This is a genomic window from Terrilactibacillus tamarindi (assembly GCF_009718825.1).
Classification (GTDB): Bacteria; Bacillota; Bacilli; order Bacillales; family Sporolactobacillaceae; genus Terrilactibacillus; species Terrilactibacillus tamarindi.
In genome coordinates this window covers 1-53,838 of sequence record NZ_WNHB01000024.1, presented here as the reverse complement: position 1 = coordinate 53,838, position 53,838 = coordinate 1, and the positions used below count along the sequence as shown (strand labels likewise).

Below are 53,838 nucleotides of genomic sequence, written 5' to 3'. Positions count from 1 at the left end.
GAAGTTCCTTAGCCTGTTAGTTCATTTATAATGAACAAAAAATAATTAAATCGTTTCATTTGATCCATCGCTCTTTTTTTCAAAGAAATCAATCGGTGTTACCCGTTTGATATTACGCTTGGCTTTTGTTTAGTTTTCAAGGAACAATCTATTAATTGGTTGTCGCTTATCAGTGCGACTTGATTAGTATATCTCATTTAAAAGACTTTGTCAAGCACTTTTTTTATTAATAAAGATAAAAGCTTGTTTGCTTGACGACTTAACTTATTATATAGGGTTATGATTAAAAAATCAATACCCTAATAATATAAAAGATTATTTAGAATACTTAAAGCCCAAAGTGATGAAAATATTAGTTTCAAAAGCTAAAACAATCCTATGTTAGTCACTTTTTTAAAACACGCTTATATCGTATGCTAGAATCATAGCAAGATTTAAGCCACTTTTATATTTGGTAGCATATGACGACTATATAATAGTAAGAAGTGTCAACATCTTAGACTTTCCACGCCGTCAATTTCCGATTTATATAAAAAGAGGAGCAAATAGCTGCTCCTCATAAATAAACTTAGTTTTCGTCACGATGCCGCATTTGAGGGAATAATAATACATCGCGAATGGAAGGTGAATTGGTCAATAACATCACCAATCGGTCCATACCGATACCTAAACCACCTGTTGGCGGCATTCCGTATTCTAATGACTCAAGGAAATCCTCATCCATCATATGTGCTTCATCATTTCCTTCCGCTCTCTCTCTCACTTGAGCTTCAAAGCGTTCACGTTGATCGATTGGATCGTTGAGTTCACTAAAGGCATTCGCATGTTCTCTACCCACAATAAATAATTCAAAACGGTCAGTAAATCTCGGATCATCAGCATTTTTCTTAGCAAGAGGTGAGATGGCAACAGGATGACCATAGACAAAGGTTGGTTGAATGAGTGTATGTTCAAGCTTTTGTTCAAAGAATTCATTAACAACATGTCCAAATGTCATAGAGTCTTTTACATCAACACCATGTTCATGCGCGAGATCGCGCGCTTCTTGGTCCGTCATTTCTTTCCAGAAATCAACACCCGTAGCTTCTTTAATAAGATCCACCATGTGGACACGTCTCCACTCTGGTTCTAGGTTAATGGTATGTTCACCATATGTGATCGTCGTTGTTCCAAGAACTTTTCTAGCTACATGAGCAATCATATTTTCTGTTAGCGACATAATATCTTGAAAGTCTCTGTATGCTTCATATAATTCAAGCATCGTAAACTCTGGGTTATGACGAGTAGACACACCTTCGTTACGATAAACACGCCCAATCTCATATACTTTCTCGAGACCGCCTACGATTAATCGTTTTAAATGTAGTTCTATGGCAATACGCATGTAAAGAGGCATATCAAGGGCATTATGATGGGTAATAAAGGGTTTTGCTGCTGCTCCTCCGGGAATGCTATGCATGGTTGGTGTTTCGACTTCAAGGAAGCCAATACTGTCTAGATACTCTCTTGTATATTTTAAAATTTGACTTCTTTGCACAAACGTTGTTTTAACATCTGGATTCATAATGAGATCAAGATAACGTTGACGATATCGTTGTTCTACGTCTTTTAGACCATGGAATTTATCCGGTAAGGGACGCATCGCTTTTGATAAAATGTGAAATTCTGTGGCTTTAACGGATAATTCGCCGACATTTGTTTTAAAAGCAATACCTTTAACACTGACAATATCACCTATATCAATTGTTTTAAATACATCGTATTGTTCTTCTCCAACAGCATCTTTACGCACATAAATTTGAATTTGCCCTGTCAAATCTTGAATATGTGCGAAGCCAGCTTTACCTTTACCCCTTTTTGTCATAATCCGTCCAGCTATTGATACGGGTGCATTTTTTTCAGTTAGTTCCTCTTTAGTAAACGAATCAAACTCTTTCACTATCTCTGTTGCAGAATGCGTACGCTCGAATCTCCCTCCGAACGGATTTATCCCTTTTTCATATAACGCATTTAATTTTTCTCTTCTTGCTAATAGCTGGTCATTCATTTCAATTTCCTGACTCATCCCGCGGTTCATCTCCTTAAAATTTAAATCCGTATTCTCAAGTTCTATCTATTTAAGCGCAAACTACCTATGTAATTTACCTCTTATGCATGAACACATTCAAGCTGAAGTATAAAGTCTTGAAGAATTTCTCTTAGTTGATCGCCAGTTTCACATAGATTAATTTTCTTGCGTACATCATTTCCACCCCGGAGGCCTTTCATATACCACGCGGCATGTTTGCGCATCTCTCTTACTGCAATATACTCACCTTTCAACTTCGCTAATCGTTCAAAATGAAGCAAGCAAACATCCACTTTTTCTTTAGGTGTGGGATCATCATATATAACACCTGTTTCGAGATATTGGACAGTACGATATAACATCCATGGATTTCCAAGCGCTCCTCGGCCAATCATAACCCCATCAACACCCGTAGTATCTAACATTCGCTTTGCATCATAGGGTGTTTTTACATCGCCATTCCCAATAACAGGTATGTTTACCGACTCTTTTACCTTTCTAATGATATCCCAATTTGCCTCGCCTTCATACATTTGCACACGAGTCCGTCCATGTACAGCAACGGCCGCGCCTCCAGCTTGTTCGACAGCTTGTGCATTTTCGACTGCAAAGATATGGTCGGAATCCCATCCTATACGCATTTTGACTGTTACTGGCTTTTCTACAACCCCAGCAACTGCAGAAACCATTTCATATATTTTTTCAGGTTCCAATAACCATCTTGCTCCTGCATCACACTTTGTGATTTTTGGAACAGGGCAGCCCATATTAATATCAATAATATCAGCATTGGTGTATTTATCAACATATTGAGCTGCCGCAACCAATGTCTCTTTAGACCCTCCAAAAATTTGTAGGCTTAAAGGTTTTTCACGTTCATCGACATAGAGCATTTGCAGTGATTTTTCATTATGTTGAATAATCCCTTGGTCGGCCACCATCTCAGCACAAACGAGGCCAGCACCAAATTCTTTTGCAATCAATCGAAAAGCAGGATTACAAACACCGGCCATTGGAGCCAAAACAACTTGGTTCTTCATTTCAATGGGCCCAATTTTTAACATGATCATCACCTTTCACACTACTAACCTTACTCAATTGATTTCCATTAACTCCTCTATCGATACATCAAGTTTTTTCGATACCTTCATAATTAAATCTTGACTTGGTACTCGGCTCTCTCTTTCAATTTCTCCTAATATGGATAAGGATATGCCTAACTCCTTGGCAAAATCAACTTGGGTGTAGCCTTTCAATTTTCGAAAAGCCCGAATTCTCCTTCCCCATTGTTCCGTTTCCATAATCGCACTCCCTCATCTTCTTTTCTTTCGTTATATAACTCTGAAACATTTCTATCTATTTTAGGTATAGTTAAGTTTGGATTAAGATCTAATAAAGGAACAAGAACGAATAAACGTTTACTCATCTCAGGATGGGGAACGATTAAGTCCTCCATTTCAATATTCTCTTGATTATAGAGTAAAATGTCAAGGTCGATCGTTCTAGGGCCCCAATGAACCTCTCTTTTTCGGTCTAAAGATAATTCAATCTGTTGAAGCTGATGGAGAAGACCAACCGCAGAGAGTGACGTTTCAATCTTCGCTACCATATTTAAAAAATCGGCTTGTTTCACCGGACCATAAGGCGCTGTTTCATAAATAGATGAACAAGTTATGATGTTGACATTTGGGAGTTGATTCATCTGTTCACAGGCTTTTTGTAAATAATCGATCCGGTTACCCATATTAGATCCAAGTCCAATATAGGATATTGAATGTGTCATCTTAGGCTCGGCTCCTTATAATCTCTACAGCAACAGATTGGTAATGCCCAGGAATTGGGGGATCGGGTTTGATTAGCTTCACTCTACATTCTTTAAGTTTCGGAAAGTGGTCTAGAAGATGTGAAGCAAGGCGTTCCGCCACACTTTCAATCAGTTGATATTTCGGTCCCTCTACGATTTCCTTTGTTAATTCGTACGCTTCAGCGTAATTAATGGTGTCTTCAAGACGATCGTGATCTCCCGCTGCCTTTAGATCTAAGAGTAACTCTAAATCTACAATAAAACGTTGACCTAGTTTGTTCTCTTCTGGCAAAACCCCATGATAACCGTAAAAGGTCATCTGATTAATGTATATCTTGTCGATCTTTCTCACTCGCTTTCAACATAGCATCCATCATCTTTGCCATTCGTGACATGGATAACACATCATGAACTCTCATCAATTGATAGCCTTTCATAATCCCTAAACACACTGTAGCACCTGTTCCCTCTACGCGTTTATCAACAGTCAAATCCAGTGTCTTTCCAATAAAACCTTTACGTGACGTCCCGAGCAATAGTGGATAGCCTAAATCATGAAAAGCATCTAGATTATTCATAACAAGAAGGTTTTGTTCATAGTCCTTAGCAAATCCAATACCTGGATCCAAAATAATTTTATCTGGTGATAAGCCTGCGTCTAATACAAGCTCAATGCTTTCTTTTAAATCGCTTTTCATATCTTCAATTAAATTTTTATAATTAAGGTTATCACGATTATGCATCAAAATAATCGGTACTTGATATTGACTTGCGATGTGTGCCATTTGAGGATCTTTTTTAGCTCCCCAAATATCATTAATTATGTCAGCGCCTGCTTCGATCGCTTGTTTAGCTGTCTCTGCTTTATATGTGTCAATAGATATTGGAACATCAGTATACTCTCTTATGGCTTTAATGATGGGAACTACTCGACTAATTTCTTCATCGAGAGAGATAGGCGTATAACCAGGACGTGTAGATTCACCGCCTATGTCAATGATATCAGCCCCATCACGAACAAGTTCAAGCGCATGCTTAACTGCACGATCGACTCTGTCAAAGTGACCACCATCAGAAAAAGAATCTGGCGTGACATTCAAAATACCCATAATCAACGTCTTATTTCGATAATCTAATTCTTTATTCTTTAATTTAAGAACATGATAGGGAGAAATATTTCCATACGTCATCTATACAAACACCACCTTGAAAAAAATTAATCTATCAGTGAGGTTCAAATTTAATTTCGAAAGTAAATAAAATATAAAAAGGAACATAACATATCAGAAATCATCTATTTGAACATCAATTGTTAACGACAATAAGGTTAGTATAACATGAAGCACACCATGACGTTAACTTTTGTATGGATCATTAGAAGTACAAGAAACTAGACCCACTCGGAACAATTAAAGTCATTGGGGGCTTCATCCCCCATTGATTGTAAGCCTGGACCAGGTAGGCTCACGCGGACAGTTATCCACCTAGGAATGTTCGTTTACACTCATGATTAAGGTGCGGGTCAATAATCACCTTTAATGCGGGATAAAAAGTTTGCACTTAAGCAAAACATGACAGAAGTTAAGAAAACTTAACCTCTAACCAAGTCTTTAACCGTTTATTCGAAATGATACGGCTTATTTCTTTTTATACTGTCAAATTTGTGCAACAAAAAGACCACACGAAGGATCGTTTCGATTTTTTCGTATGGTCACTCATTAAATTAATACATCAAATGTAAATTATGATATTATTCTTCTGTTTGATAAAGTGGTGTACTCAAGTAACGTTCCCCATTGTCAGGGATAACGACAACCACTTTTTTACCTTTACCAAGTTTTTTGGCAACTTCTACACCAGCAGCAATGGCTGCTCCGCCTGATATACCGGATAGAAAGCCTTCTTTAATTCCGACTAAACGGGCATATTTAAATGCATCTTCGTTGGATACTTTAATAACATCATCATAAGCATCTTTATCTAATGTATCAGGAACAAAGCCAGGTCCAATTCCTTGGATTTTGTGAGGGCCGCTTTTCTCTCCTGAGAGGACAGCAGAAGTGTCGGGTTCAACAGCATAGACTTTTATATCTGAAAAATGTTCTTTCAATCTGCGTCCTGCGCCAGATACCGTTCCACCTGTTCCAACACCAGCGATAAACGCATCAAGTTGGTCGAATTGTTCAACAAGCTCTTTACCTGTCGTATTATAGTGAACTTCTGGGTTCGCTTTGTTTTTAAATTGTTGAGGTAAGAAATAACCGTTCTCCTTACTAAGTTCCTCTGCCTTAGCAATAGCTCCATTCATACCAGCTGAACCCGGTGTTAAAACAAGATCTGCTCCATATGCTTTAAAAAGTTTTCTTCTTTCAACACTCATTGTATCTGGCATAACAAGTATCGCTTTGTATCCTTTGGCTGCTGATACTAATGCCAACCCGATACCGGTATTTCCACTTGTTGGTTCGATAATCGTATCACCAGGTTTGAGTATTCCTTCTTTTTCAGCTGCTTCAATCATCGCATTAGCAATACGATCTTTTACGCTACTACCAGGGTTGAAGAATTCCAATTTTGCATATAATTCTGCGTCATTTTCACCTGTTAGACGACCAAGTTTAACTACAGGCGTTTGTCCGATTAGTTCCGTGATTGAGTTTGCGATTGCCATTTTTACCCCTCCGATTTATAAAACATAGTATTCATGTAGGAATGTAAGTCTATATTATCACAATCGTTTATAATGTCAATGCTTTGGGGTGAATATATTCTAATAAATTCAAAAAATAAACAACTTTTGATCTTAGGGGATCATTCATATGATTCACATAAAGCAAGACCAAACATCTTTTTTACAAAGACGCGTCATTTTAATAAGTCTCTTAAGTCATCTTCTGAGAAATAATATTTTTCACGGCAAAAATGGCAGTCTGCTTCTGCACCATGGTCTTCATCAATCATAGCCTGTATTTCTTCGTTACCAAGACCACTAATAGCATTTGCTAATTTTTCACGTGAACACTGACATTTAAAATGAATGGGCATTTTTTCTAGAATTTTATAATGGCCTTCACCAAAAATCGTCAGAAGGAGGTCTTCGGGTGTCTGACCTGCTTCAATAAGCTTGGATATTGGCGGTATGTCACTTAATCTTTTTTCAACTTTAGAAATGATGTCATCCGGTGCATCTGGCATAACTTGAATAATGAATCCTCCAGACGCCTTGATTGAATTGTCTGGATTGACAAGCACACCGACACCCACTGCTGAAGGTATCTGTTCCGATCTTGCAAAATAATACGTAAAGTCATCACCAATCTCACCAGATACTAGAGCTACCCGTCCTGTAAAGTTATCTCTAAGGCCTAGATCTTTTACGACACTGAGAAATCCATTGGTCCCCACTGCTCTTGCCACATCGAGTTTCCCAAATTTATTTAGATCAAAATGAACTTGCGGATTGGTCACATACCCTCTGACTTCCCCTTTAGCGTTCGCATCAACAATAATAACGCCAATAGGACCGCCGCCTTGAATGGTGATGGTCAGCCTCTCATTCCCTTTAAACTGAGCTCCCATCATGGCCCCAGCTGTCATGGTACGACCGAGAGCAGCAGACGCTGTTGGCCATGTGTTGTGCCTCCTTTGGGCTTCTGATACGGTTTCTGTTGTGTCAGTGGTTAAAACTCGTATTGTATTGTCATAAGCTGTCGCTTTAATTAAATAATCACTCACTCAAAATCCTCCTAACAATGACTTTCCCTTTGTCTTTAGTATCATCCAAAAGATGAATTTTTTATCCCGTATTAACGGCGAGTCTTGACCCCCCACTGATGGAAGTTTCACTTTATTTTTGATTTCGTTTATAGATTAAGTACAACCCTTTCAACGTTAGAAAGGGATCAATATAATCAATAACATCTGTTTCACTTGCGATTAATGAACATAATCCACCTGTTCCTACAACTGTAGCTTCTTCCACTGATTGTTTCTTCATTCTTGAAACAATTCCCTCTACTTGTCCGACATAACCATATAAGATCCCTGATTGCATGGCATGAATCGAATTTTTCCCAACAATATGAGGAGGTTTCACGATCTCAATTCGCGGAAGTTTTGATGCTTTTTCATATAAAGCTTCCGTTGAGATATTAATACCCGGTGCAATGGCCCCACCCATATAATGCCCTTTTTCATTGATGTAACAAAAGGTCGTCGCTGTACCAAAATCAATGACAATAAGAGGTGAAGAATAATGGTGTATGGCTGCCACAGCATTTACAATGCGATCCGCGCCAAGTTCTCTAGGATTATCATACTTTAAGTTTAAACCCGTTTTAATTCCAGGCCCGACAATGAGTGGCGTCACGTGAAAATACTTATCACACATTCTCTCCAATGAGAACATGATTGAAGGGACAACTGAGGAAATAATCATAGCCGTAAAATCTGAAAATGTTAAACCAACATGATTAAATAAGTCTTTTATGACCATCGCGAATTCATCTTCCGTTTTATCACGACTTGTTGAGATCCGCCAATGTTCAATTAATTTATCATCATTGTATACACCAATTACCATATTGGTGTTTCCAACATCACAAACAAAAATCATCAAATCACCAATCTATTTTTAATTTATCCCGTAATTACGGCGAGTGAGTAGTGCCCCCTCACCTCAAGGTAATGAGTATAAACGAGCATTCCTAGGTGGGGATAACTAACCACATGAGCCCCTGATTCGTGTGGGGATGAAGGAATCAGTAAGATATCTCGCGTAACATAATCATCATACCGATTTCACTTTATAAAAAAAAGAAAGATGCCTCCTTAAGGAGACACCTTCACGAGATACGACACTTAAAATCAAAATTCTCTTTTAGATTTAATTTTATAAATCTTTATCATCAGGTTTTTTTAATTCATCGATTTGTGGCTTCGATTGTATGTTAACAGTCACATCGTCTGCCTCGTCATCAGAAGCATAGCGATTATGATTAGCTTCAATCAATTTACCTGTTTCATACAATGCTTTAATTTGATCTGCTTCAAGTGTTTCAACGTCTAACAATGTTTTTGCGATCAATTCCAGTTTCTCTTGATCTTTTGTGAGGATCTCTCTACAACGTTCATAACACCCTTTGATAATACGCTGTACTTCAGTATCGATTTCGTAAGCAATGGTATCACTATAGTTAGGTTCATTTTGGAAATCACGACCTAAGAAGACCTGCCCACTTTGAGTGTGACCAAATTGCATTGGACCCAGTTTGTCACTCATCCCAAATTCTGTAACCATGCGTCTTGCAATACCTGTTGCTCTTTGGAAATCATTGCTTGCCCCAGTACTCACTTCGCCAAATGTAATTTCTTCAGCAACACGTCCACCAAGTAGACCAACAATTTGTTCTAAAAGTTCTGGTTTCGTCATGAAATAACGATCTTCTTTTGGTAAAGAGACAGCATAACCACCTGCTTGACCTCTAGGAACAACGGTTACTTTATGGACCGTTGCAGCACTGTCCAAGTTTAAACCAATAATTGTATGCCCTGATTCATGATAAGCAACAATGTTTCGTTCTTTTTCCGAAATGACACGTGATTTCTTAGCGGGACCTGCAATAACTCTCTCAACCGCTTCATCAATGTCTTCCATTTCAATTTGTTTTTTATCGGATCTTGCAGCGACAAGAGCCGCTTCGTTTAATAGGTTCTCGAGATCCGCACCTGAGAATCCAGGTGTTAATTTTGCAACCGTTTTTAGATCAATTTTCTTATCGAGTGGTTTGTTACGTGCATGAACACGTAGAACTGCTTCTCTCCCTTTCAAGTCAGGGCGTCCTACAGGAATTTGTCTATCAAAACGACCTGGTCGTAGAAGAGCTGGGTCTAAGATATCAGGTCTGTTTGTTGCCGCGATAATAATGATTCCTTCATTAGCGCCAAAACCATCCATTTCAACGAGAAGTTGGTTCAATGTTTGTTCACGTTCATCATGACCCCCACCGAGACCCGCTCCACGTTGGCGACCTACTGCATCAATTTCATCAATAAAAATGATACAAGGTGAATTTTTCTTAGCGTTATCAAATAGATCACGTACACGGGAGGCACCGACACCGACAAACATTTCGACAAAGTCAGAACCACTAATCGAGAAGAAAGGAACTCCTGCTTCTCCTGCAACGGCTCTGGCAAGTAATGTTTTACCTGTACCCGGAGGACCAACTAGCAAGACCCCTTTAGGTATTCTCGCACCGAGAGCTGCAAACTTTCTTGGATCTTTTAAGAAATCGACAATTTCGATGAGCTCTTGTTTTTCTTCATCTGCACCCGCAACATCCTTAAATGTCACCTTTTTCTTTTCTTCAGAATAAAGTTTTGCTTTACTTTTACCAAAGTTCATGACACGGCCGCCGCCGCCTTGAGCTTGATTTAGTAAGAAGAATATTAAGAAGAAAATAATGACAAAAGGAATGATTGTTGTAAGAAATTGAATCCAACCACTTGTTCTTTCTTGAGGTTTAACTAATACATCTGGTTGATTTTTTGTTGCAAATGTAATTTGGTTAAGTGCTTTTTCAGTGGATGGAACATACGTTTTAAATGTTGTATTCTTGTCATCTGATAACTTACCCGTCGCTAGATAGACCACACCCTCTGGTTGTAGACTTAGATCTTTCACATCACCCTGCGTTAAGTGTTGTTGAAAATCTGTATAGCTTAATGATTTAACATCTTGATTGGTTCTTGTCAAAAAGCTCACAATTCCAATAATCACTAAAAAGATAAAAACATATATAATGGTGTTTCGAAATATTCGATTCATCCCTTACCTCCTCCCGCAATAAAAAGCCATATTTAATAGTAACATAATGGTATTGCCCTCACAAGCCACACACTCTACATGTATATTTCAGGTTTTAAGATCCCGATATACGGCAGATTGCGGTATTTTTCAGCATAGTCTAACCCATATCCAACTAAGAAAGCATCTGGAACAGTGAAACCTGTTAAATCAGGGACAATATCAACCTTTCTTCCTGAAGGTTTATCTAGCAAGGTCACGATCTTAATGGACTTTGCTTTTCTTGTTTTAAAAAGGTCAACAAGGTAACTTAGCGTTAAACCACTATCAATAATATCTTCTAATATGAGAATATCACGTCCTTCAACAGAAGCATCCAAATCTTTGATTATTTTTACTTCACCTGAAGATACAGTAGAATGACCATAACTTGATACGTCCATAAAATCCAATTCCAAATGAACATCTATACGTTTAATGAGATCCGCCATAAAAGGCAGAGCTCCTTTTAACACCCCAACAACTAGTGGAAATCGATTATAATATTCATCAGAAAGCTTCTTGCCAAGTTCTTTGATCTTTTCTTGAAGTGCCTCCTCTGTAAAAAGTATCTCTTGTAAATCTTCCTTCATTCTGTCTTCCTCCCAAGCTTAACTGTCGGTAAAAACGTTATTTTTATAAAGGCACTTTTTTCTTGACCTCTAGGTTTAGGTTGTCTCTGTCTGAGTAAAGGTAACCATAAAACACGATCATTTGCATCTACCAAAATGGGCCATATTGCACGCTCATTTCGCTCAACCTTTTCATTAATAAAGATGCTTTTTAACTTTTGTGTTCCTGACATTCCTTTAGGTCTTATCCGATCTCCGTGACAACGGGTTCGAATCTTAAGGGGCTCACAAATATCTGTCATTTTCAAATAGATCGTATTCGATGTATTAGACGTTGACTGATATGCATCCGCAAATTCAACTGTAAAATTTCCGGTTGGACATTTTGTCGTCCCAGGTATAGACAGTATGGTTTGATAAGCATTTATTGAGTCGCTTTCAATATTAAATGAAAATAAACAGGTATTGTAAGAGCGTTTTACAACAAGACCATTTGGCAAATGTTCCTCACTTGATGGATGATCTGTTTGAAGTAATTGAAGCAGTGCTTCGATATGTATAGAATGATGCAGTGACAACAAGCCTTTGTTAGAATATAGATAATTTAATATTAGATGAATTACTCTTCTTTGTAAAGGTAAAGGGATCTTTAAAAAAGTACTAATATCAATCCGCAAGCCCTGTTCCGAATCATTTAATATCACACGATCTACATGTTCCTTAGCAAGTTGTTCAAGGTATCGTTGATCTTCAGTCATCCGCTCGCTCATATATTGAAAACGAACGTGTACTTTTGGATTCTCCTTTTTTAGAAATGGCAAGATGACATGTCTAAAACGGTTGCGAACATAGTCACAAGACATATTACTATTATCATATCTTGGCGAGATACCATACTCCTTACAATACTGTTCTAGATGATACTTTGTCACACATAAAAAGGGTCTGATAATATGGCCTGTTGCAAAAGGTCGTTTAACAGGTATACCTGCAAGAGAAACACCAAAGCTTCCTCGAACCTGTCTCATAAGCATTGTCTCTACTTGGTCGTCGCCATGATGGGCGAGTGCAAGAGAATTTGCCTGATGGCTTGTCATCACTTCCTTAAACACATGATACCGACATTTTCTTGCTGCAACCTCTACACTTAGATGATGCGCATTTTTATAGGCTAATACATCCATACGTTTACCATAGAATAATATGTCCATTTCTTTACAATATGATTCGACATATTCCATATCGTCTCGTGATGCATCACCTCGTAGCATATGATCCACAGAACAGGCTATAAGCTTTAAATTCCACTCTTTTTGAATACTGTGGAGATAATGTAAAAGAGCCATCGAATCAGGTCCACCTGATACGCCAACAATGATCGTTGTATTCGGCTGCAAGAGATCATGTTGTTTAATGAATTGTTTAACGAATGACCGCAAGTGCCTCTTTCCTTTCTTACCCTTTCAAAAAAAGTTTTTCCTCTTAATCCAAAACTTTTGTAAAAAGACAGGTCATTAAATAGTCTATAAGAGCTTATCGCCCGTTTAGTGGCACGTTACTCTTCTAGTATTCTTCTTATACCCGCTTTTTTCCTCTTAGTGCGTTTCAAAAAGGTGATAAATTAGAAACAAGAAGATAAGAGCACGCCGTGTGTGAGGTTCAAAAGCCACCAAATGATAAGCTCAAGTCTCGGCGTTGGCCAAAAGAATCTTCAACAAAAATCGCTCACGCCTGTCTCTGGCGCCTAAAGCCACCACATCCTGGGGAACGCCGGTCTACAAGAATTCTCTGATCTTGAGGATTCCTGCCCCTAAAGTGTAAAAAAGGACACGCATCCTGTCAAATTATAAAGTGAAACTTCCATCGGTGGGGGGGTTCTTCATCCCCCACTGATGGTTAGCTGAACCAATCGGACCTTTACGGACAGTTGATCCCCCACCCATCTTCTTTGACTACGCAGAATCTTGATCTGGGGGTCTTTACTTGCCGTTAAGGCGGGATAATTAGGAATGGAATGCTACATCACATAGAGTACCGTATACATGACGTACAGTGCAATAATCACAACTGCCCAAACACTGGCTCCAATCCAGCCACTTACTGTTTTTTTCTTTTGGTAACGTTTTTTAGATGGAGAGGTGGCAGTCCTCCTTCTAGTAATACGACTTTCTATCCTATTGGTTTCATTCATTTTATATAAAAATGCTTGTCTCATGTCATTTGCATGATGAAACTGCCCTGCTAATGCTTTCAATAATATTTTTTCAAATGGCTTTAATTTAGGATTCGTTTTTATTTTTTGAATCAGTTGATCACGTGGATGTTCCGTTTTATTAAATCTTCTTCTTTCAGCCGCATAGATAAAAATCATCATAACAGCAAACAAGTCATAGCTTGGTTCCGCTTTTCTTGTTCCCATTCCCCAATACCCTCGGTCAAAAAACTCGGTGTATTCTTTAATTGAGTGGCCAAGCTGTGTGGTACCCCCAAAATCTAGACACCTTATTCGATAATTTGATTCTGTTATCATGAGATTTTCAGGTTTTAAATCACCAAACACAAAGCCTAATTCGTGTAATCTTGATAAATCCTTTAAAAGTTGCAATATAAATACATACACCCATTCAAAACCTTTATGTCTAATGCTGTCATCTAAAGTTACACCTTTAATACGTTCCATAACATAGAAGTTAATTGTTCCCTTATTAGTGACCCAATCGTCCACATCATACAAATAAGGCCCCAGGGGATCACCTTGGAGCGCTACGAAACGTTTTAATATGTTGACTTCGGAAATTAATGATGATGGGTCTTTACTAAACTTAATAGCCACTTCACCTTGATTTGAATGGGCTAAGTAAACAGTTCCTTGTGCCCCACTGCCTAAGTGTCTCATAATCTGGTAGGTTTTTTTATGCCATTTCCCATAAATTCGCGTACCAGGATGAAGCTTAATATCTTGGTCCATCATCATAGGCTTCATCGTCATGTGAGATTAAATGTCTTCTAGAGCTCGTTGAAAAACTTTTAATGACATCACGTATAGCTGGTCCGGTTGGCGTCACACCACCTGATGCAAGTTTAGAAAACACTTGACTGATATGGTCTATTTTTGGCGTCCATGACATGATTTTTGAAGTAGCTTTTCTTTTCCCGGGAAATGTGTAAAGACAAAATTGATTTTCTCCCATTCGTGAAGTTAAACTAATGGACAAATCAAGCAGGGCCTCCCTAACAGTTGGAAGTTTTGTTTTCATACTTGCACTTGTGTCTACAAGAATGCAAACCTCTAAATTCACTGTTTCACCTAAATCATCGACAACTTCCATCACGCGACCACGTTTTTCAGGAGGAAGGTCTTCCATTGACTGTGAATCACCTAATATATCTTGAAGTTCCTGATTGACGACCCCCTTAATGGTTTGTGTCATAGCTTGTCTCGTCACCATTTGTACCGTCTGAGATAATTGTTTCGTTTGTACAACTTGACTCACACCACCGCCAGCAGAAGCAATATTATCAATTTCCTTCATACCACGATCATCAGTTTCATAGTTTTCCATTACGCCAATGACATTGACAACAATCCCATGCTCTTTTGCCAACGCTGCCATAGCAGCCGGATCCTCGCCTTGGTTAGAACATCCATCAGTAATTAACAAGATCTGCTTTATCGTTCCTTTATTCAACGCTACTCGCTCCTCTCTTGCCTTCTTAATGTCATCTTAGACAAGGAGGTAAATAATTATACGCTTCATTCTTGACTATTGTGCCTTTCGATCAATTCCCTCACCCGTTGAATAGGTTGAAATCGCTGACCATTTTGGTGTATGATGCTTTATTTTTGAGACGACGATCGTCATGTCATCATTAATTTCGCCACTGTTTGCTCGAATCACCTCTTCAAGTAAAAGATCTGCTATGGCTTGTGGGTCATCCGTTTGCATATCTCGAATTTTACGCTTGACCCAAGCCTCTTTGTTCTCGACGTGTTTCGGTGCTTCAAAAATGCCATCACTCATCATAATTAGTAAATCACCCGCTTTTAATTGTTCACTTGCTACATCAATTTCAACATCCTCTATCATTCCCATTGGTAAGTTACTAGCTTCAATCATCGTGATATGTTCACCTCGTTTTACAAAACTTGGATTCGACCCTATTTTAAGAAATTTGACCTTAGCATCTTGTAGGTCAATCATGGCAAGATCTAGAGTTGAAAAGATTTCCTCATTTGATCGTAATGCTAGAATGGAATTAATGGATTTAATGGCTATGGTCTCATTGATGCCAGATTTAAGCACTTTTGATAACAGTTTTAATGTTTCATGACTTTCACTTGAGGCACGCTCGCCATTTCCCATACCGTCACTAATCGCAATCGCATATTTACCAGCTCCTAAACCAAATGTCGTGTAATTATCACCTGAAACATAACCCCCGCCTTTAGCCGTATGAGCGATGCCTGTTTCTATCGTATATTTTTTAGCAGAACCAAAAGCCACTTTACATTGAATCCGTGGAAAGTCAGATTTACTCTCTCTTTCAACAATAATATTTTCTCCGAGTACATCAGAAAGAATTGGGGCAATTAATTTTTCACATTCGCCATAATAATTTGATGGTAACGTCATCTCTATGTCAACAGCCCCTTCATCAAGACTGTAAATTTCTACATTTTCTACATCAAAACCGATATCCTGTAGCTTAAGTAAAATTTGTTCTTCTTGAAATTGATGGGTATCTCTCTCTCTTTGAATCTCCTTTGCAAAATCTCCCATGACTTGAGAGACTCCTTTTAATTGCTCTGCTACAAGCAAGCGGCTTTCCTTCATTTTTTTCTTTAATTTTACGTGTTCATGATAAAACAATTGTTGTTCATGAATGGCTTTCACCACTTTTTCCGGTTTTATACAATGGTGCTGCCACTCCCTTTTTAATTTAGAATTTGTCAATATCGGTGTGTCTCCTGTTTCCTCCATAATTCTAGTCATTAAATCATAGGTTTGATCGAACTTTCTCGCCCAACAAGCTTCTTTTAAAAAACAAGTCTGACATGTTTTTTCGGTCACATTACTGAGAAAAACGTCCACCTCATGGTCAGATTCTTCCTCTTCAGTTCCCTGAAAACTGTTTGATAAAGTTTGAAAGAGGCTAGAAAATTGGGCAACCCGATCAGCCGTAACATCTCTTAATCGCTTCACATACTGTTGTTGTTCTGCTGCGTATTCCTTAGTCCCCGGTATATAAGTGGCCAGTTTTCTTGTCACCGATCTTGGCGTTAACAGAAATAAGAGAATAGCAACCAGAGAATCCCCAGCTGTACCAAGAAGATGTTCATATCCGCCACCATAAAGTCCAATGAGCAACGTTCCAATCATCAGCCCTATCGAGACACCTATCTTTTTACCTTCTCTTAGAAGCCCCCCCAAAAGTCCAGAGAAGGCAAGCAAGCTCATCTGATATAAACTCGTTACATTAGCTAAGCTTAAGATCAATCCTATGACAACACCGACCGTTGAACCAATGGCTGCCCCTCCGACATAACCAAATAATAAGACAACATAACGAGACAAAATATGCTCCATCGAAAAGCCATAAAAATGCCACCCGATCGTACCTGTGAGTACCGAAGCCAACATAATGACAAAACAGATAATTTCTTCATTCTTAAGTACATGCTTTCTCAAATTTACGGATAATAAGGGAACACTCTGCAGGAATATCAGGGTTAACAAGAAAGATAAACTAGCTTCAGTCAGAGCTAACATTTCATTTGACCATAACCATTGTCTATCCGTTATATAAGCAATAGATGAACGGGTAACAAAAGCCGAGCTAAAAACAAGATATGGTAATGTTTTAATGAAGTGATCTTTCGTCCATCGACTCGTTAACCATCGAATGCCCATAAAACATAACATGGCCAATATGGCGAAGGAACCGTTAGGAATAGAAATAGACGATGCTCCTACAAACAAACTTAGAAAAGCGAGTCCTCGCTTTTTCTTCTTCAGAACAAACATCGTCGCAAAGAACGGAATAATAAAAGGAGACATGCTTGATAATATTAAGGCTCGTCCTAATAGAAAGCCAATAATAAGACATCCTGTTTCACTACTGAAAAATAATCTTTCTAACCGAGTTTTTAGGTTGCGAAGAATTCGATCATAGAATCTGTAACCTTGCTCAACACCTGGAGAGATCGCTACAATTCCAACTTGATTTGCACTTTCGAATCGTTGAGTCAACCCTTTCACCACCCCTAATGTATTATTGGTATGTTCTATTTAAACACATTAGACCTTCGTAATTTGTCAAAACATTAGAGAAGATTATAAAAAGTCTTCGACGACTTTCTCAGCACTTTGTCATAAATTGATGATCCATCTCATAGGCGTTTAATTTTCACTTACAAATGACCTGGTTTTTAGAAAAGTAAACTTATAATTTGTGTTCAAAAAGGCGGCGAATTAGAAGCAAGAAGGTCAAGGCGGCGCCGTTTTGAGGACCGGAATGTAGGCTTTTCCTACATGAGGACCGGAAAACAAGCCAACGCCGAGATTCGCAGCTTATCATTTGGTGACTTTTTGAACTTCCTCTTATTTTCGGTTAATTTAAGCATAAAAAAACACCCAGGCACCTGAGTGTTTTTTAATATATAAAAATGGATGTTTACCCTCTACGAGCACCACGTCCACCACGTTTAGATTCGGTTTGTCTTTTTAACGAGGCAAGTCGATCTTCACTATCTTTTAAGAAGCGAGACATTTTGTCCTCGAATGTCGTTTCTTTTACGAAGCGTTTTCCGCCACCGCGTGGAGCTCCACCCCTTGGCCCTCTAGGCTTGGGCTTATCGACAGCTTTTCTAATGGACAGGCCTATTTTTCCATCGGTCTCAACCTGAAGAACCTTAACGGTCACTTCATCACCAACAGTGAGTACATCATGTATATCTTTAACGTAACGATCTGCAACCTCACTGATATGAACGAGTCCTGTTTTCCCGCCTGGTAAATCTATAAAGGCTCCGAAGTTTGTAATACCTGACACTTTCCCTTGCAACTTGCTGCCTACTTCAATTGACATAAAAGTAATGCTCCTCCTAAAATTCAGTATGTAATATTATATTATTATACATAACAAAAAAAGAGCATGTCAATGACTGTCAATATCAAGCTTAGAAAAAATAATTTCGCCTTTTTTGGATAAGAGAAAATCTCGACGTGCAATATCACCAATATAATCCTTATCATGCAATAAACGAATATTATGTTTCAGAGCCTTTTCATCTTCCTGCGAAGCACGAAGTTTCTTTTCGAGATGCTCTTTCTGTGTTAGTTTTGAATCAATTTGGTCTGATTTTGATGAGATGATAGAAGTCAGAAACCCAACAATTACAGTTAGCACAATACCAAATGCCACAAGTCGACGCATGAGTCCCTTTCGCCGCTTCTTTTTAAATTTCTCATAAACTTCCTGCGATTGAACATATTCCGAACGAATATGTCTGACGTCTGTTGTGCGCGCTACCCCCACTATATCCCCTCTCCTCAGTCCGTTCTTTTAAATACCTTGACGAGTTTAGCACACAAGGTGCCTACTTTTTTTGCCACCATATTCACCTTTTGTCTCACTCGCTTTGGAACTATAAACCTATATACCCATTTTAACGGATAGAAAACAAGACAAAAAAGAAAATATAAAATGGCTTTTATTAACCTTAATATCATCTTACATGATATCAGGACAAGCTTCAATAGGGTTAGAAGAGGAAGTATTAGTAAAATTGTGAGACATTTTTTAAGAAAGCGACAAACAGAAACAACAAGAACAATAAATCGTTCTAATATGACGGCATACAGCCGCTCAAAGAGTCCCTTATACATCGCGTAGCCTAATAATAAGGCTAAAAATATATAAAATCGAATTTGGCCTTGATTCACTTTAAGCAAGACATAAAAAATAAGTAGTCCTTGCAAGATCCAGAAAAAAATATCAGTTGGGATTGTGGTCCACATCCATTTTTTATTTGGGTGCATAAAGCGGTGATAGGTGGTTAAACTCACACCAATCCACAATCCCGTAAGTATCATTGCAACCATCGTTGCAAATTGTTCATTGAGTGTCATTTGAATAGTTTGCTAAAGAACCCTTTAGCATGTTCTCCGTCTTGATCATCGAGATAACTAATGTCAAATATCTTACCCTCGATGACAACAATACCTTGCTCTACATTTAAGTTCTGCATCTTTAAGTGACTACCTTTAATCGCAAGAAATCCCATTGTCGTTTCAAGCAAAAATTCTTCATGATCAAAGCTCTCCACATGCTTTACGCCTGTGATTTCAATCTTTTTTCGGCCTTTCATAATGATATCATGATTGGGGACTGGCTTGTCCCGATTTATCGACGACGGTGTATAATATTGATCCATCAGTCTCCCCCCTCTTTATCACATAATTATGAGGGAGTCGTCCAACTTAGAACATAAAAAGAATGAAACATGGTCTCTTGCCTTTAATAGTATCCTTAATTATTCGGGAACCTCACTTACTTTTCAATAGGTTGTTCACTAATTAATTCATATAATGAAGCTGCTTCATCTTTCTTAGCCGTTTCTTTTAAGTTGGTGATTTTGACCGAAACGACTTTTTGGCCAAAATGAATATCGAGCGTATCGCCCACTTTAACATTTGAACTTGCTTTTGATGGTAATTGATTGATTTCAATGCGACCTTTATCCGCTAATTCTTTGGCTACCGTTCTTCTTTTAATCAAACGTGATACTTTTAAAAACTTATCTAAACGCATAAATCAAACACCTCTTATAAAATTTTTCCTGATTATTTTCGATTGACCTTTCTTTCTAACCATCCTCTTTTAAATAGATATGCCTAGAAAGGAGATAAACTTATTTAGTTTGGTTATTTTCCCATAATGATTGAATTTGCTCTCTTGATAAATCACGGAAAGAGTGTTCTCCAAGTTCTTTTTCAACGCGATGAACTCGTGCGGCAAATTCCCTATTCGTTTTTTCAAGTGAAAGATAGGGGTGATGTTTATAGATTTTTGCGATATATATTAAGGTAAATAAGACGTCTCCCAGTCTTTTTTCATCCTTTGATGATGCATAATCATCTATAAGACCTGAAAGCTTCTTCCAAGGATCACCCTCTATTAGCTTTATTCCCTGTTTTTCAATTTGCTTTTGATAGTCAGCCGCCTTTAACATCGGAGGAAGCGCTGCATTAACATTTTGAAGAATGGACTGATCTGATTCTCTACCTGGCTCTTTCTCTTTTACCTGTTTCCAAGTTTCACCCACATCTTCAAGAGTCTGAACCTCTTTATCTCCAAAAACATGTGGATGACGTCTCACAAGCTTCTCGCTCAACGATCTTATCACATCATCAATGGAAAAATAGCCATCATCTTCACCGATCTGTGAGTGGAGCATCACTTGTAATAAAACATCCCCTAGTTCCTCGACTAAATGATGATCATCTTCTTCATCAATGGCTTCAAGAACTTCATATGTTTCCTCAACAAGGTAGGGTCTTAATGACTCATGTGTTTGCGCTTTATCCCAGGGACACCCTTCTGGTCCTCTTAACTGCCTAATGATCCGCCTTAATGAAGCAAATGTATGATATAGCCCTAATTTTTCTTTAATTGGTGGAACATAAACACTCGTCAGGTTGTTAATGTCTCGATCATGATCTAGTTCATGTAAAGAAACGGATACTATTTTCTCATCTTTGTTTCCTGCTGATGTAATCACAATCACTTCATAATCATGAGGCAAATGATCTAATAATGCCAGTTTCACTTCTGAGGCGATAAATTGATCATATACCTGGCAAATAACGAGATGATCATTAAAAGACAAGTCTTCAGCGTCAAAATCCATGGCATTAATAAAGGTTAAGCCTTCAATTGGGTCTATTTTCAATGCGCTAAAGAGCGGATCTAAGAAACTTTGTCCACCTAAAATCTCAACATTAACTTTCTCTTTTTGACTTCTCTCAAGCAATAGTTGGACCGTTCTCTCGGCTACCATGGGATGACCAGGGACTGCATAGGTCAACTCTCCGACTATTTTTACTTGTTCGAATAACGTATCAGCAATATGATCATATACCTCTTCAAATCGTTGATAAGACTCGTAGACATGATCAAACGATGTATAGGTTAAATTTTCTGTTTGTTCCAGCTCTTTAATGATTGGATGATCACTTGTCCGCAAATACAAATGATCCGTTTGTTTTAATTTACGATAGATACCCATGGTAAGTTGGTCTATATCACCCGAACCGAGACCAATCACAACAATCTTATATTCCACGGAGTCAACACCTTTCAATTTCATTTGTGAACAAGCTATTTTCAAGGTATATCCGAAAACGATGTTTTGCTACTTTCGGTTGAATGAATCTAAGCAACGTCAAGTCTCATTTTCACGGATCTTTTTCACAAACTTGTTCATGTATTTATTCAATACCGGTACATCAGCGAGTTCTTCCTCTGTGAACACATTTGTTTTTAAGATGACCAAGAAGAAGACGATAAGCCCAATACCGACGCTTGTTAATGACATAAAAAGAGATTCTAAACGAGTTAACTCGCCTGAAATAAAGAAATGATAAGCAATTACTTTCCAAAACAGAACAGAAGACGTCATGATAAATAAAGAAAAACATAACTTCATGACTTGTGAATAACGCATAACCCAAACGTTTAAAGAGTGCTGAATTAAGCATAAATTTAGGATTGCCGTAATCAAGGATGCACTAACTGTGGCTATTGCTGCACCTGTCACTCCTAGGATGGGCACAAAACACATATTTAAAATCAGCTTGATCAAAAGACTGATACATAGATACATAAGCGGCTGCCAGATCCGTTGCATGGCTTGCAGTATGGTCGAGGTAGCTACAATCATGGACATTGTAAAAATATTCAAGCCCATGATAACGAAGGTTTGTACGCCTAAATGATCATCAAAAAACAAACGACTAACCTCTGTTCCCGTAGCGAGTAGACCTACTGCTGCCGAAGATCCTAACACGATCGTCACTCGCAAGACAAGTGAGATACGATTTTTCATCTGAGCATGGTCTTTGTCATATTTTAACCTACTGAGGACAGGAATAAAAGCGACGGCCATCGTTGTTGCTACGGTCACCCCAAGTTGAATGAGTGGATAAGATCGATCAAAAATTCCTTTTGCTTCTTTTACAGCCTGAAAGTGAAAATGTTGAAGAATTGGAATTAATGATAGGACATCCACAAATTGAAACGCAACAATGGTCATTGATAATATAGAGAAGGTTAGTCCTTCAATGAACAATGATTTAATTAATGGCTTGTCCAAGTAGAAAACGTGAAAAGATAAAGGTTCTTTTATCCTGTATTTCACATAGATCATCATTAAGATCGCAAGCGATACAAACGGCCCCATCACAGATCCAAAAATAGCGGCTCGGCCAAATTCATAAGGTCCACCGTGATGGTGGTATAAAAATAGAGATAGACCGAGAATAATCCCAACTCGAGTAGTCTGCTCACATATTTGGGAAAGTGCGGTTGGTGACATATTGCACATAAGTCCTTGAAAGTCACCGCGAATGATAGACAAAAACGGGATAAAGAGGTAGATAAAAGCTACCATTCGAAGCAGTGATGCTAATTTTAAATCTCCCATCCATTTGGATAGGGATGACGCACCGAAAAATAACAAGAAAAATAATACGATAGAAAATAAAAAAACAACAAAAAATGCATGAATGAATACATGACCGATATATTTTTTATTTCTTTCATTTGCCTCTGATAAATATTTCGATATGACGATGGGAAATCCTGTTCCACCAAGGACAATGGCTAAGGCATAAAACGGATAGACTTGTTGATAAACATAAAACCCAACGTCACCAGCTAAATTTTGATAAGGAATACGATAGATCGCACTTAATACTTTTACAATAAGAGCTGCAAGAGACAAAATAAACGTCCCTTGCCATATCAAACGGTTCATTTAATATAATCACCTTCAATAAGTGGTCGTTAAAATGGATTATATCATAGTAGATAAATTGCTGTATGTTCTTGCAAAGAAGTCATGATAATACCCTAGTTTTACTTACTAACCAAAAGTCTCTTATAAACAATAAAAAGGACTTTACTCATTGGTAGATTAAAATGTCCTTTACAAAGGGTACACTTTAGATTGAGTAAGTCCTTTTATTTATGAAAAAAGATCATCACTAACTTATGATTAATAAGAAAAATTTTAGTTCTCCATTTGTCTAGCCAAGAAACCTGCAGCTGTTTCGGCCAACTTCAATTCAACTTGTCCTATCGTTTTTTGGTCTTTCATAATTAAAATGGTCGTCCCAATTGGATCTCCACCTGCAATAATAGGTGCAACAACATAAGGCCCGGTCAAATCATCGTGTCCTTCAATGAGTTCACTACCTTGCTTTTCTTCAAAAACGGTTTTCCGTTGATTCATGGCATCTTCAACAATTGGGGCTATATTCTTGTTTAAGTAATCTTTTTTTGACCCGCCGGAAACGGCTATTATAGTGTCACGATCTGTTACAAAAACCAAACAACCTGAGTTTTCTGCAAGTGATTCTGCATATTCACTTGCAAAATCACCAAGTTCACTTATTGGAGAATATTTTTTCAGAATCACTTCCCCATCTCGGTCGACAAAGATTTCTAACGGATCCCCTTCACGAATACGTAAAGTTCTCCTTATCTCTTTTGGTACAACGACCCTTCCCAAATCGTCTATTCGACGAACTATGCCAGTTGCTTTCATACAATTTCCTCTCTTTCATGAATGTGAGTAAAGATTATGTCAACAAGAGTAAATGTTAATTCTATTGCTAGTATTTTACTTATCTGCTCGAACTATTCATGAAATTGGAAAATAAACGTATGCTGACAACCTGGCTAGTTAACCTACTTTTTCTTCTTCTAACTGAGATTGATATATCCTTTCTAAAGGCTTTAAAAAGTCATTTAGAGAGGCGCTAGATGCCCTGTTTGCTGTTTTAATGGTTAATTTGATTTTTTGCCCTTCAGCTCCAAGCCCAATACCTTTTCCCAGTTGTGCGACCGTTTCAAATAATTTCACACGATCAATTTTTTTCGATCCATCTTCTGAGAAAGTAAGTTGTAATTGTTGTTTATTCTGCTTAATCCGCTCAACAAACAACCGTTCTGCAATGACTTTAATTTTTGAAGCCGTGAATAATTCATCGACTTCTGCTGGGTAATCACCAAACCGATCGATCATTTCATCTTGTAGTTCAGCAATATCTTTCATTGAGTCTATGTCTTTAAACCGTTTGTACATATCTATTTTTTGCAGAGAATCCTCGATATAGCTATCCGGGATATAGGCATCAGATTCAATATCTAATATCACTTGATCCTGAGCTTTTTCTTGAACCTGGCCTCTTTTTTCATTCACTGCATCTTCAAGCATTTTGGAATAGAGATCAAATCCAACCGAATCGATAAACCCATGCTGCTCGGCACCGAGTAAATTTCCTGCCCCTCTGATAGACAAATCTCGCATGGCAATCTTAAATCCTGATCCAAGCTCTGTAAATTCTTTAATCGCCTGTAATCGCTTTTCAGCAGCTTCATTGATCACTTTGTCCCTTTCATACGTGAAATACGCATAGGCAACCCGATTTGACCGACCTACACGCCCACGCAATTGATAGAGTTGCGATAATCCCATCCTATCAGCATGATGAACGATCAATGTATTCACATTCGGGATATCCACCCCTGTTTCTATAATGGTCGTACTGACTAAAACATCATAAGCCCCTTCTAAGAAGTCTATCATAGTGGATTCGAGTTCTGTTTCTTTCATTTGACCATGGGCAAATGTCACTTTTGCATCCGGGACGAGCGTAGAGATTTGTTCTGCCATTCTTTGAATGGTTTCGACACGGTTATAAAGGAAATAAACTTGTCCCCCGCGTGCGAGTTCCCGCTCAATAGATTCTTTAATAAGAGCTCCATTATATTCCGTTACATAGGTTTGTACCGGAAAACGATTCTCAGGAGGCGTTTCAATAACTGATAAATCACGAACGCCAAGCATCGACATGTGAAGTGTTCTTGGAATCGGTGTTGCCGTTAATGTTAAAACGTCAACATTCGCTTTTAACTTTTTAATTTTCTCTTTATGCGTCACTCCAAAACGTTGCTCTTCATCCACAATCAGTAAACCAAGATCTTTGTATACGACATCTTTAGATAAAAGACGATGAGTCCCAATAACCATATCAACCGTGCCTTTTTTGAGTCCATCAAGGACCTCTTGTTGTTGTTTTCGACTACGGAATCGGCTTAATAAACCAATATTCACAGGAAAATCCTCAAAACGCTCAAGTGATGTCTCAAAATGTTGTTGAGCAAGAATCGTTGTTGGAACAAGAAAAGCCACTTGTTTACCATCTGCTATGGCCTTAAATGCGGCTCTTAGGGCTACCTCTGTTTTACCGTAACCGACATCACCACACAAAAGTCGATCCATTGGACGTGTCTTTTCCATGTCTTTTTTAATTTCCTCAATGGCCTGTAATTGATCGTCTGTTTCCTGATATGGGAAAGCAGCATCAAAAGCTTGCTGTTCATTACCATCTGGACTAAAGGCATACCCTTTGCTTGCTTCTCTCTCAGCATACAATTTAATTAAATCATCGGCGATATCTTGAATCGATGACTTGGCCTTTCGTTTAACCTTTTTCCATTCAGTTCCTCCAAGAGCATAAAGCTTGGGCTCTTTTCCATCTGATCCAACGTATTTTTGGACCTGATCGATATGTTCAACTGGGACATATAGTTTATCGTTCCCTTTATAAACGATATGCATATAGTCTTTGTGAATGCCGTTAACTTCAAGGGTCTGGATGCCTATATACTTACCAATCCCATGATCAATATGGACGACATAATCACCAATATTGAGTTCATTGTAGTTTTTCAATCTTTCAGCATTGGTTAACTTCTTGTTACGGCGAGACTTCTTAGTGACTTTGCGGTTAAATATTTCCTTTTCAGTGATAACAGCCAATTTTTGGGCGGGAAGTTCAAACCCACTTTCTAGATGTCCGATCGTAATGTGATTAACAGATGCTTGAGGAACGGATTTACGTTCAATGTAATGAGCATCAATATGATAATCTTTTAAAACATTTTCCAGTTTTATGGCTCTTTCTTTACTGGAAGCTAAAAAAACAACGGCATAGTTGCTCTTCTGCCAACGTTCACATTCAGTATGAAGAAGATTAATTTGTCCATGGAAGTTTTGCATCGTACGACAAGATACATTCAAAATATTCTGAGGCTGAATATGGCCATGGTGCCTTAAGAAAAGAGACAGTAATAGCGTGGGTTGATGCATTTCCTCAAGGATGATATTCCAATTTTTAGACAAAGTAATATCTCGTACCATTTCGCCCTTTTGAAGCAGTGCGGTTTGCCATTCCGCCTCCTCACGATCTAGCTGATCCGAAGTCTCTTGAACTCTACTAACTTCATCTATAACAATCAAACTATTAGCAGGTAAATAATCAAGAATGGTCGTTTGTTTTTTGTAAAGAAGGGCTATGTATTTTGAAATCCCTTGAAAGATTTGTCCTTGTCTTAATGCTTCGATTTCTTCTCCTATATGCGTACTTAACGCTTCTTTAACCGTTTTGTCCTTTACTTTCTGGAGTGTTTTTGATAATGCGCTTTCAAGTTCTTCCTGTAGCTGTTCTATTTGTTCGGGAAATAGGATCATTTCTTTAGCTGGCCCGATCGTTATTTGATTAATTTTTTCTTGTGAACGCTGCGTATCACTATCAAAATAACGGATAGAATCTATCTCATCATCAAAAAGTTCAATACGAACCGGCTGGTCTTCTGTTAATGGATAAACATCAATAATGCCCCCACGTACACTGAATTCTCCTGGAGATGTGACCATTGTTTCCCTAACATAACCTGTACTTACAAAGTGCTGCACGACTTCCTTTAGATCAATCACGTCACCGATTGAAAAAGATTGCATACCAGCTTTCCACAGATAAGACGGTGCTAGTAAACGTTTAAAACCTGCAATAGGTATAATAATAATGGCTTTTTCTTTTTTAACCAAATGATTTAAAACATCGATACGCCCTGAAAGTAGCTCTGGACTTGAGATGGCAATCTCTGAGGCTATTAAATCATTGACTGGGTATAAATAAATTGATTCAGATTCAACAAGGTCCTCCAAATCATCATATAATTTCTGAGCTTGCAGTAAATTATGTGTGACAACAACCATTGTTTTATCACTTTTTAAAAATAATGAGGAAAGCCATAAAGACTTAGCACTACCTGCTAAGCCAGAAACAAGCTGATTCTTCATTCCTTCATTGTAACCTTCTAGTATCATATCAACATCTTGAATATGATTTTCAAAATATGTTTTTAATCCTAACACAGGCATATCCCTCCCCTTGCCTGACGACTATTTCGAATCTCTATTGTCATTGTATGAAAGTCTCCCATTGATGATACTCAGGATATTTATCTAATGTTTCCTGACAATCTTCACAAATCGCCATGACTTGAATTTGTCCTTCTTGATTAGATTGTATCATCTCTTGTCTTTCATGATCTGTTAAATGATCAAAACCAAGGGTGCTTTCTTCGATGTGATCAGATCTAATACTTCCTATTTTTGCCCCGCAATGACGGCATTTATAGATAATATTCATCGGTGCCCTCCTAACGTTGTTAATACTATTTTAGTATCACCACGTCAAAGAGCATTTATTCTATTTTAACGGTGAATTTAAAAAAGGACAATAAAGAAGACTATAAAATGAAACTTTACTCAGGTGGGGTTTTCTTTATCCCCTACTAATTGTAAGTTTGAACCAATCAGGGATGCGGGCCGTTATCCCCCACTAACATTACCTTGAGGCGGGGGGCCATTCGCCGCTTGAGCGGGATAAAGTTCCAACAAAGAATCCATTAATTGAAGGTATTCATAACCTTAACGAAGGGTAAGTTCAATCCCTTAACAATAGCTTCGGCAGCTCTTTCTATCGCTGGAGACATTTCGATCATTTGCTCCTTGGAGAAACGCTGAAGGACATAATTAACCACTTTTTCACGACCATCAGGTCTACCAATGCCAATTTTAATTCTTTTAAAATCCTGCGTTTGCAAATGACTAATAATCGATTTTATCCCATTATGCCCTCCTGCACTTCCTTTTTGCCTCAACCTTATCTTGCCAATAGGCAGGTCTAAATCATCATAAACAACGATAAGATCATCAACAGAAACCTTGAAAAATTTAAGGATGGGAGCCACCGCTTCTCCTGAACGGTTCATATAGGTTAGTGGTTTAACGAGCAGGCACTCTTCTCCTTCTATGATTCCTTTTCCATACATGGCGTTAAATTTGGTTTTTGAAAGTGGAAGATGATACTGATTGGCTAAATAATCAATCACCTCAAATCCTATATTATGCCTTGTATGGTCAAATTCAGAACCAATATTCCCTAATCCTACAATCACTTTCATAGATATTCCCCTCACAACATTAAATAAGAGCTTATTCCTATAACACACTTATAACAACCATTTCTTATCCTTCATTTAACCCGTATAAAAACAGACGCAACCCTTAATAACAGATTACGTCTGTATACCTTTTCTATTCTAATCCATTTATCTTCCATCAATGCCGGATAATTAAGCTTCAGCTGGTGCTGATGGTTCAGGTGTTTCCGTATCCTCGGATGCCTCTGCTTCTTCTACTTGATCAACATGAGATACAGATACGACCATCTCATCAGCATGTCCTACAAAGCTATAATCTCTGCCTGCTTTAAGGTCTTCAATTTTAATATGATCTCCTGAAGTTAAACCAGAGATATCAACTTCAATAACTGAAGGAATATTATTTGGCAATGCACGAACAGTCAATTCGCTTTCAGTTAATTGAACAACACCGCCACCTGATGCTTCACCTTTAAGTACGACTGGAACTACGGCTTCTACTTCCGTGTTCATATCTACTCCTAGAAAATCAAGGTGCATAATTAGACCAGTAAGTGGATCTAATTGCATGTCATGAACCATGACTGGAGTTTCTTGGTTCCCATCTAATTTCAATTGGAAGATTGCATTTCTTCCTTCTGAATGGAAAGCTTTTAAAATATCACTTTCATTCACAGAAATAGATTTATTTCCCACATCTTTCCCATAAACAACTGCAGGAATTTTTTTTTGTTTTCTTAAGTCCTTAATGATTGATTTTTTTGAATGATCCCTTAGGTTAGCATTCAATAATACCATATTTGGACACTTCCTTTCCTTAGTATAGCTTACCACTATTCTTAGGTTTAAAACATAAATATGGTCATTTTCCTCTATTTTTTTAAAAGTTAACGTATTTTTAAAATAATTAATTAAATAAACGGCTGACTGATAATTTTTCATGTATCGAAATTATCGCTTCTCCAATGAGTGGAGCTACCGTCAATTGTGTAATTTTATCAATTTGCTTCTCTGGTGACAATGGAATGGTGTTCGTGATGACTAACTCACAAATTGGCGATTCTTCAATTCTCTCAATTGCAGGTCCCGATAATACAGGGTGCGTACAACATGCATAAACTTTTTTAGCCCCTTTTTCTTTCAGAGCTTTGGCAGCAAGCGTGATTGACCCAGCTGTATCGATAATATCGTCAATTATGATCGCTGTTTTTCCTTCTACATCACCAACAATATTCATAACTTCTGATACATTTGGGCGAGGGCGTCTTTTATCAATAATGGCAATCGGTGTTTTTAAACGATCCGCCATTTTACGTGCTCGTGTGACCCCACCATGGTCTGGGGAAACAACCACAAGATCATCCAAATTTTTCTTTTCAAAGTAATCGGAAAGAATCGGTGCTCCAACCAATTGGTCCACAGGAATATCGAAGAAACCTTGTACTTGTGGAGCATGAAGATCTAAACTTAATACGCGTGTTGCTCCAGCTGTTTCAAGCAAATTCGCTACGAGTTTAGCTGTAATAGGCTCACGAGCTCTAGCTTTACGGTCCTGTCTTGCATAACCGTAATAGGGCATGACAACATTAATCGTCTTCGCTGAAGCTCTTTTCAATGCATCAATCATAATTAAAAGCTGCATCAAGTGGAGGTTTACAGGATAAGACGTTGACTGAATAACATAAACATCGCAACCACGAATACTCTCTTCAATATTGATTTGGATTTCACCATCACTGAACTGAGCGACTGAACATTTACCAAGATTAAGCCCAATATGATCTGCAATTTGTTGTGCTAATTCAGGATTAGAGTTAAGGCTAAAAATCTTCAAATTGGGGTCTAAATAATTCACCATGCTTAAAACGCCCTCCGTTATTTGTTTTTCTTAAATTCGAGTTTATGGGTATAATTTTCTTTATTTACTTGGCGTGCTCTAGCTATGGCTAGACTATCATCATTAACCGATTGAGTGATTGTAGAACCTGCAGCAATAAACGCACCTTTTCCAACAGTCACAGGAGCTATGAGATTCGCATTACAACCAATAAACGCTCCATCTTCCACTCGTGTTAAATATTTATTTTTACCATCGTAATTCACAGTAATTGATCCGCAGCCAAAATTCACATCTTTCCCTATTTCAGAATCTCCGATATAGGTTAAATGTGAAGCTTTACTTCGATTTCCGATTGTTGACTTTTTCACTTCAACAAAATTACCTATTTTGACTTCATCACCAATGTGAGACTCAGGTCTAATATGTGCAAACGGTCCGATATGTACATCATTACCAATCGAGCTATTCTCTAGTACAGATTGTTTTACTGACGTATTGACACCAATCTCACAAGACATTATCTCGGTATGCGGACCAATCTCACACTGTTCTCCTATCATCGTCTTGCCTTTGATGCTTGTTCCTGGATAAATAATTGTATCCGGACCAATTTGACAATCACTGGATAAATAGGTTGTATCAGGATCAATGAGCGTGACTCCTGATCGCATATGATGTTCGTTAATTCTTTTTCTCATGAGCTTTTCAGCGATAGATAGAGCTACACGATCATTTACACCTATGGTTTCATCTTCATTATCAATGGAATATGCGGCAACTTTTTCGGAGGATTTTGTTAATATTTCAATAACATCTGGCAAATAGTATTCACCTTGGGCGTTATTGTTATTAACTTTTTTGAGAGTTTCAAATAATTTTTGATTGTCAAAGCAATAGATACCTGTATTAATTTCTTTTACTAACTTTTCGTCCTGTGTGGTATCTTTTTCTTCAACGATACGAGCGAGTTCACCGGTCGACTTGCGAATAATTCGACCATATCCAAATGGATTATCCATAATCGTCGTTAAAACAGTCGCAGATGCCCCTGTCTTATCATGGTAATCCAATAGATCCTTTATCGTTTCTTTCGTGATAAGTGGTGTATCTCCACAAAGAACGACTGTTGTCCCAATGAGTTGATTTAAAAGAGGGGCTGTTTGATTGACTGCATGAGCAGTTCCAAGTTGTTTTTCTTGCAAGGCATACTCAGTTGATTGACCTAACTGGCGTTTTACCGCTTCTGCACCATGACCAATGACAGTAACTGTTCGATCAAATGAAAGTCCGTTCAATTCATCTACAATATGCTGTATCATCGGTTTTCCGCAAACAGGATGCAGAACTTTATATAATTTAGACTTCATCCTAGTTCCCTGACCAGCAGCTAAGATGACGGCATAGCGATTAACCATTACCAAACCTCCATATAACTTATCGTTCCTCCCGTTCATTCATTTAGACTATAGCTTAAAAAAGGACGTTTTTCAAGATAATGAATAAAATAACCATCTTATCACTACACCAATTTGACAAAAAGTAGACTTATGACCAGATAACGTAAAATACGGGAATTGTTTGAGCATGAGGGAGCGGAAACAAATGCTTGTCTGATTAAAAATGCGGAGGGAATATTTTTATAAAATTGAGCCACAAAAAAGAGATCTAATTTTTTGATTTAGATCTCAAATTGTCATACATTTTGTATTCTTATTCCCAATTTACCTCAGATATCTGGATATGCAATCAGGTAACCCGTTAATCCAATAATTTCTATGAAAGAGATAAAAAGGGCATTGAAAGACAGGTGCATCTAAATCTTCAAATCATAACTATCTCAAATTTTCGATCTAGATTTAGTTATATAAACTAAATTATGAAGCACCTGCCTCCTCATAAGCCGTACTTTCTTCTCCAGCACGGTAATATTCATCTAATACAGCTACTTGGATTTTCTCTCTTGTACTAGATGTAATCGGGTGGGCTATATCACGGAACTCTCCATCAGGTGTTCGTTTACTAGGCATTGCAACAAACATTCCGTTATTTCCATCAATAACACGAATGTCATGTACAACAAATTCGTTGTCAATCGTGATTGAGGCAATAGCTTTCATTCGTCCATCTGTATTTACTCTTCGTAGTCTAACGTCTGTTACTTCCATTTAAGGCACCACCTTTTCCCAATAAATAATAGACTATTAAAAAGATTCTACAAGTTTTTTCTAATTCCTTCAAAAAAATAAAAAAACTCTAATTATTTATGGGAAAGGTGTAAAAAATTATTTTACAAGTGCAATAACTTCCATTTCGACTTTAACATCTTTAGGTAATCTAGCTACCTCAACGCAAGAACGCGCTGGTAAATGCTCTGAAAAATATTCTCCATATACAGCATTAATAGCTGGAAAGTCATTCATGTCTTTAATAAATAAGGTTGTTTTAATCACTGTCTCTAATGATGCTCCCGCACTTTCAAGGACAGCTTTAATGTTACTAAATACTTGATGAACTTGTTCCTCAACTGTCCCATTAACTAAACCACCAGCTGGAGTTAATGGAATTTGACCTGAACTATAAAATATATTATTTACGATCACGCCTTGTGAATAAGGTCCTATTGCTGCGGGTGCTTGTTCTGAATGTGTAATTTTCATGAGTTGCCTCCTAATGGGTAAAATTTTTGTATATTGTTCCATTCTCTATTTTTAACGCAGTTTCCTGCTCAGTAATGGATAATCTAAGAAGAGATTGATAATTATTGATTAGTTTAGGCTTTTCTTCTTTTGTTTCCACAAACACAGCGATACCTGTTACTTCCGTCTCAAACTCATTACAGAGATTAATCATGCCTTTCATCGTCCCTCCCGCTTTCATAAAGTCATCTACGATCAGAACTTTAGATCCTGGAATGAGACTTCTTCGAGGCAATACCATGGTTTGAATACGTTTCGAAGAACCAGATACATAATTGATACTTACCGTTGACCCCTCTGTTACCTTGCTAATTCGGCGAACAACAACAACAGGTACATTGAATTGTGTTGCGACAGCATAGGCTAATGGTATTCCTTTCGTCTCCATTGTCATCACAGCATCAACGCCATTCGATGCATATACAGTAGCGATCATTCTACCAATGGCATTAACATATTGTGGCCTGCCTAGTACATCTGTCATATAGAGGTATCCGCCAGGAAGAAGCCTTTCTGCTTGCGACAGCTGACTAATTAGATTGGTTAAAAGTTTGGATGCTTCCCCTTTACTCATTGTTGGGATATAGGTTACGCCGCCCGATGCTCCTGCAATCGTTTTTAAAAAACCGGTGCCTTGCATCTCAAAAGATTGTTTAACAATGGCTAAATCCTCACTGATTGATGACTTTGCCGAACCATACCGTTCGGAAAAACATGAAAGCGAAACAATTTGGTGTGGATGATTAAGAAGATAATAAGTCATATCAACGAGTCTTTCGCTTCGCTTATATTTCATAGCTGTCCTCCAAATACGAATAATTAAGATAAATATTACACTATTATTCGTATTTAGACAAGATGTCTATTTTTTGCAAAAGTCTAACTGCATAAACTTCACGGCAGAAGCCCTTTAATCCATTACAGAGGCGCTGCATTCTTGATTCATATCGTGTTAGACCAAATACCGTCGGGCCGCTTCCGCTCATCAAAACCCCTTCTGCCCCAATCTTTTTCATTTGCGTCTTTATTTGCGCAATTTCTGGTACTTTCTCCATCGTGACGTCTTCGAGGGTATTGCCTAATAAAAGACACATTTGTTCAAAGTTTTGTTGTTTAATGGCTTCTTGCATGCCTTCAACATTCGGATGTGTCGCATTTTCTATGTTCAAGGCTTGATATATTTCAGCTGTTGATACAGATACCGGAGGCTTCACAAGAACAACCCAGCATGCCGGGGGAGAATCAATCGGTGTAATAATTTCACCTCTTCCAGTTGCAAGCGCCGTACCTCCTTGGATGCAGAACGCCACATCAGAACCGATTTTCGCTGCCAAGTTCAGCATGTCCCTATAGGTCATATTGAGATTCCATAGTTGATTGAGGGCACGTATCGTTGCAGCAGCATCACTGCTCCCGCCTGCAAGACCAGCTGCCACCGGAATATTTTTGGTGATCACAATTTCAACGCCGCGACAAATGTTATATATCTCCTTTATTAATCGGGCCGCTTGGTAAGCAAAATTTCGTTCATCTTCTGGGACGTATGGAGCAGAAGACTTTATTTTTATTTGATCCCCCTCAATGTCACGACATTCAATTCGATCTGATAGATCAATCGTTGTCATGATCATGTTCACGTTATGAAACCCATCATCTCTTTTACTTACAACATCGAGTGATAGGTTGATTTTTGCCGGTGCTTTTTCAATAACTTTCACATCATTCCCTCACTTTTTCTCTCTTAATAGTTCTATAATAAAGGAAACGGTTGATTAGGAAAAGGTAAGAATAACGGATCCTGAAGTTTAACCAAATAAGTTATTAAATAAAGCCCGAAGCAATGGATGCTTCGGGCTACTTAATCACATTATTGTTGATCCTGTTTCATCTGTCTTTCAGCAATTTCGATGGCTCTTTTCACCATATTACCGGCATCGCGTGCACGAATACCGCCCCATCCTTCTTGTTGAACAGTGTCATAGAAACCAAGTTCTTTCGCAAGTTCCACTTTGAACTCTTCAGACATGATACCACGACGTCTAGACAAGATCATTACCCCCTTATATAGATGTGATTAAGCTTTTATAGTGTTTGTTTACACATTCGTCATTATTCAGTTAACCTAATTTATAATTTGATACTAATATATTTAGGTCGTCATGCAATCTATTTTGGTCTAAGATCGTGACAACTCTTTTTTATATTGGTTTAACGAACAACACAGCCTTTAATGATGAATTATGTATATCTTAATTATTGATATCGTCTTGATCTCCAGAGCATCACCAATTATAATAAAAAAAAGCAAACAAAAAAGCAGTTAGACAAAAATGTCTTACTGCCCGCTCGCTATTTCTTCTAGAAAAGTAATTTCGACTGATTCTGTTAAAACATCTGTATAACTATATGATACACGTTCATAAGCGTTCGTATCTTCATCCAATTTTACAATAAACACAGCTGGATAGGTTTCTTCTAGAACACCAACGCGTTGTATGGTTTTCCGTCTGCCTCCATTAGCTTTTAAAGCTAATCGTTTACCGACACGTTCATCTAAAGCGCATTTGATATCATTAATGGTTTTTCCCATTCGTGAATCCACCTCACTTAACATGATTATACCACATTTCGAGCAGATGTGTCAATTACAAACAAAAAGTGAATTATATCAAGTAAATCATCCTTCTGTCAATGACTTTTACATCTTATTAGTTGTAGCATGTGCAGTTGCTTGCAAAATTATGTAGCTTTAAGATGTTGTTCAAAAATTCACCAAATGATAAGCTACGAATTTCGGCGCTATCCAAGAGGATCTTCAACTAAAATCACTCACGTCCTGTGAGCAACGTTGAAGCCACCACATCCTGTGGAAGGCCGGTCCTCATGTAGTAAAAACCTACATTCTGGTCCTCAAAACGGCGCCGCCTTGACCTTCTTGCTTCTAATTTGTCGCCTTTTTGAACATGTATTTTAAGTCGTAGTTCAAAAAGTCACCAAATGATAAGCTACGAATTTCCGACGCTATCCAAGAGGATCTTCAACTAAAATCGCTCACGTCCTTTGGCTATCGCCTAAAGCTACCACATCATGTGGAAGGCCGGTCCTTAGGAATGGTGCCCCCTCTTATTAATTTGTCCTTTTTTGAACACGTACTTTAAGGTAATTGATACGGCAAACCTGTTCTTAGCATGCCACGACTTTCCACACCTCCAAGTCCATCTGTTCCTGCAAGTGTATTTCTTAGAACGTCCCACACATTTATACGATCCATAAATGACGTGAAACTGATTTTAGAAACAAGATAAACCGGATCTAGCGCATGAATATTTACGCGGGTAGGAGAACTCGCAAAATTGGCTCCAGCACGAATAAGCATTTCAAAATGGGATTGACAAGCGCCTGCAAAGATAATCAACTGGTCAAGATTGGGTGTCATATAGCGGACTTCCTTAACTGTCCGAACAAAATGTCCAGAATGGCGATAAGCTTTAATGTTGTCTTCCGATCCTTTGTTTTTCATGTATGCATCGTGGCCTGTTAAAACCAGTATATCGGGTCTAATTTGACGGACGAGCTGGGGAACATTTTCAGGCATTTGATCTTCAGGCATGTATTTTCCTAAAACCGGAACACCCAATTTTTCATAAACCCGGAGGCATTTTTTTAAATAATGAGGATCACCATCAACATGAAGGACGCGGCCTGGCATCTCAAAATATGAAGTCCCTGAACGATATCCATTTGTTGCCGTGTATTCTCGCTTTAATTTTAGTTTTTGGTAATCTTGTCTAAAAAGTTTCGTGGATTGATTTTCTAAGTCTTGCGTTTGTTTTTCATATTCATGTCTTTTTTCTTCTGTTACAATCATTAAATCACTGATGGGTGAATCGGCATAAAGTCTTAAATCTTCTCCTATCAATTCTGCTATTTCTGTTTCTTTATTAATGGTAACCACTCGAAAGCACACATCACCGTTATAGGACAATCTCGAAACTAAATCACCAATATTAATCGTCATGTCCGTCCTCCTCACACTTACAACCCATTAAACAACCTAAGTTTAATCTATGCGTGAGAAACCTTCTTTATGACCTATTTTGAATTATAGTTGGGATAAAAAACTGTCCTGTTCATAATGACAAAAGCCTTCTATCCTAGCTATTGAGAGCTCGTGGATAGAAAGCTTATAGATTCCTTCTCTTTACTTAAGAGATAAGACTTTAATATCAAATATTAAAAGAAGTTTACTTCATGGTGTACAAAGCATCGGCTAATTTTCCAAATTCCTCAATGGATAACGTTTCCCCGCGGCGCTTAGGATCAATAGATACCTCTTCAAGTACAGAAAGCAATGACGCTTTTTGATCTTTTGTATAAAGATTATTCATCAAGTTATTCATGAGCGTTTTCCTTCGTTGACCAAAACTTGCTCTCACAACTTTAAAAAAGAAGTCTTCACTCATCACCTGTACTTTCTTCTCTTTTCTGACCTGTAGTCGGATCACAGCTGAATCGACATTTGGCTGCGGGATAAAAACAGTTTTTGGAACCGCCATCATAATGCGTGGCTCCGCCATATATTGTACAGCTATCGACAATGAACCATAGCTTTTCTCTCCAGGACTCGCTTCCAACCGTTCAGCTACTTCTTTCTGAATCATTACGACGATATCTGTTATAGGCAGTTGACTGGTTAATAGCCTCATTAGGATCGGTGTCGTTACATAATAAGGTAAGTTCGCAATCACTTTAATTTCCGCACCATCTGGAAATTCTTCCTTTATGATTTGATGTAAATCCACTTTTAGAACATCACCGAATCGAACCGTTACATTGGAATGGCCATTTAATGTTTTAAATAAAATGGGTTTTAATCTTTCATCAATTTCTATCGCAACAACTTTTTTAGCTCGTTCAGCCAATAATTGAGTTAGAGCCCCTATGCCCGGTCCAATTTCAATAACATAACTTGCGTCCGTAACATCCGCTGCAGATACAATGTTAGATAATATATTTTCATCAATTAAGAAGTTCTGTCCCAAGCTCTTTTTAAACGTAAAATCATGTTGCTTGATAATATCTTGCGTTTGTCTCGGTGATGATATGCGTTTATTCATGCTTTTCCTCCTCTATGACAGCTTTAAGTGCCTCATGAAACTCGGCAGGTGTCACTTGAAAAATACGTAAACGTTTATGAAGTTGTTTGGCATTCGTATAACCTATTTTTAACCTTTCACCGAGTCTCTCCCTACGTTTACGAGCGTTTTGTCCGGCTATTAACCCATACTCTCGCAAAATGGTCATAGATATATATTCCTTAGGTTCCTCAGCTTCAGTATACACATCTCGAAGAGCTTCTTGAATGGCACTTGGTTTAGCATGTTCAATACCTAGACTTTCGTTCGGGCGACCCTTGGCCTCTTGCTTTGTTAAAAATGCATGCTTGCACCCTTTAACAGAGCTTGATACAATTTTTCGAATTCTCTCACCCGGGTAATCAGGATCAGTAAAAATAATAACGCCTCTTTTATCCTGGGCTCGTTGAATCATTTCTAATACGTCCTTACCCACTGCCGAACCATTCGTTTCAATCGTATCCGCCTCAACAGCATTCTTAATCGCTAAAGTATCACATTTACCTTCAACAACAATGATTTCTTTAATGACCACCATGAATTCTCCTTATTCGTCCAATAATAAAACCTTATTCCATCTTACTTCGTTTTATAAGTAAAAGTAAAGAAAACCTTCAGGTACCCCAAATGATTTTTCTGAAGGCACGATCCCATTAACATAACTTAAAGATTGCGGGGCTTGGGTCCTCAAAACGGCGCCGCCTTGACCTTCTTGCTTCTAATTTACCGCCTTTTTGAACACACACTTACTTATACCTTCAATGTAAAAAAGAAGTACAGTAAGTTTCCTGTACTTCTTTTACATGAACGTTCATACTTATATTTTGTCAGTTTATCGTATTATCTATAAACGGTCACATTCACTTTTTTTCTACCCCAGTTATTTGCTTGGTGTTTAGATGGGAAAAAGATGTCAATTTTATGCCCATCAATGGCTCCGCCTGTATCACCAGCTACAGCATAACCGTAACCTTCAACGTAGACCCTCGTTCCAAGTGGAATGATCTTAGGATCAACAGCAATGACTTTCGTTCCGGGACTAGATTTTAAATTTAGTCCAGTCTTAGTATAACCTGAACATCCTTTGCAATCGGCTGTATAGGCTGTACTAGTAACTGTAACAGTTTTTGTAGCAGATGATTTATCTGTCTGTACCGGCGCATTTGGTTTTGTGCCAACAAGAATGACACGATCTTTCGGCTTACTAATCTCTTCTGTTTTTACTAAGTTCTTAGCCACTTGCTTGTCATTTTCATATATGATTTCGTAAGTTTGATGTACTTTTCCTTTTTCTCCTGGCTTTAGCACTTTTGTTTTACCTTTACGTAAATCAGAACTTTCCTCTGTTTTTGTTTGAAAAGGTAAGACTTTTTCTTCTTGTTTATTAACTTTTTTAACATGTATCACTGAAACGGTGAGATTGGAGGCGAGCTGTTCATCAATTCCTGGATTGACACGATCTTCTTTACCTACATTCACGTGTTGTTCCTGTAAAAATTCCTCGACCGTCTTAGCTGTTGTCCAAATTGAACGTTGTGCTTCTTGACCATCTTTAAGATTTACTAGCTTTGCAGGTTCATAGTGTACCGTCATATGATCTGTAATTTTGCCACTTAATGAAGGAGACACAACGTCTTGTGGTTTAACATCAATGTGCTGCAGATTAAAAAAGTTACGAATGGTCTTGGCCGTCGTCCAGACGGTTTCTTTTTGATCATTGATTTCTAGAGTAATTTGATAAGCAGGTGTCCAAGTAATTTTCATATTTTCTTTTAAATATATATTTGGTCCTGGTGACATCTCATCGTGATCGCCAAGCTTGATTCCTTGTTCTTTCAAAAAAGAACGAACATTATTCGTATGTGTGTCGACCTTTTGTTCCTGACCATCTTTAACAAAAACAACCGTGACTTTTGAAGATGCATAAGCAGTATAAGCTACAAAGGTCAGTAAAAACACAGCAGTCATGGTCACGATGGTCTTCTTTCTCTTTAATAAAAGACGTTTTATATTTAGTTGCATTCGATTTCTCCTTTTTCGTTCAAACGAGTGTGCCATTAGTTTTTCACGTTTTCTCTATCTAACTCACGGCTTTTAATGTTGATCGTAGGGGAAAGAATCATATTTTTTATATCTATTAATAAGAATTAAATTTTAAATAACCGTTGAGCGTTTTCCATCGTTGCATTTGCAAGTTCTTCATACGTGATATGACGTAACTCAGCTATTTTTTCCGCAACAAGTTTTACCCTTGCTGGCTCATTCCTTTTACCTCTAAAGGGGTGTGGACTTAAATAGGGACAATCTGTTTCAATAAGTAATCTATTAATAGGGACCTTGGCAGCAACTTCTCTTTGCAATGGTGCATTTTTAAAAGTCACAGGTCCACCAAAACTAATGTAGAAGTTCATATCGAGGCATTGTTTGGCATAATCCCAATTATCGCTATAGCAATGCATGATGCCTCCAATGTCTTCTGCATGTTCTTCTTTTAAAATAGCAACGATATCTTCCGTTGCTTCACGATTATGTATGATAATCGGTACCTGACATTTTCTAGCTAGCTGGATTTGTTTCCGAAATACTTGTTTCTGGATATCCTTAGGTGATTTGTCCCAGTGGTAATCTAGACCGATCTCTCCAAGAGCAACCACTTTAGGTTGATGCAAAAGTTCTTCTATCCAAAGAAGATCTTCTTCAGTCATATCGATTGCATCGACCGGATGCCAACCTACTGCACCATAAAATCTTGAATCCATTTGAATCATTTTTATGGCTTCAGTAATTGTTGGACGATCAAAACCAACAATAAGCATTTTGGAAACACCTGCTTCTTCAGCCCTTAGCAAGACATCTTCATAGTCCTCTTTAAATTCAGGAATATTTAGATGTGTATGCGTATCAAAAAGCACCTCATCACCACCCATTTTCCCTTTTTTATCATTTCAAAAGATAGACTCGTTTGAATACCATAATCTTGAAGTTGAGAATTCATAATTGATCCTCCTCTTGATTTTTTCATATTAAAAAACCAAAGGAAAACCCTCTCAAATCCTTCGTTAGTTTAACATAGGATCATATTTCACAAGCAACAATAACATGTCATGTATATTACGAGTCTGTAACAATTGGGCGTTTCTGACGATAATTTTACCTTTATTTCCACTTTCGACATGCGTTTTCGGCTATCTGTGGATAACTATTTGCCTTCACTTTTTAGAAAATATAAAAAGGAACTATCAATTATTAACCATTGTTAACAATTGATAATTCCTTTAAACCTTTAAATTACTTATTTTATTGATGTTCCATTTGGTAAATCAGCATGCGGTGCCGCTACTTTTAGCATGTTACCGGATTTTCCCGCTAGAATCATCCCTTGGGACAACTCCCCGCGTAATTTTACAGGTTTTAAATTAGCGACAACAATCACTTTTTGACCAACCAATTCATCTTCATTGTAGTATTCAGCTATACCTGAAACAACTTGGCGTTTTTCATACCCCAAATCGACTTGTAATTTTAGCAGTTTATCGGCTTTCTTTACTTTTTCAACACTAAGAATCTCAGCTACTCGCAAATCTAATTTGTTAAAATCATCAATCGTGATTTCAGGTTTTGTAGCTTCGAGATCTGATTTTGTATCTACTGGCTTCTCTTCATTTGATGGTTCAAGTCCCGGTTGGCGCATTTGGGTAAGGATGTATTGTACTTCTTCATCGACATCTAATCGTGGAAAGATAGGATCCCCTTTTTTAACTTTCCAAGACCCTTGACTCAAATGATAGGTACTTAAACTATCCCATGACTTTTCCCCATCCTCTAAGATACCGAGTTGATCGAAAATTTTCTTAGGTGTTGACGTGAAAAATGGTTGAATCATAATCGCGATGGATCGAATGGTTTGAACCAAATTTGTCATGACGGCAGCCAAGGCTGATTTCTTGGATTCATCTTTAGCTAGAATCCAAGGAGCTGTTTCATCAATATATTTATTGGTCCGGCTAACCAATTGCCAAATCGCCGTTAACGCAATAGAGAATTGAAGATTTTCCATTTCTCTTTCAACTGTTTGAATCGTTTTATCCACGAATGCTTTGAGATCATCATCAAACGGTGTCACAGGTCCATTATCTTTTGGAACAACGCCGTCAAAGTACTTATTCACCATCGCAACCGTCCGGTTTAATAAGTTACCAAGATCATTCGCTAAATCATAATTGATTCTTTCTATAAATGCCTCCGGAGTAAAGACGCCATCAGAGCCAAATGGTACCTCTCTCAATAGATAATAGCGCAAAGAATCAAGTCCATATCGATCGATCAATGGTTCAGGATCTACAACATTACCTTTAGACTTAGACATTTTCCCGTCTTTCATTAATAACCAACCATGTCCGTATACTTTTTTAGGAAGCGGTAAATCAAGAGCCATTAATATGATTGGCCAGTAAATTGTATGAAAGCGGACAATCTCTTTTCCTACTAAATGGACATTACATGGCCAGTATTTTTTGTACTCCTCATCATGATCCGTGCCGTAGCCAAGTGCGGTAATATAGTTAGATAAGGCATCTATCCATACATACACCACATGTTTGGGGTTATTTGGTACCTTCACGCCCCAATTAAAGGCCGTACGTGAAACAGCAAGATCTTCGAGTCCTGGTTTAATAAAATTATTAATCATTTCATTTTTTCTAGTTTCTGGTTGAATAAAGTCCGGATTTTCTTCATAATATTGTAACAAACGATCTGCGTATTTACTCATTTTGAAAAAGTAACTTTCCTCTTTGACCTTCTCAACTGGATGGCCACTATCGGGGCTTTTACCGCCGATAATTTTACCTTTATCATTATATTCTACATCAACCAACTGTGTTTCCGTATAATAGGTTTCATCAGGAATACTATACCAACCCTCATATTCACCTAAATAGATGTCCCCTTGATCCACCAAACGTTTAAAAATTTTCTGTACAATTTTTGTGTGGCGCTCCTCCGTTGTACGAATGAAATCATCATATGAAATATCAAGTTTCTTCCATAAAGTTTTAATTTGAGCGACCATTCCATCTACATAAGAAAGTGGCGAGACGCCTATTTCTTCAGCTTTTTCCTGAATCTTTTGACCATGTTCGTCAGTACCCGTAAGATATTTCACATCATACCCTCTGAGGCGTTTGTATCTTGCCATGGCATCTCCAGCTACCGTCGTATAAGCATGCCCAATATGTAATCGACCACTTGGATAATAAATCGGTGTGGTAATATAAAACGTTTTCTTTTCTGTCACGATTTAACCTCCTCATTAATTTACTACTTGAGGCAGATGAGCACTCCGTCTCTTTCAAAGAAACTATACTAATCACTATGGCGAATGTCAAGAATGACAAGGGTTCACTCTCAATGACAACAAGAACTTTTAAATAAAAAATCTCCTATTCTATTAAAATCTCTATATTTTACAGTGAAGTAAATAAATAGACTTTATCTCAATATAGGGTTAAAATAGATTAAAAAGAAAACGATTGACGTCACTGTAAATCGTTGGTATTATTAATAAAAATATGTCGAATTCTGACATATAGAAAAAAAGAGAATATGGGGAGGAACACGATTCATGAAATCTACTGGTATTGTAAGAAAGGTTGACGAACTAGGTCGCGTCGTTATTCCGATTGAACTAAGAAGAACATTAGGTATTGCTGAAAAAGATGCACTCGAAATTTATGTGGATGATGATAAAATCATTCTTAAAAAGTACAAGCCTAGCATGACTTGCCAAATTACGGGTGATGTTTCTGATGCTAACTTAAACATCGGTGGTAAATTAGTATTAAGTCGTGAAGGTGCTGAAATTGTCCTTAAAGAAATTGAAGGATTCTTACAAAAACAACAACAATAAGAGAAATAGACATATAGACTGCACATAAAAAACTGCCCTCAATTCTAATAAGGCAGTTTTTTTATTTGGCTGTTTTCTTCGAGGTTGTTACTGTCTAGTAGGCAAAAACAAAAGGTTTGTAACGTATTTACTTCTTAAGCTCATCTACTCGGTCTCTATGTTTCCAATCACTTAAACGTTTCAATATAATACTGATAAACCTCCCGCTTAGGAATGCCTCTTTCTTTCGCAACCACTTTGATAGCCTCCTTACTTGACATTTGTTTGACTTTTACATAATGCGTCAAGTGCTCCTCTAGATTGAGATCATCCCACCACGTTTGGCTAGGCTGCTCATCTAGGGTCCCTTCAACAATTAAGCAATACTCTCCTTTAATTGTTAGTTCTGGAAAGGCCTGAATAATCTCCTGTAATGTCCCTCGGACCATCGTTTCATATGTCTTTGTTAATTCTCTACTCAATGTCACTCGTCTGTTTCCTAGAATTTGATGTATTGATTCGAGAGTTTCTTTTACCCGATAAGGAGATTCATAAAAAATAAGCGTAAATGGCAAATGACTTAATGATTCTAGAGCTTCTTGTTTTTGTTTCTTTTGTCTAGGAAGAAAACCATAAAAAAGAAAATGTTCTGTATCTAATCCTGATGCAATCAAAGCCGTAATAGCTGCATTGGCTCCTGGAAGCGGGACAATATTGATTTTATTTTCAATACACCGGACAACTAAATCATAGCCAGGATCTGAAATGGCTGGTGTACCAGCATCGGTCACAATAGCCACTGATTTTCCTTCTTGCAGGGCTTGAATCAGCTTCTCTCCACTTGTCTGTTTATTATGCTCATGGTAGCTAACGAGCTGCGTGTGAATGTCAAAGTGATTACATAATTTCATCGTTTGTCTTGTGTCTTCGGCGGCAAGAATATCGGCTTCCTTTAATACTCTAATAGCTCGCATGGTCATATCTTCTAAATTACCTATGGGGGTGGGGACAAGATACAATATTCCTTTTTCTTGGTTTTTTTTATAACTTTCTTGCGTCCACATGATTAACGTCCCTTTCCCGTATCAGATCCAATTTTTGTTTCCTTCGTAATTGTTTAATGGCATATTCTCGTTTCATAGCTTCTGATTTTGTCTTTAAGGTTTCCTTATAAACCAACTGGACAGGTAATCGGCTTCGCGTATACTTAGCACCTTTGCCACTTTCATGAACTTGAATACGTTTTTCGATATTTGTTGTGTATCCAGTGTATAGTGTTCCATCCGAACACTTTAAGATATACACGCTATACTCTTTCATTAGATGGCCATACCTCTTTCGTATAATGTCCCTTGTCGTCATAAACATGGATGGGGGGTAGAACTTTCAAGCCAGGTTTGCCCTTGTACGCAGCTTCAATTAACACCATATTGGCTGGTTTTCCTTGTTTTGGATGGACAAATTGACATCTTTTTGGCTCTAAATCAACCTTCTTCATGAAGGTTATCATCTCGACCAAACGCTCGGGACGGTGAACCAACGCCACCTTACCATTTTGTTTAACGAGAGAGCTAGAAATAGTGATGACGTCTTCTAATGTAATATGGATTTCATGTCTTGCTATAGCAACATGTTCATTGATATTTTGATCTCTTGCCTGTTCTTTTTTAAAGTAGGGCGGGTTGCATGTCACAACGTCATACTGGTGTCGCCCAAATCGATGCGTGGCGTTTTTAATATCGTCATGGATAAAATTAATTTGGGTATCTAAACCATTTAGCCTATTACTTCTCTCTGCTAAATCATAAATTTCCTGCTGGATTTCTATCCCTGTAATTTCACCTTTCGTACGTGTTGACAGAATAAAGGGTATCGCCCCATTGCCGGTACAAAGATCTATTAGTTTCCCGCGTTGGATAGGAACATAGACAAAGTTAGCTAGCAAAACGGCGTCTAATGAAAAAGCAAAATAATCTTTTGATTGAATGACCTTGAGCGGCGTATTAAACAACTCATCGACACGTTCATTCGGCTTAATTTCTACCAATTTTCTCATTCCTTTAAACAAATAAATAGGCTATGCTAATCAATCGTTTTGACAAAAAGTTTTTGGGTTAAAAGCATGAGCTTTTACACAAAAGACGACATATATTTAGCATAACCATTATAGTGAAAACTTGCCGATTGCGGGGTCTATATGGCGCAGACAGTGCCTATCTTCTTACTTCTGATTTGTCACCTTTTTAGAACGCACTTAAAGTGAAATAAAAACCCGCCATAATGGCGAGTTTAAATTTTAACTTCTAAAGTCAATCGGACTCCAAGCGTTACTTCTTGTTTAAGAACGACAAACAAAAAAGACAATCTCCTTCTTTACGAATACTTCCATAATGCAGGTTGCAAATATGGAACCCCTCTTGATATAACCTTGCTAAATTGTCATATCCTTCCCCAACTTCGGGACGGACCGTAGCAGGTTTCGGACCGGTTCCTTCTTGCTTCTGTGATTTCTTCTCATTTTGCACATTCTCAATATGCTGTCTAAGGTTACGATTCTCAATGGCAAGGTGCTGATTATCCTCAAGCAAACTAGCCAATTGCATTTTCAAATCGCCGAGTTCACTATACAATTGTCCAATTTGTTCTTCCAATCGACTTACTTGTGAAAAAATGTCTTTTTTCCCCAAGCCCATCCACCTCTTATCTAGTGGCTTGTGAAGAGATGGCTCCTTCCTCGATGAGCTCGTCTAATGTATACTCAATCACTCTATTGGGATCCTTCAACTCAATTTGCACGAGTTTTTCCAGTATATTCAATCCAACGACGCGTCCTTTACCGTGAAGTACACTAATCGATTCGCCAATGTCCGGAAGTTCTTGTTTAGCAGATTCATATTGGTCATTTTCATACTTTAAACAACACATTAATCTTCCACAAACACCAGAAATTTTGGCAGGATTTAAAGAAAGGTTCTGATCCTTTGCCATTTTGATTGATACTGGTTCAAAATCACCTAAAAAAGTTGAGCAACATAACATACGCCCACAAGGTCCTATGCCGCCAAGCATCTTAGCCTCGTCTCTCACACCTATTTGTCTAAGTTCAATTCTTGTTTTAAATACTGCTGCTAAATCTTTGACGAGCTCTCTAAAATCTACACGCCCATCTGAAGTAAAATAAAAAATAATTTTATTGCGATCAAAGGTATATTCTACATCAATTAATTTCATATCCAATTGATGATCGTATACTTTTTTTAAACATATATCAAGAGCTGCTTCAGCATCGTGCTTATTTTGTTTAACATGTTCTTTATCCTCATCAGTAGCGAGTCTAATGACTTTTTTCAAAGGAAGAACGACATCCTCTTCTCCCACGGTCTTTCGTCCAATCACAACCGTTCCAAATTCAATGCCTCTTGTCGTTTCTACAATAACACAATCATCCTGTGAAATGTCAAGTTGATCTGGGTCAAAGTAATAAATTTTACCCGCCTTTTTGAAACGGACACCTACGATATCGTAGTTCATCATTAGGCCTCCCCTTGTAACTTTACAATAAGCTCTTCCATTACACTGAGTCCATTAACATGCAACAACAACTGGCGTTTTGCTTTTAAGATATAAGCCATATCGTCGGCAATATGTTGTAAGGACTTTTGCAGGGTTTGGCTTTTCAATTCATCGAGTTTGTCACAATAGACAACTTCACCTAATCGATCTAAATGGATCGACATCATATCTCTATACCAAAACAGTAATAAATCTAAGGCAATGTCCCATTGCTTTTGATCTTTAAAATGCGGAGCAACGTGTTCATACATGGTTGAAAGCCCTGCTTGTGTGGAATTTAGAAGCTTTTGTACTAATTGTATCACTAGTAAACGAGCGTTAGCAAACCATTCATCCTTACAATAAGAAATCGCTTCATCGTAACGATTCGTTAATGAACTACTTAATGTCGCAAGGGGTTTAGATATGCCCTGTTCAATGAGCTTTTCTTCCAAATTCTTTCGAGAAAGAGCTGAAAATGTAAGAACTTGGCACCTTGAAATAATGGTGTCTAATAGTTGATGAATATGCTCAGTAAGCAATAGAGCAACCGTATTCTGATGCGGCTCTTCTATAAATTTAAGTAAGCTATTGGCTGCTTGACTGCTCATCAAATCAGCATCTTCTATGATAAATAGTTTCATTTGGGATTCAACACTACGATAAGCAAATTCTTTTATCAAATAAGTAATTTGCTCTTTTTTAATTAATGTTGCGTCCTCTTCTTTTTTTACCCATACGATATCAGGATGATTCCCTGATAAAACGCGTCGACAATTACGACATTCATGACATGGTTCAGTCCCTTTTCGATTTTCACAAAACAGGGTTTGGGCCAATAGCTGAGCCATCTCTCTTTTTCCAGTTCCCTTTGGACCCTCTAAAATATAAGCATGAGATAATTCATTTTTCCTTAGGGCATGCGTGAAAATTGTCGCAGCCGTTTTTTGCTTTTCTATAAATGCCTTCCAGCTCATATTTGCCACTCTTTCATACATATAAGTTCACGAGTAACCCCCTAATTTCTCCTAGTTGATCTAGAAGATTAAGAGAATCCGTTTCTTTTTTTAACACATGGTCTGTTAAAGAGACCAATTTCTCATCTATCTTCTTAACAATGAGTTGGGAGCTATTAGATTGAGACCATGAATAAGATGCTTTGGTACCAAGACCAAATTGAATGGCTTCTTGCACAAAAGTCTGAATCGCTTTTTTATAAATTTGTACATCCTTAACGGTACGTGAATGAACTAAGCGTTTGGCTTGTTCATCAACTTTAGTCAATAACTCTTGTAAGGCATCCATTTGCATTTTTTCGCGTTGACCATCCATTTGACTTTGAAACGTTGTTTTAGGTTGGGCTATATTTATAGCCTTTTTTATAAACGTCTCTTGGACTTGGCGATCTTGATTAATTTTCATTGACATCCTAAATTCCCCTATGTCTCATAATGAACGATAATATTACGGCTCAACGTAATTTTTTATATATTATAAAGTCACCTTAAATGACAATCAGAAACGTCACAGTTCAATCTAATACTGCTTAAACTCCGCAACTTCAAGAATAAAGACTGTCGCTCCTCCAACTTCTACTTCTACGGGTTGAGGTATATAAGCATCCGTACTTCCACCCATTGGGGATACAGGCGTAATGATTTGATCTCTAGATTGACAGTTTTTCTTAATAACTGTCAATAATTCATTCTTTTTCTCATCATCTACACCAATGATAAAGGTTGTATTTCCAGATTTAAGAAAACCACCTGTACTCGCTAATTTTGTCGCTTTAAATCCTGATTCGACTAATGCGGACTGTAACCGATTACTATCCTTATCTTGAACAACAGCCATGACTAATTTCATGATCCCTTCTCCTTTTATCATGATTTCGTATTGCTTTATACATTCAATTACTGACATGATTAATAAAAAAATTTATATTCATCTTACTATATTTTATCTTGATGGCTATAGTAAGCAAAAAAATCATTTACAATGGTATCAAAGACCTGATTAAGATCTTTTTCACCATCAATATAACAGATCCTATTACTATTTTCGTGATAAATGGTCATAAATCCTTCTCTAACTCGTTGGTGATAGGATTTTTCACGAAGTTCGATCCGATCTAAGTCGTGTGATCCACCTGCACGTTTCACCATCCGCTTCCGTCCTGTTTCAGGCGTCACATCGATAAAATACGTTCGATCGGGTTCAAGACCTTGTGAAGCAAATTGATTTATGGATTTTATTGTTTGAAGATCCTTCCCTAAACCATAGCCTTGATAAGCTATCGAAGCATCCATAAATCGATCACACAGAACAATTTTCCCATTGTTTAGAGCAGGAATAATTTTTTCTTGAACATGTTGTGCCCTTGAAGAAGCGTAGAGTAAGATTTCTGTTTCCTCAGTGAGTTCATTATGTTCCGGATCCAAAATGATTTCTCGTATTTTATCACTAATTCGTGTACCTCCAGGTTCCCTTGTTAAAATATAGGGAAGTCTTTTCGTTTCAAGCAAATTAGCCATTTTTTTAATTTGTGTTGATTTTCCAGAACCATCTGGACCTTCAAATGTAATAAACAAGCCCTTCACTCTTACTCTTCCTCTCTAGGCATTTCATAAACTGTTAGTTTTTTTTCGTTCATGGCTTTATTTTGAAAACGAGCCCCAGCTTGGTCCCATTCCTTTATTGATTGAATGTGGCTCATTGTTATTTTTTCACCTTGTAAGACAACTGGAACTCCGGGTGGATAAGGAATAACATGTTCCGCTGCAATATACGATAGGGAAAGATCCAGATCAATTTCACGTGTTTGATAATCACTAAACTTATCATAAGACAAACAAAGACTTGATCTTGGGGTCAGTTGATTTATGTTATAACTTAACTTTTCCCATTTGGGCATATCTTTCAAGCTATCTCTTATGCATCCTAAGGCATTATGATAATCGATACGATCATCTAACCCTAATACAAACAAGACATGGTGAGGGTCCGCTAGCTCTGGATAAATTCCTCGCTGAATCAATTGGTTCTGCCAAGCATAGCCGGATATGGATTGGGGCAATTGTATGATTAATTTAAATGGATCTAAACTTGCCCCTATATCATCTTCATGTATGACTTTTATCTGATCTATAGAATCTAATTCTTTGATAAAAGATTGTATTGAATCTAAGATTGATACTATTTTTTTAGTTTTTAACGTCGCTATAAAGGATCTAGCTAAGTCAAGCGAAGCCATGATGGGATAGGAGGGACTCGATGATTGCAAACTATGAAGATATTTTTCCACAGCTTTTATATCTATTTTATCTGAATTTATATGCAAATACGACCCCATCGTCATGGCCGGTAATGTCTTATGCGCTGAATGAACGACAAGATCAGCACCGTAGGATAATGTACTTGGTGGTATTGTATGTCCTAACGTAAAATGAGCGCCATGTGCTTCATCTACTAAGACAAGGGCTCCTTGCTTATGCAATAGGTCAATAATAGACTGATATTCCATTGAAGCCATTCCATAATAATTCGGATAGGTCACTATCATGGCTTTTACATCAGGATGGGCATGAATAGCCTCCCTAACGGTATCTATGTCTAATCCTATAGGTATTTGCGTGAATGAATCTATCTTTGGTGATAAAAATATTGGTTTTACACGAGCTAATTCAATTGCATTAAAAATTGACTTGTGGCTATTTCTTTGTACAAATACTTTGTCACCTGGTTTACACGTAGATAAAACCATCGTAAGATTCCCTACCGTAGAACCATTTACAAGAAAATAACTTTTTATCGTCTTATAATAATTGGCTAAAAGATCTTGCGCCTCTTTAATGACACCCATTGGCTCATGTAAATCGTCTAACCCTTCTACTTCGGTAGCATCAATCGTCAGCATAGGGCTAAAAACAGTCTTCCCCTTAGGTAAAAAACAATCACCGTTTTTATGACCTGGAACGTGAAAAGTATAGCGTTGATGATTTTTATAATGAAGTAAGGCGTCAAATAATGGGGTTTGTCGTTGATCCATAGCAGCATACAATCCTTCACTTAATTTTAAGCTTAACCTTATTTTAACATAGATTATTGTCAGCCGGCTTACTTACCAAATTTAGTCGTATTGAAACTTGTCATTGGGTATGATAAGTTAAAGCTAGTTGTAGATTCAACTAAATATTCCCCATATAATCTTAGAAATACTGTCTAGGAGTCTCTACAAAGCAACCGTAAATTGCTTTACTATGACGCCGTCCTATCACCTACTGGGTATACACTTGAATATCCTTATTTTTGGTGCTTATGACTCGTCGTCTATTTATATAGGCGCTTTTTTTATATACATATTAACTCATTGTACTGTAACGGGAGGACACAAAAAATGAACAGTTATCCTTTATCTCTATCAGGACTTGTCCGTGATTTACCTATTATCCCTATTAATGACGAGCTGAGTATTGCCAGTTTTGTGATCTTAGGAGATACAGAATTAATTTCTCATGTTTCTCCACAAATTGCAAAAAAACTCCCTTCAATAGATTATTTGATTACAGCTGAAGCAAAAGGGATCCCATTAGCCTATGAAGTTTCGAAACAGCTTAACATGAAAGAGTTTATTGTTGCTCGAAAAGGTGTAAAACCTTATATGTCATCTCCCTTTGTTAATGAAGTTGTTTCGATGACAACTCAAAAAAAGCAGCTGCTTTGCTTAGATGGAAAAGACGCAGAAAAAATAAAAGGAAAAAAGATTGCTATTATCGATGATGTCATTAGCACAGGTGACTCTCTTCTTGCTTTAGAAGAATTAGTTATAAAAGCTGGTGGAAATGTGGTTGCCAAAGCTGCTATTTTGGCTGAAGGTGATGCCGCTGAAAGAGAAGATATTATTTTCCTAGGCAAATTACCTCTCTTTTTAAATAAAGACAGTAGTAAATAATAAAAGGTGGGTACTTTCACAAACTATGTTGTTTTTGGCTAGTATTTTGCAGAAACATGAGACATGGAAGGACAACAAATTTATTATGTTCGAAAAAAATCAAAAACACCTAGCCATTATCTTTTAGAAAAAGACTAATAAAAAAGCAGTCATCTACAGGAAGGAATGAAGAGACTGCTTTATAATTTAATATATAATTCTTGAATGAAGATTCTGGGTGCAACGAACACATTCATATTCTCACTCACTGTTTTGTTTCTTTTACTTTTAATTTGGAAAGTTGACTTATAAAATATCGATACTTTTCATCAGTTACATCTGTATGAACGATATCTTTTTGACAAGTATCACAGATTAATTGATTACAAACATGTATCCCTTTATACTTTATTTCGCCACAAATGACACATATTTCTCCCGTACAAGAATGAGCTGCTAGTCCCATCTTTCATTCACCTCCAACAGTAGTCTTGCCACTGTTCAAGCTTTTTATTCAAAATATGAGATTCAAAATATTGAAGTTTTGTTTTAACATTATATCCCTAAACTTTATTCATGTGCCTGTTCCACTTATATTTATATTTAATTAGCCTTACCTGTGTGGGATGTTTCACATGAAACAATTTAAATAAAAACTACTGGCAAGAAGGGTGGTACCAACTCTTTCATACCGGGATTATATCACCTGACTATCTAGTGTTATTTATTTTAAAAAAACCTCTCCCATTTCCGGAGAGGTTAAAATATCTCAAACTTTGCCCAGCATTGGCAAATATATTTGCTAACTCAACTAGTTGGGTTGATCTACGATGTTAATAGTTTTATTCCGGATTTATTGCGCCACTTCCGGATTTATTGCACCACTTCCGGATTTATTGCACCACTTCCGGATTTATTGCACCA

Annotated in this window: 54 protein-coding genes and 1 riboswitch; of the genes, 2 read left to right on the top strand and 52 right to left on the bottom strand. The window is 37.6% G+C overall.

Annotated features, from left to right (window positions below; all coding sequences use genetic code 11):
• Nucleotides 1-568 precede the first annotated feature (568 nt).
• The 41 genes from lysS to metG all read right to left on the bottom strand — a co-directional run bounded on the left by lysS (nucleotide 569) and on the right by metG (nucleotide 43,844).
• Nucleotides 569-2,065: a lysine--tRNA ligase gene (lysS, locus tag GMB86_RS13440; RefSeq protein WP_155220769.1), complete on the bottom strand. Its 1,497-nt coding sequence runs from the start codon at nucleotides 2,063-2,065 to the stop codon at nucleotides 569-571.
• Between the two features lie 83 nt (nucleotides 2,066-2,148).
• Nucleotides 2,149-3,132, bottom strand: a complete 984-nt coding sequence (dusB, locus tag GMB86_RS13435; RefSeq protein WP_155220767.1) for a tRNA dihydrouridine synthase DusB — start codon at nucleotides 3,130-3,132, stop codon at nucleotides 2,149-2,151.
• Nucleotides 3,133-3,162: 30 nt separating this feature from the next.
• Nucleotides 3,163-3,369, bottom strand: coding sequence for a helix-turn-helix domain-containing protein (locus tag GMB86_RS13430; RefSeq protein WP_141191698.1), 207 nt, complete (start codon nucleotides 3,367-3,369; stop codon nucleotides 3,163-3,165).
• A complete protein-coding gene (gene folK / locus GMB86_RS13425; protein WP_155220765.1) occupies nucleotides 3,321-3,851 on the bottom strand; it encodes a 2-amino-4-hydroxy-6-hydroxymethyldihydropteridine diphosphokinase in 531 nt (176 codons plus the stop codon). The genes GMB86_RS13430 and folK overlap by 49 nt, the downstream gene beginning before the upstream one ends.
• A gap of 1 nt (nucleotide 3,852) precedes the next feature.
• Nucleotides 3,853-4,215 carry a dihydroneopterin aldolase gene (folB, locus tag GMB86_RS13420; protein ID WP_329602936.1) on the bottom strand — a complete coding sequence of 121 codons (363 nt, stop codon included), beginning with the start codon at nucleotides 4,213-4,215 and terminating at the stop codon, nucleotides 3,853-3,855.
• On the bottom strand, nucleotides 4,196-5,062 hold the full coding sequence (folP, locus tag GMB86_RS13415; protein WP_155220763.1) for a dihydropteroate synthase: 867 nt from the start codon (nucleotides 5,060-5,062) through the stop codon (nucleotides 4,196-4,198). The genes folB and folP overlap by 20 nt, the downstream gene beginning before the upstream one ends.
• A 560-nt stretch (nucleotides 5,063-5,622) precedes the next feature.
• Nucleotides 5,623-6,543: a cysteine synthase A gene (gene cysK / locus GMB86_RS13410; RefSeq protein WP_155220761.1), complete on the bottom strand. Its 921-nt coding sequence runs from the start codon at nucleotides 6,541-6,543 to the stop codon at nucleotides 5,623-5,625.
• Between the two features lie 194 nt (nucleotides 6,544-6,737).
• Complete coding sequence (gene hslO, locus GMB86_RS13405; RefSeq protein WP_329602934.1) at nucleotides 6,738-7,607, bottom strand: Hsp33 family molecular chaperone HslO; 870 nt, start codon at nucleotides 7,605-7,607, stop codon at nucleotides 6,738-6,740.
• Between the two features lie 112 nt (nucleotides 7,608-7,719).
• Complete coding sequence (locus GMB86_RS13400) at nucleotides 7,720-8,487, bottom strand: type III pantothenate kinase (protein WP_196220231.1); 768 nt, start codon at nucleotides 8,485-8,487, stop codon at nucleotides 7,720-7,722.
• A 276-nt stretch (nucleotides 8,488-8,763) separates the two neighbouring features.
• Nucleotides 8,764-10,701 (bottom strand): ATP-dependent zinc metalloprotease FtsH, encoded by a 1,938-nt coding sequence (gene ftsH / locus GMB86_RS13395; protein ID WP_155220757.1) that lies wholly within the window; start codon nucleotides 10,699-10,701, stop codon nucleotides 8,764-8,766.
• 74 nt (nucleotides 10,702-10,775) lie between these two features.
• Nucleotides 10,776-11,312, bottom strand: a complete 537-nt coding sequence (hpt, locus tag GMB86_RS13390) for a hypoxanthine phosphoribosyltransferase (RefSeq protein ID WP_155220755.1) — start codon at nucleotides 11,310-11,312, stop codon at nucleotides 10,776-10,778.
• Nucleotides 11,309-12,730 (bottom strand): tRNA lysidine(34) synthetase TilS, encoded by a 1,422-nt coding sequence (gene tilS, locus GMB86_RS13385; protein ID WP_155220753.1) that lies wholly within the window; start codon nucleotides 12,728-12,730, stop codon nucleotides 11,309-11,311. Before tilS ends, hpt begins: the two co-directional genes overlap by 4 nt.
• 578 nt (nucleotides 12,731-13,308) lie before the next feature.
• Nucleotides 13,309-14,280: a serine/threonine protein kinase gene (locus tag GMB86_RS13380; protein WP_230459119.1), complete on the bottom strand. Its 972-nt coding sequence runs from the start codon at nucleotides 14,278-14,280 to the stop codon at nucleotides 13,309-13,311.
• Complete coding sequence (locus GMB86_RS13375; RefSeq protein ID WP_155220751.1) at nucleotides 14,243-14,980, bottom strand: vWA domain-containing protein; 738 nt, start codon at nucleotides 14,978-14,980, stop codon at nucleotides 14,243-14,245. Before GMB86_RS13375 ends, GMB86_RS13380 begins: the two co-directional genes overlap by 38 nt.
• A gap of 75 nt (nucleotides 14,981-15,055) precedes the next feature.
• Nucleotides 15,056-17,542 (bottom strand): stage II sporulation protein E, encoded by a 2,487-nt coding sequence (gene spoIIE / locus GMB86_RS13370; protein ID WP_230459118.1) that lies wholly within the window; start codon nucleotides 17,540-17,542, stop codon nucleotides 15,056-15,058.
• A 424-nt stretch (nucleotides 17,543-17,966) separates the two neighbouring features.
• Nucleotides 17,967-18,380 carry a S1 domain-containing RNA-binding protein gene (locus tag GMB86_RS13365; protein WP_155220749.1) on the bottom strand — a complete coding sequence of 138 codons (414 nt, stop codon included), beginning with the start codon at nucleotides 18,378-18,380 and terminating at the stop codon, nucleotides 17,967-17,969.
• Nucleotides 18,381-18,449: 69 nt separating this feature from the next.
• A complete protein-coding gene (locus GMB86_RS13360; protein WP_329602933.1) occupies nucleotides 18,450-18,830 on the bottom strand; it encodes an FtsB family cell division protein in 381 nt (126 codons plus the stop codon).
• Nucleotides 18,831-18,844: 14 nt separating this feature from the next.
• Nucleotides 18,845-19,423: a spore cortex biosynthesis protein YabQ gene (gene yabQ, locus GMB86_RS13355; protein WP_155220747.1), complete on the bottom strand. Its 579-nt coding sequence runs from the start codon at nucleotides 19,421-19,423 to the stop codon at nucleotides 18,845-18,847.
• Nucleotides 19,420-19,728 carry a sporulation protein YabP gene (gene yabP / locus GMB86_RS13350; protein WP_155220745.1) on the bottom strand — a complete coding sequence of 103 codons (309 nt, stop codon included), beginning with the start codon at nucleotides 19,726-19,728 and terminating at the stop codon, nucleotides 19,420-19,422. The genes yabQ and yabP overlap by 4 nt, the downstream gene beginning before the upstream one ends.
• 116 nt (nucleotides 19,729-19,844) lie before the next feature.
• Nucleotides 19,845-20,105, bottom strand: coding sequence for an RNA-binding S4 domain-containing protein (locus tag GMB86_RS13345; RefSeq protein WP_155220743.1), 261 nt, complete (start codon nucleotides 20,103-20,105; stop codon nucleotides 19,845-19,847).
• 100 nt (nucleotides 20,106-20,205) lie between these two features.
• A complete protein-coding gene (gene yabN, locus GMB86_RS13340; protein ID WP_329602932.1) occupies nucleotides 20,206-21,639 on the bottom strand; it encodes a bifunctional methyltransferase/pyrophosphohydrolase YabN in 1,434 nt (477 codons plus the stop codon).
• A gap of 99 nt (nucleotides 21,640-21,738) precedes the next feature.
• A complete protein-coding gene (locus GMB86_RS13335) occupies nucleotides 21,739-23,331 on the bottom strand; it encodes a putative polysaccharide biosynthesis protein (protein WP_155220739.1) in 1,593 nt (530 codons plus the stop codon).
• Between the two features lie 255 nt (nucleotides 23,332-23,586).
• Entirely contained in the window at nucleotides 23,587-24,123 is a 537-nt protein-coding gene (spoVT, locus tag GMB86_RS13330) for a stage V sporulation protein T (protein ID WP_155220737.1), read from the bottom strand.
• 138 nt (nucleotides 24,124-24,261) lie between these two features.
• On the bottom strand, nucleotides 24,262-27,807 hold the full coding sequence (gene mfd / locus GMB86_RS13325) for a transcription-repair coupling factor (RefSeq protein ID WP_155220735.1): 3,546 nt from the start codon (nucleotides 27,805-27,807) through the stop codon (nucleotides 24,262-24,264).
• Nucleotides 27,808-27,847: 40 nt separating this feature from the next.
• Nucleotides 27,848-28,078, bottom strand: a complete 231-nt coding sequence (locus GMB86_RS13320) for an anti-sigma-F factor Fin family protein (protein ID WP_155220733.1) — start codon at nucleotides 28,076-28,078, stop codon at nucleotides 27,848-27,850.
• A 259-nt stretch (nucleotides 28,079-28,337) separates the two neighbouring features.
• A complete protein-coding gene (pth, locus tag GMB86_RS13315) occupies nucleotides 28,338-28,895 on the bottom strand; it encodes an aminoacyl-tRNA hydrolase (protein WP_155220731.1) in 558 nt (185 codons plus the stop codon).
• Nucleotides 28,896-29,066: 171 nt separating this feature from the next.
• On the bottom strand, nucleotides 29,067-29,672 hold the full coding sequence (locus tag GMB86_RS13310; RefSeq protein ID WP_196220230.1) for a 50S ribosomal protein L25/general stress protein Ctc: 606 nt from the start codon (nucleotides 29,670-29,672) through the stop codon (nucleotides 29,067-29,069).
• A 109-nt stretch (nucleotides 29,673-29,781) separates the two neighbouring features.
• Nucleotides 29,782-30,732 carry a ribose-phosphate diphosphokinase gene (locus GMB86_RS13305; RefSeq protein WP_155220727.1) on the bottom strand — a complete coding sequence of 317 codons (951 nt, stop codon included), beginning with the start codon at nucleotides 30,730-30,732 and terminating at the stop codon, nucleotides 29,782-29,784.
• 17 nt (nucleotides 30,733-30,749) lie between these two features.
• Nucleotides 30,750-32,129: a bifunctional UDP-N-acetylglucosamine diphosphorylase/glucosamine-1-phosphate N-acetyltransferase GlmU gene (gene glmU, locus GMB86_RS13300; protein ID WP_155220725.1), complete on the bottom strand. Its 1,380-nt coding sequence runs from the start codon at nucleotides 32,127-32,129 to the stop codon at nucleotides 30,750-30,752.
• 459 nt (nucleotides 32,130-32,588) lie between these two features.
• Nucleotides 32,589-32,879, bottom strand: a complete 291-nt coding sequence (spoVG, locus tag GMB86_RS13295; protein ID WP_155220723.1) for a septation regulator SpoVG — start codon at nucleotides 32,877-32,879, stop codon at nucleotides 32,589-32,591.
• Nucleotides 32,880-32,996: 117 nt separating this feature from the next.
• The gene (locus GMB86_RS13290; RefSeq protein ID WP_155220721.1) at nucleotides 32,997-33,371 is read right to left on the bottom strand and encodes a RidA family protein; all 375 of its coding nucleotides are present in this window, start codon (nucleotides 33,369-33,371) and stop codon (nucleotides 32,997-32,999) included.
• Nucleotides 33,372-33,381: 10 nt separating this feature from the next.
• Nucleotides 33,382-34,206, bottom strand: a complete 825-nt coding sequence (purR, locus tag GMB86_RS13285; RefSeq protein ID WP_155220719.1) for a pur operon repressor — start codon at nucleotides 34,204-34,206, stop codon at nucleotides 33,382-33,384.
• Nucleotides 34,207-34,249: 43 nt separating this feature from the next.
• A complete protein-coding gene (gene ispE / locus GMB86_RS13280) occupies nucleotides 34,250-35,128 on the bottom strand; it encodes a 4-(cytidine 5'-diphospho)-2-C-methyl-D-erythritol kinase (RefSeq protein WP_329602931.1) in 879 nt (292 codons plus the stop codon).
• A gap of 149 nt (nucleotides 35,129-35,277) precedes the next feature.
• Nucleotides 35,278-35,457 carry a small, acid-soluble spore protein, alpha/beta type gene (locus GMB86_RS13275; protein WP_141191670.1) on the bottom strand — a complete coding sequence of 60 codons (180 nt, stop codon included), beginning with the start codon at nucleotides 35,455-35,457 and terminating at the stop codon, nucleotides 35,278-35,280.
• 288 nt (nucleotides 35,458-35,745) lie between these two features.
• Nucleotides 35,746-36,000: a biofilm formation stimulator Veg gene (gene veg / locus GMB86_RS13270; RefSeq protein ID WP_155220717.1), complete on the bottom strand. Its 255-nt coding sequence runs from the start codon at nucleotides 35,998-36,000 to the stop codon at nucleotides 35,746-35,748.
• Nucleotides 36,001-36,564: 564 nt separating this feature from the next.
• The gene (gene yabG, locus GMB86_RS13265) at nucleotides 36,565-37,428 is read right to left on the bottom strand and encodes a sporulation peptidase YabG (RefSeq protein WP_155220715.1); all 864 of its coding nucleotides are present in this window, start codon (nucleotides 37,426-37,428) and stop codon (nucleotides 36,565-36,567) included.
• 226 nt (nucleotides 37,429-37,654) lie between these two features.
• A complete protein-coding gene (gene rsmA, locus GMB86_RS13260; protein ID WP_155220713.1) occupies nucleotides 37,655-38,527 on the bottom strand; it encodes a 16S rRNA (adenine(1518)-N(6)/adenine(1519)-N(6))-dimethyltransferase RsmA in 873 nt (290 codons plus the stop codon).
• Nucleotides 38,520-39,080, bottom strand: a complete 561-nt coding sequence (rnmV, locus tag GMB86_RS13255) for a ribonuclease M5 (protein WP_329602930.1) — start codon at nucleotides 39,078-39,080, stop codon at nucleotides 38,520-38,522. Before rnmV ends, rsmA begins: the two co-directional genes overlap by 8 nt.
• Nucleotides 39,081-39,385: 305 nt before the next feature.
• Nucleotides 39,386-40,567: a G5 and 3D domain-containing protein gene (locus GMB86_RS13250; RefSeq protein ID WP_196220229.1), complete on the bottom strand. Its 1,182-nt coding sequence runs from the start codon at nucleotides 40,565-40,567 to the stop codon at nucleotides 39,386-39,388.
• Nucleotides 40,568-40,692: 125 nt separating this feature from the next.
• A complete protein-coding gene (locus GMB86_RS13245) occupies nucleotides 40,693-41,457 on the bottom strand; it encodes a TatD family hydrolase (RefSeq protein ID WP_329602929.1) in 765 nt (254 codons plus the stop codon).
• A gap of 380 nt (nucleotides 41,458-41,837) precedes the next feature.
• On the bottom strand, nucleotides 41,838-43,844 hold the full coding sequence (gene metG / locus GMB86_RS13240; protein WP_329602935.1) for a methionine--tRNA ligase: 2,007 nt from the start codon (nucleotides 43,842-43,844) through the stop codon (nucleotides 41,838-41,840).
• A gap of 324 nt (nucleotides 43,845-44,168) precedes the next feature.
• Here metG and GMB86_RS13235 point away from each other — a divergent pair, with 324 nt between their 5' ends.
• Nucleotides 44,169-44,453, top strand: a complete 285-nt coding sequence (locus tag GMB86_RS13235; RefSeq protein ID WP_155220705.1) for an AbrB/MazE/SpoVT family DNA-binding domain-containing protein — start codon at nucleotides 44,169-44,171, stop codon at nucleotides 44,451-44,453.
• 167 nt (nucleotides 44,454-44,620) lie between these two features.
• Here GMB86_RS13235 and rsmI read toward each other — a convergent pair whose 3' ends face one another.
• The 10 genes from rsmI to GMB86_RS13185 all read right to left on the bottom strand — a co-directional run bounded on the left by rsmI (nucleotide 44,621) and on the right by GMB86_RS13185 (nucleotide 52,032).
• Nucleotides 44,621-45,496, bottom strand: a complete 876-nt coding sequence (gene rsmI, locus GMB86_RS13230) for a 16S rRNA (cytidine(1402)-2'-O)-methyltransferase (RefSeq protein WP_155220703.1) — start codon at nucleotides 45,494-45,496, stop codon at nucleotides 44,621-44,623.
• Nucleotides 45,474-45,752, bottom strand: a complete 279-nt coding sequence (locus GMB86_RS13225; RefSeq protein ID WP_155220701.1) for a GIY-YIG nuclease family protein — start codon at nucleotides 45,750-45,752, stop codon at nucleotides 45,474-45,476. The genes rsmI and GMB86_RS13225 overlap by 23 nt, the downstream gene beginning before the upstream one ends.
• Nucleotides 45,739-46,479, bottom strand: coding sequence for a tRNA1(Val) (adenine(37)-N6)-methyltransferase (locus GMB86_RS13220; RefSeq protein ID WP_155220699.1), 741 nt, complete (start codon nucleotides 46,477-46,479; stop codon nucleotides 45,739-45,741). The genes GMB86_RS13225 and GMB86_RS13220 overlap by 14 nt, the downstream gene beginning before the upstream one ends.
• Before the next feature lie 280 nt (nucleotides 46,480-46,759).
• A complete protein-coding gene (gene yabA, locus GMB86_RS13215) occupies nucleotides 46,760-47,119 on the bottom strand; it encodes a DNA replication initiation control protein YabA (RefSeq protein WP_155220697.1) in 360 nt (119 codons plus the stop codon).
• 13 nt (nucleotides 47,120-47,132) lie between these two features.
• Nucleotides 47,133-47,963, bottom strand: coding sequence for a PSP1 domain-containing protein (locus GMB86_RS13210; RefSeq protein WP_155220695.1), 831 nt, complete (start codon nucleotides 47,961-47,963; stop codon nucleotides 47,133-47,135).
• Nucleotides 47,964-47,965: 2 nt separating this feature from the next.
• Nucleotides 47,966-48,961 (bottom strand): DNA polymerase III subunit delta', encoded by a 996-nt coding sequence (gene holB, locus GMB86_RS13205; RefSeq protein WP_155220693.1) that lies wholly within the window; start codon nucleotides 48,959-48,961, stop codon nucleotides 47,966-47,968.
• 13 nt (nucleotides 48,962-48,974) lie between these two features.
• The gene (locus GMB86_RS13200) at nucleotides 48,975-49,412 is read right to left on the bottom strand and encodes a YaaR family protein (RefSeq protein ID WP_155220691.1); all 438 of its coding nucleotides are present in this window, start codon (nucleotides 49,410-49,412) and stop codon (nucleotides 48,975-48,977) included.
• 108 nt (nucleotides 49,413-49,520) lie between these two features.
• Entirely contained in the window at nucleotides 49,521-49,850 is a 330-nt protein-coding gene (locus GMB86_RS13195) for a cyclic-di-AMP receptor (protein WP_155220689.1), read from the bottom strand.
• A gap of 86 nt (nucleotides 49,851-49,936) precedes the next feature.
• On the bottom strand, nucleotides 49,937-50,584 hold the full coding sequence (tmk, locus tag GMB86_RS13190) for a dTMP kinase (protein ID WP_329602928.1): 648 nt from the start codon (nucleotides 50,582-50,584) through the stop codon (nucleotides 49,937-49,939).
• 2 nt (nucleotides 50,585-50,586) lie between these two features.
• Nucleotides 50,587-52,032: an aminotransferase class I/II-fold pyridoxal phosphate-dependent enzyme gene (locus GMB86_RS13185; protein ID WP_155220687.1), complete on the bottom strand. Its 1,446-nt coding sequence runs from the start codon at nucleotides 52,030-52,032 to the stop codon at nucleotides 50,587-50,589.
• A 130-nt stretch (nucleotides 52,033-52,162) separates the two neighbouring features.
• Nucleotides 52,163-52,264: riboswitch (purine riboswitch) on the top strand.
• A 116-nt stretch (nucleotides 52,265-52,380) separates the two neighbouring features.
• On the opposite strand from GMB86_RS13185, the gene GMB86_RS13180 reads away from it, so the two are divergent.
• On the top strand, nucleotides 52,381-52,935 hold the full coding sequence (locus GMB86_RS13180; RefSeq protein WP_155220685.1) for a phosphoribosyltransferase family protein: 555 nt from the start codon (nucleotides 52,381-52,383) through the stop codon (nucleotides 52,933-52,935).
• Between the two features lie 244 nt (nucleotides 52,936-53,179).
• Here GMB86_RS13180 and GMB86_RS13175 read toward each other — a convergent pair whose 3' ends face one another.
• Nucleotides 53,180-53,380 carry a sigma factor G inhibitor Gin gene (locus tag GMB86_RS13175; protein WP_155220683.1) on the bottom strand — a complete coding sequence of 67 codons (201 nt, stop codon included), beginning with the start codon at nucleotides 53,378-53,380 and terminating at the stop codon, nucleotides 53,180-53,182.
• Nucleotides 53,381-53,838: the final 458 nt, after the last annotated feature.

Bases quoted from the DNA above. Each gene is read 5' to 3' on its own strand.
- GMB86_RS13210 (WP_155220695.1), bottom strand. From the start codon at position 47,963: ATGAACTACGATATCGTAGGTGTCCGTTTCAAAAAGGCGGGTAAAATT.
- dusB (WP_155220767.1), bottom strand. From the start codon at position 3,132: ATGTTAAAAATTGGGCCCATTGAAATGAAGAACCAAGTTGTTTTGGCT.
- hpt (WP_155220755.1), bottom strand. From the start codon at position 11,312: ATGAAGGAAGATTTACAAGAGATACTTTTTACAGAGGAGGCACTTCAA.
- yabP (WP_155220745.1), bottom strand. From the start codon at position 19,728: ATGGATCAATATTATACACCGTCGTCGATAAATCGGGACAAGCCAGTC.
- spoVT (WP_155220737.1), bottom strand. From the start codon at position 24,123: ATGAAAGCAACTGGCATAGTTCGTCGAATAGACGATTTGGGAAGGGTC.
- rsmA (WP_155220713.1), bottom strand. From the start codon at position 38,527: ATGAATAAACGCATATCATCACCGAGACAAACGCAAGATATTATCAAG.
- GMB86_RS13335 (WP_155220739.1), bottom strand. From the start codon at position 23,331: ATGAACCGTTTGATATGGCAAGGGACGTTTATTTTGTCTCTTGCAGCT.
- GMB86_RS13225 (WP_155220701.1), bottom strand. From the start codon at position 45,752: ATGAAAGAGTATAGCGTGTATATCTTAAAGTGTTCGGATGGAACACTA.
- GMB86_RS13200 (WP_155220691.1), bottom strand. From the start codon at position 49,412: ATGTCAATGAAAATTAATCAAGATCGCCAAGTCCAAGAGACGTTTATA.
- GMB86_RS13400 (WP_196220231.1), bottom strand. From the start codon at position 8,487: ATGATTTTTGTTTGTGATGTTGGAAACACCAATATGGTAATTGGTGTA.
- glmU (WP_155220725.1), bottom strand. From the start codon at position 32,129: ATGGTTAATCGCTATGCCGTCATCTTAGCTGCTGGTCAGGGAACTAGG.
- GMB86_RS13380 (WP_230459119.1), bottom strand. From the start codon at position 14,280: ATGACGATGAAGCCTATGATGATGGACCAAGATATTAAGCTTCATCCT.
- yabQ (WP_155220747.1), bottom strand. From the start codon at position 19,423: ATGACACTCAATGAACAATTTGCAACGATGGTTGCAATGATACTTACG.
- folK (WP_155220765.1), bottom strand. From the start codon at position 3,851: ATGACACATTCAATATCCTATATTGGACTTGGATCTAATATGGGTAAC.
- GMB86_RS13320 (WP_155220733.1), bottom strand. From the start codon at position 28,078: ATGAATATTATCTATAAATGCCGTCATTGCGGGGCAAAAATAGGAAGT.
- veg (WP_155220717.1), bottom strand. From the start codon at position 36,000: ATGGGAAAAACCATTAATGATATCAAATGCGCTTTAGATGAACGTGTC.
- GMB86_RS13365 (WP_155220749.1), bottom strand. From the start codon at position 18,380: ATGTCAATTGAAGTAGGCAGCAAGTTGCAAGGGAAAGTGTCAGGTATT.
- GMB86_RS13305 (WP_155220727.1), bottom strand. From the start codon at position 30,732: ATGGTGAATTATTTAGACCCCAATTTGAAGATTTTTAGCCTTAACTCT.
- GMB86_RS13430 (WP_141191698.1), bottom strand. From the start codon at position 3,369: ATGGAAACGGAACAATGGGGAAGGAGAATTCGGGCTTTTCGAAAATTG.
- GMB86_RS13310 (WP_196220230.1), bottom strand. From the start codon at position 29,672: ATGGTATTATTGAATGCTAACCTAAGGGATCATTCAAAAAAATCAATC.
- GMB86_RS13235 (WP_155220705.1), top strand. From the start codon at position 44,169: ATGAAATCTACTGGTATTGTAAGAAAGGTTGACGAACTAGGTCGCGTC.
- holB (WP_155220693.1), bottom strand. From the start codon at position 48,961: ATGAGCTGGAAGGCATTTATAGAAAAGCAAAAAACGGCTGCGACAATT.
- mfd (WP_155220735.1), bottom strand. From the start codon at position 27,807: ATGCCTGTGTTAGGATTAAAAACATATTTTGAAAATCATATTCAAGAT.
- rsmI (WP_155220703.1), bottom strand. From the start codon at position 45,496: ATGTGGACGCAAGAAAGTTATAAAAAAAACCAAGAAAAAGGAATATTG.
- GMB86_RS13290 (WP_155220721.1), bottom strand. From the start codon at position 33,371: ATGAAAATTACACATTCAGAACAAGCACCCGCAGCAATAGGACCTTAT.
- GMB86_RS13175 (WP_155220683.1), bottom strand. From the start codon at position 53,380: ATGGGACTAGCAGCTCATTCTTGTACGGGAGAAATATGTGTCATTTGT.
- GMB86_RS13250 (WP_196220229.1), bottom strand. From the start codon at position 40,567: ATGCAACTAAATATAAAACGTCTTTTATTAAAGAGAAAGAAGACCATC.
- yabG (WP_155220715.1), bottom strand. From the start codon at position 37,428: ATGACGATTAATATTGGTGATTTAGTTTCGAGATTGTCCTATAACGGT.
- GMB86_RS13185 (WP_155220687.1), bottom strand. From the start codon at position 52,032: ATGGATCAACGACAAACCCCATTATTTGACGCCTTACTTCATTATAAA.
- purR (WP_155220719.1), bottom strand. From the start codon at position 34,206: ATGAAATATAAGCGAAGCGAAAGACTCGTTGATATGACTTATTATCTT.
- spoVG (WP_155220723.1), bottom strand. From the start codon at position 32,879: ATGGAAGTAACAGACGTTAGACTACGAAGAGTAAATACAGATGGACGA.
- pth (WP_155220731.1), bottom strand. From the start codon at position 28,895: ATGAAAGTGATTGTAGGATTAGGGAATATTGGTTCTGAATTTGACCAT.
- folP (WP_155220763.1), bottom strand. From the start codon at position 5,062: ATGACGTATGGAAATATTTCTCCCTATCATGTTCTTAAATTAAAGAAT.
- ftsH (WP_155220757.1), bottom strand. From the start codon at position 10,701: ATGAATCGAATATTTCGAAACACCATTATATATGTTTTTATCTTTTTA.
- lysS (WP_155220769.1), bottom strand. From the start codon at position 2,065: ATGAGTCAGGAAATTGAAATGAATGACCAGCTATTAGCAAGAAGAGAA.
- cysK (WP_155220761.1), bottom strand. From the start codon at position 6,543: ATGGCAATCGCAAACTCAATCACGGAACTAATCGGACAAACGCCTGTA.
- GMB86_RS13180 (WP_155220685.1), top strand. From the start codon at position 52,381: ATGAACAGTTATCCTTTATCTCTATCAGGACTTGTCCGTGATTTACCT.
- GMB86_RS13345 (WP_155220743.1), bottom strand. From the start codon at position 20,105: ATGCGTTTAGATAAGTTTTTAAAAGTATCACGTTTGATTAAAAGAAGA.
- GMB86_RS13195 (WP_155220689.1), bottom strand. From the start codon at position 49,850: ATGAAATTAGTCATGGCTGTTGTTCAAGATAAGGATAGTAATCGGTTA.